At 57.7% G+C, this 56,793-nt stretch carries 52 protein-coding genes and 7 pseudogenes (1 of these 59 only partly in view); 36 read left to right on the top strand and 23 right to left on the bottom strand.

What is annotated here, in order from left to right:
- The 4 genes and pseudogenes from ACZ1HM_RS00930 to ACZ1HM_RS00915 all read left to right on the top strand — a co-directional run.
- On the top strand, positions 1-17 hold the 3' end of the coding sequence (locus tag ACZ1HM_RS00930) for an ABC transporter ATP-binding protein (protein ID WP_472740624.1). It extends 1,828 nt beyond the left edge of the window; 17 of the gene's 1,845 nt are visible here — the last part of the coding sequence; its start codon lies off the left edge, out of view; its stop codon occupies positions 15-17.
- A gap of 3 nt (positions 18-20) precedes the next feature.
- The gene (locus ACZ1HM_RS00925) at positions 21-1,853 is read left to right on the top strand and encodes an ABC transporter ATP-binding protein (RefSeq protein WP_472740622.1); all 1,833 of its coding nucleotides are present in this window, start codon (positions 21-23) and stop codon (positions 1,851-1,853) included.
- 2 nt (positions 1,854-1,855) lie between these two features.
- A pseudogene (locus ACZ1HM_RS00920) lies at positions 1,856-3,075 on the top strand (class I SAM-dependent RNA methyltransferase).
- A 99-nt stretch (positions 3,076-3,174) separates the two neighbouring features.
- Entirely contained in the window at positions 3,175-3,672 is a 498-nt protein-coding gene (locus tag ACZ1HM_RS00915; protein ID WP_472740620.1) for a L,D-transpeptidase family protein, read from the top strand.
- Positions 3,673-3,779: 107 nt separating this feature from the next.
- Here the strand turns inward: ACZ1HM_RS00915 and dalA are convergent, their stop codons facing one another.
- Positions 3,780-4,289, bottom strand: coding sequence for a divisome-associated lipoprotein DalA (gene dalA / locus ACZ1HM_RS00910; RefSeq protein WP_472740618.1), 510 nt, complete (start codon positions 4,287-4,289; stop codon positions 3,780-3,782).
- A 167-nt stretch (positions 4,290-4,456) separates the two neighbouring features.
- Between dalA and ACZ1HM_RS00905 the strand changes: the two genes are divergently transcribed.
- A complete protein-coding gene (locus tag ACZ1HM_RS00905) occupies positions 4,457-5,065 on the top strand; it encodes a L,D-transpeptidase (RefSeq protein ID WP_472740616.1) in 609 nt (202 codons plus the stop codon).
- Positions 5,066-5,206: 141 nt separating this feature from the next.
- On the top strand, positions 5,207-5,386 hold the full coding sequence (locus ACZ1HM_RS00900; RefSeq protein ID WP_472740614.1) for a hypothetical protein: 180 nt from the start codon (positions 5,207-5,209) through the stop codon (positions 5,384-5,386).
- Between the two features lie 80 nt (positions 5,387-5,466).
- Here ACZ1HM_RS00900 and ACZ1HM_RS00895 read toward each other — a convergent pair whose 3' ends face one another.
- Positions 5,467-5,856 (bottom strand): carboxymuconolactone decarboxylase family protein, encoded by a 390-nt coding sequence (locus ACZ1HM_RS00895; protein ID WP_472740612.1) that lies wholly within the window; start codon positions 5,854-5,856, stop codon positions 5,467-5,469.
- A gap of 168 nt (positions 5,857-6,024) precedes the next feature.
- Here ACZ1HM_RS00895 and ACZ1HM_RS00890 point away from each other — a divergent pair, with 168 nt between their 5' ends.
- On the top strand, positions 6,025-7,107 hold the full coding sequence (locus ACZ1HM_RS00890; protein WP_472740610.1) for an alcohol dehydrogenase family protein: 1,083 nt from the start codon (positions 6,025-6,027) through the stop codon (positions 7,105-7,107).
- 62 nt (positions 7,108-7,169) lie between these two features.
- Here ACZ1HM_RS00890 and hemH read toward each other — a convergent pair whose 3' ends face one another.
- Complete coding sequence (hemH, locus tag ACZ1HM_RS00885; protein WP_472744536.1) at positions 7,170-8,222, bottom strand: ferrochelatase; 1,053 nt, start codon at positions 8,220-8,222, stop codon at positions 7,170-7,172.
- 79 nt (positions 8,223-8,301) lie between these two features.
- Positions 8,302-9,102 (bottom strand): methyltransferase domain-containing protein, encoded by an 801-nt coding sequence (locus ACZ1HM_RS00880; RefSeq protein WP_472740608.1) that lies wholly within the window; start codon positions 9,100-9,102, stop codon positions 8,302-8,304.
- Between the two features lie 29 nt (positions 9,103-9,131).
- Here ACZ1HM_RS00880 and ACZ1HM_RS00875 point away from each other — a divergent pair, with 29 nt between their 5' ends.
- From ACZ1HM_RS00875 to ACZ1HM_RS00860, 4 genes are read left to right on the top strand one after another with little or no spacing between them, the layout of a single operon-like run.
- Positions 9,132-9,866: a ComF family protein gene (locus ACZ1HM_RS00875; protein ID WP_472740606.1), complete on the top strand. Its 735-nt coding sequence runs from the start codon at positions 9,132-9,134 to the stop codon at positions 9,864-9,866.
- A 36-nt stretch (positions 9,867-9,902) separates the two neighbouring features.
- Entirely contained in the window at positions 9,903-10,196 is a 294-nt protein-coding gene (grxC, locus tag ACZ1HM_RS00870; protein WP_472740604.1) for a glutaredoxin 3, read from the top strand.
- Positions 10,159-10,989, top strand: a complete 831-nt coding sequence (locus ACZ1HM_RS00865; protein WP_472740602.1) for a carbon-nitrogen hydrolase family protein — start codon at positions 10,159-10,161, stop codon at positions 10,987-10,989. The genes grxC and ACZ1HM_RS00865 overlap by 38 nt, the downstream gene beginning before the upstream one ends.
- Before the next feature lie 23 nt (positions 10,990-11,012).
- Positions 11,013-11,447 carry a MarR family winged helix-turn-helix transcriptional regulator gene (locus tag ACZ1HM_RS00860; protein WP_472740600.1) on the top strand — a complete coding sequence of 145 codons (435 nt, stop codon included), beginning with the start codon at positions 11,013-11,015 and terminating at the stop codon, positions 11,445-11,447.
- 171 nt (positions 11,448-11,618) lie between these two features.
- On the opposite strand, the gene ubiG is transcribed toward ACZ1HM_RS00860, so the two are convergent.
- On the bottom strand, positions 11,619-12,365 hold the full coding sequence (ubiG, locus tag ACZ1HM_RS00855; RefSeq protein WP_472740598.1) for a bifunctional 2-polyprenyl-6-hydroxyphenol methylase/3-demethylubiquinol 3-O-methyltransferase UbiG: 747 nt from the start codon (positions 12,363-12,365) through the stop codon (positions 11,619-11,621).
- Between the two features lie 48 nt (positions 12,366-12,413).
- Here ubiG and pip point away from each other — a divergent pair, with 48 nt between their 5' ends.
- From pip to infB, 6 genes and pseudogenes are all read left to right on the top strand, one after another.
- Complete coding sequence (gene pip / locus ACZ1HM_RS00850) at positions 12,414-13,388, top strand: prolyl aminopeptidase (RefSeq protein ID WP_472740596.1); 975 nt, start codon at positions 12,414-12,416, stop codon at positions 13,386-13,388.
- A gap of 58 nt (positions 13,389-13,446) precedes the next feature.
- A complete protein-coding gene (locus ACZ1HM_RS00845; protein WP_472740594.1) occupies positions 13,447-14,244 on the top strand; it encodes an ABC transporter substrate-binding protein in 798 nt (265 codons plus the stop codon).
- Between the two features lie 125 nt (positions 14,245-14,369).
- The gene (rimP, locus tag ACZ1HM_RS00840) at positions 14,370-14,954 is read left to right on the top strand and encodes a ribosome maturation factor RimP (protein WP_472740592.1); all 585 of its coding nucleotides are present in this window, start codon (positions 14,370-14,372) and stop codon (positions 14,952-14,954) included.
- On the top strand, positions 14,954-16,576 hold the full coding sequence (nusA, locus tag ACZ1HM_RS00835) for a transcription termination factor NusA (RefSeq protein ID WP_472740590.1): 1,623 nt from the start codon (positions 14,954-14,956) through the stop codon (positions 16,574-16,576). Before rimP ends, nusA begins: the two co-directional genes overlap by 1 nt.
- Positions 16,577-16,598: 22 nt before the next feature.
- A complete protein-coding gene (locus ACZ1HM_RS00830; protein WP_472740588.1) occupies positions 16,599-17,222 on the top strand; it encodes an RNA-binding protein in 624 nt (207 codons plus the stop codon).
- 9 nt (positions 17,223-17,231) lie between these two features.
- Positions 17,232-19,699: pseudogene (gene infB, locus ACZ1HM_RS00825) on the top strand (translation initiation factor IF-2).
- Positions 19,700-19,932: 233 nt separating this feature from the next.
- On the opposite strand, the gene mutT reads toward infB, so the two are convergent.
- From mutT to ACZ1HM_RS00810, 3 genes are read right to left on the bottom strand one after another with little or no spacing between them, the layout of a single operon-like run.
- A complete protein-coding gene (gene mutT / locus ACZ1HM_RS00820; RefSeq protein WP_472740586.1) occupies positions 19,933-20,331 on the bottom strand; it encodes an 8-oxo-dGTP diphosphatase MutT in 399 nt (132 codons plus the stop codon).
- Positions 20,328-21,554 (bottom strand): bifunctional glutamate N-acetyltransferase/amino-acid acetyltransferase ArgJ, encoded by a 1,227-nt coding sequence (gene argJ / locus ACZ1HM_RS00815; RefSeq protein ID WP_472740584.1) that lies wholly within the window; start codon positions 21,552-21,554, stop codon positions 20,328-20,330. The genes mutT and argJ overlap by 4 nt, the downstream gene beginning before the upstream one ends.
- 6 nt (positions 21,555-21,560) lie before the next feature.
- Complete coding sequence (locus ACZ1HM_RS00810) at positions 21,561-22,409, bottom strand: peptidylprolyl isomerase (RefSeq protein WP_472740582.1); 849 nt, start codon at positions 22,407-22,409, stop codon at positions 21,561-21,563.
- Positions 22,410-22,583: 174 nt separating this feature from the next.
- Here ACZ1HM_RS00810 and secA point away from each other — a divergent pair, with 174 nt between their 5' ends.
- The 3 genes from secA (at position 22,584) to ACZ1HM_RS00795 (ending at position 28,000) form a co-directional block, all read left to right on the top strand.
- The gene (gene secA, locus ACZ1HM_RS00805; protein ID WP_472740580.1) at positions 22,584-25,298 is read left to right on the top strand and encodes a preprotein translocase subunit SecA; all 2,715 of its coding nucleotides are present in this window, start codon (positions 22,584-22,586) and stop codon (positions 25,296-25,298) included.
- 104 nt (positions 25,299-25,402) lie between these two features.
- Positions 25,403-26,422 (top strand): hypothetical protein, encoded by a 1,020-nt coding sequence (locus ACZ1HM_RS00800; RefSeq protein WP_472740579.1) that lies wholly within the window; start codon positions 25,403-25,405, stop codon positions 26,420-26,422.
- Between the two features lie 18 nt (positions 26,423-26,440).
- Positions 26,441-28,000 (top strand): phosphate ABC transporter substrate-binding/OmpA family protein, encoded by a 1,560-nt coding sequence (locus tag ACZ1HM_RS00795; RefSeq protein ID WP_472740577.1) that lies wholly within the window; start codon positions 26,441-26,443, stop codon positions 27,998-28,000.
- 71 nt (positions 28,001-28,071) lie between these two features.
- Here ACZ1HM_RS00795 and radC read toward each other — a convergent pair whose 3' ends face one another.
- The 3 genes from radC to dnaK all read right to left on the bottom strand — a co-directional run bounded on the left by radC (position 28,072) and on the right by dnaK (position 32,103).
- Complete coding sequence (gene radC, locus ACZ1HM_RS00790) at positions 28,072-28,821, bottom strand: RadC family protein (RefSeq protein ID WP_472740575.1); 750 nt, start codon at positions 28,819-28,821, stop codon at positions 28,072-28,074.
- A gap of 134 nt (positions 28,822-28,955) precedes the next feature.
- Positions 28,956-30,107, bottom strand: a complete 1,152-nt coding sequence (gene dnaJ / locus ACZ1HM_RS00785) for a molecular chaperone DnaJ (protein ID WP_472740573.1) — start codon at positions 30,105-30,107, stop codon at positions 28,956-28,958.
- Positions 30,108-30,186: 79 nt separating this feature from the next.
- Entirely contained in the window at positions 30,187-32,103 is a 1,917-nt protein-coding gene (dnaK, locus tag ACZ1HM_RS00780) for a molecular chaperone DnaK (protein WP_472740571.1), read from the bottom strand.
- A gap of 211 nt (positions 32,104-32,314) precedes the next feature.
- Between dnaK and ACZ1HM_RS00775 the strand changes: the two genes are divergently transcribed.
- The gene (locus ACZ1HM_RS00775; RefSeq protein WP_472740569.1) at positions 32,315-32,917 is read left to right on the top strand and encodes an alpha-ketoglutarate-dependent dioxygenase AlkB family protein; all 603 of its coding nucleotides are present in this window, start codon (positions 32,315-32,317) and stop codon (positions 32,915-32,917) included.
- 79 nt (positions 32,918-32,996) lie between these two features.
- Here the strand turns inward: ACZ1HM_RS00775 and ACZ1HM_RS00770 are convergent, their stop codons facing one another.
- Positions 32,997-33,821 (bottom strand): ABC transporter permease, encoded by an 825-nt coding sequence (locus ACZ1HM_RS00770; protein ID WP_472740567.1) that lies wholly within the window; start codon positions 33,819-33,821, stop codon positions 32,997-32,999.
- A 106-nt stretch (positions 33,822-33,927) separates the two neighbouring features.
- On the opposite strand from ACZ1HM_RS00770, the gene cysQ reads away from it, so the two are divergent.
- From cysQ to ACZ1HM_RS00720, 10 genes and pseudogenes are all read left to right on the top strand, one after another.
- On the top strand, positions 33,928-34,725 hold the full coding sequence (gene cysQ, locus ACZ1HM_RS00765; protein ID WP_472740565.1) for a 3'(2'),5'-bisphosphate nucleotidase CysQ: 798 nt from the start codon (positions 33,928-33,930) through the stop codon (positions 34,723-34,725).
- Complete coding sequence (locus ACZ1HM_RS00760) at positions 34,725-35,525, top strand: 3-deoxy-manno-octulosonate cytidylyltransferase (RefSeq protein ID WP_472740564.1); 801 nt, start codon at positions 34,725-34,727, stop codon at positions 35,523-35,525. Before cysQ ends, ACZ1HM_RS00760 begins: the two co-directional genes overlap by 1 nt.
- Complete coding sequence (locus ACZ1HM_RS00755; RefSeq protein ID WP_472740562.1) at positions 35,522-36,784, top strand: glycosyltransferase family 2 protein; 1,263 nt, start codon at positions 35,522-35,524, stop codon at positions 36,782-36,784. Before ACZ1HM_RS00760 ends, ACZ1HM_RS00755 begins: the two co-directional genes overlap by 4 nt.
- 43 nt (positions 36,785-36,827) lie before the next feature.
- A complete protein-coding gene (gene galU, locus ACZ1HM_RS00750; RefSeq protein WP_472740561.1) occupies positions 36,828-37,709 on the top strand; it encodes a UTP--glucose-1-phosphate uridylyltransferase GalU in 882 nt (293 codons plus the stop codon).
- 21 nt (positions 37,710-37,730) lie between these two features.
- Positions 37,731-38,714: a UDP-glucose 4-epimerase GalE gene (gene galE / locus ACZ1HM_RS00745; protein ID WP_472740559.1), complete on the top strand. Its 984-nt coding sequence runs from the start codon at positions 37,731-37,733 to the stop codon at positions 38,712-38,714.
- A 1-nt stretch (position 38,715) separates the two neighbouring features.
- Positions 38,716-39,912: a glycosyltransferase gene (locus ACZ1HM_RS00740; RefSeq protein WP_472740557.1), complete on the top strand. Its 1,197-nt coding sequence runs from the start codon at positions 38,716-38,718 to the stop codon at positions 39,910-39,912.
- Positions 39,913-39,957: 45 nt separating this feature from the next.
- Entirely contained in the window at positions 39,958-40,968 is a 1,011-nt protein-coding gene (locus tag ACZ1HM_RS00735; protein WP_472740555.1) for a glycosyltransferase family 2 protein, read from the top strand.
- Positions 40,965-41,654 (top strand): beta-1,6-N-acetylglucosaminyltransferase, encoded by a 690-nt coding sequence (locus ACZ1HM_RS00730; RefSeq protein WP_472740553.1) that lies wholly within the window; start codon positions 40,965-40,967, stop codon positions 41,652-41,654. The genes ACZ1HM_RS00735 and ACZ1HM_RS00730 overlap by 4 nt, the downstream gene beginning before the upstream one ends.
- Positions 41,594-42,660: pseudogene (locus tag ACZ1HM_RS00725) on the top strand (DUF5927 domain-containing protein). The gene ACZ1HM_RS00730 and the pseudogene ACZ1HM_RS00725 overlap by 61 nt, the downstream one beginning before the upstream one ends.
- A 3-nt stretch (positions 42,661-42,663) precedes the next feature.
- A complete protein-coding gene (locus tag ACZ1HM_RS00720; RefSeq protein WP_472740551.1) occupies positions 42,664-44,091 on the top strand; it encodes a nodulation protein NodH in 1,428 nt (475 codons plus the stop codon).
- Here ACZ1HM_RS00720 and ACZ1HM_RS00715 read toward each other — a convergent pair whose 3' ends face one another.
- The 10 genes and pseudogenes from ACZ1HM_RS00715 to ACZ1HM_RS00670 form a co-directional block, all read right to left on the bottom strand.
- The gene (locus tag ACZ1HM_RS00715; protein ID WP_472740549.1) at positions 44,092-44,556 is read right to left on the bottom strand and encodes a PTS sugar transporter subunit IIA; all 465 of its coding nucleotides are present in this window, start codon (positions 44,554-44,556) and stop codon (positions 44,092-44,094) included.
- Between the two features lie 26 nt (positions 44,557-44,582).
- On the bottom strand, positions 44,583-45,146 hold the full coding sequence (gene hpf / locus ACZ1HM_RS00710) for a ribosome hibernation-promoting factor, HPF/YfiA family (RefSeq protein ID WP_472740548.1): 564 nt from the start codon (positions 45,144-45,146) through the stop codon (positions 44,583-44,585).
- A gap of 248 nt (positions 45,147-45,394) precedes the next feature.
- Complete coding sequence (locus ACZ1HM_RS00705; protein WP_472744535.1) at positions 45,395-45,643, bottom strand: ABC transporter ATP-binding protein C-terminal domain-containing protein; 249 nt, start codon at positions 45,641-45,643, stop codon at positions 45,395-45,397.
- A gap of 42 nt (positions 45,644-45,685) precedes the next feature.
- Positions 45,686-46,050 (bottom strand): annotated as a pseudogene (locus ACZ1HM_RS00700) (ATP-binding cassette domain-containing protein); the annotation flags it as partial.
- Between the two features lie 98 nt (positions 46,051-46,148).
- Positions 46,149-46,619: a lipopolysaccharide transport periplasmic protein LptA gene (gene lptA / locus ACZ1HM_RS00695; RefSeq protein WP_472744534.1), complete on the bottom strand. Its 471-nt coding sequence runs from the start codon at positions 46,617-46,619 to the stop codon at positions 46,149-46,151.
- A gap of 28 nt (positions 46,620-46,647) precedes the next feature.
- A complete protein-coding gene (gene lptC / locus ACZ1HM_RS00690) occupies positions 46,648-47,256 on the bottom strand; it encodes an LPS export ABC transporter periplasmic protein LptC (protein ID WP_472740546.1) in 609 nt (202 codons plus the stop codon).
- Between the two features lie 4 nt (positions 47,257-47,260).
- The gene (locus tag ACZ1HM_RS00685; protein WP_472740545.1) at positions 47,261-48,223 is read right to left on the bottom strand and encodes a KpsF/GutQ family sugar-phosphate isomerase; all 963 of its coding nucleotides are present in this window, start codon (positions 48,221-48,223) and stop codon (positions 47,261-47,263) included.
- The gene (locus tag ACZ1HM_RS00680; protein ID WP_472740544.1) at positions 48,220-48,834 is read right to left on the bottom strand and encodes a ribonuclease D; all 615 of its coding nucleotides are present in this window, start codon (positions 48,832-48,834) and stop codon (positions 48,220-48,222) included. The genes ACZ1HM_RS00685 and ACZ1HM_RS00680 overlap by 4 nt, the downstream gene beginning before the upstream one ends.
- A gap of 8 nt (positions 48,835-48,842) precedes the next feature.
- Positions 48,843-49,658 (bottom strand): PAS domain-containing protein, encoded by an 816-nt coding sequence (locus tag ACZ1HM_RS00675; RefSeq protein WP_472740542.1) that lies wholly within the window; start codon positions 49,656-49,658, stop codon positions 48,843-48,845.
- A gap of 82 nt (positions 49,659-49,740) precedes the next feature.
- Positions 49,741-50,652 (bottom strand): LysR family transcriptional regulator, encoded by a 912-nt coding sequence (locus ACZ1HM_RS00670; protein ID WP_472740540.1) that lies wholly within the window; start codon positions 50,650-50,652, stop codon positions 49,741-49,743.
- Between the two features lie 360 nt (positions 50,653-51,012).
- On the opposite strand from ACZ1HM_RS00670, the gene ACZ1HM_RS00665 reads away from it, so the two are divergent.
- The 5 genes and pseudogenes from ACZ1HM_RS00665 (at position 51,013) to ACZ1HM_RS00645 (ending at position 56,580) form a co-directional block, all read left to right on the top strand.
- Positions 51,013-52,056 (top strand): TRAP transporter substrate-binding protein, encoded by a 1,044-nt coding sequence (locus ACZ1HM_RS00665; protein WP_472744533.1) that lies wholly within the window; start codon positions 51,013-51,015, stop codon positions 52,054-52,056.
- Positions 52,057-52,131: 75 nt separating this feature from the next.
- A complete protein-coding gene (locus ACZ1HM_RS00660; protein WP_472740538.1) occupies positions 52,132-52,911 on the top strand; it encodes a TRAP transporter small permease subunit in 780 nt (259 codons plus the stop codon).
- Positions 52,912-52,914: 3 nt separating this feature from the next.
- Positions 52,915-54,358, top strand: a pseudogene (locus tag ACZ1HM_RS00655) (TRAP transporter large permease).
- 12 nt (positions 54,359-54,370) lie between these two features.
- Positions 54,371-55,824: pseudogene (locus ACZ1HM_RS00650) on the top strand (aldehyde dehydrogenase family protein).
- A gap of 9 nt (positions 55,825-55,833) precedes the next feature.
- Positions 55,834-56,580, top strand: a complete 747-nt coding sequence (locus ACZ1HM_RS00645) for an SDR family oxidoreductase (RefSeq protein ID WP_472740536.1) — start codon at positions 55,834-55,836, stop codon at positions 56,578-56,580.
- Between the two features lie 23 nt (positions 56,581-56,603).
- Here the strand turns inward: ACZ1HM_RS00645 and ACZ1HM_RS00640 are convergent.
- A pseudogene (locus ACZ1HM_RS00640) lies at positions 56,604-56,793 on the bottom strand (hypothetical protein); the annotation flags it as partial.

Below are 56,793 nucleotides of genomic sequence, written 5' to 3'. Positions count from 1 at the left end.
TTGAGGCTGAGGAATGATGCGTGCGCATTGAGAATTGGATCAAACCCTTTGCGCAGGCCGATGGCCCGCCGCCGCGATTTTTGGCCGCTTTTATGCGCTGGTGTCTGTCGGGGGCTTGGCCTGCGTTGTGTTTGGCTGCGTTTTTCTCCGCGCTTGCGGGGGCGATGGAGGCCGGAACGGCCTATATCCTGGGGCGGGTGATTGATGCGGCAGTCAATGCCGGGCCAGAGGCGTTTTTCGCGGCCGGGAATATGGCGTTGGTTGTGGGGGCGGTGGCCTTTTTCCTGGTGGCGCGGCCCATTTTGTTTGGCCTGTCGTCGGCGTCCAATTCCATCATCGTGGCACCCAACGTGAACCCCATGGTGCTGTCGCGCCTGCACCGTTGGACCTTGGGCCAGAACGTGAGTTTCTTTGACGATGATTTCGCAGGTCGCATTGCCCAAAAGCAGATGCAGACCGCGCGGGCGGTCACGGATGTGGTGGTAGAGGTGATCAATGTGGTCACCTTTGCGCTGGCATCGCTGTTGGGCTCTGTTGCTTTGCTGATCGCGATTGACTGGCGTGTCGCGATTGGGTTTGGCGTTTGGCTGTGCTTTTACTTCGCACTGATCCGGTGGTTCTTGCCGCGCATCCGCAAACGTTCAGCCGGGCGAGCGGCGGCGCGTGCGATGGTATCGGGCCAGGTCGTGGATACGATCACCAACATCAAGACGGTCAAGCTTTTTGCGCATGCCGATCATGAAGACCGCGCGGCGTTGGGGGCCATGGAAAGTTTCCGCGCGCGGGCGCTGGAGTTTGGATATCTCTCAGCTGGGTTTCGATTTTCGCTCATGACGCTTGCGGGGCTGTTGCCGGTGATCTTGCTGGGCGGGACGATCTTGTTGTGGCAACGCGGGATAGCCAGCGAAGGCGACATCGTCGCCGCAGGTGCCGTGGCGATCCGGATTGCGCAGATGACAGGCTGGGTCAGTTTCACGCTGATGGCGATCTATTCCAACATCGGTGAGGTTGAGGATGGGATGAAAACCCTCACCCCGCGTGTCCGGGTCGAAGATCTGCCCGATGCACAGCCGCTGGTCGTGGCGCGCGGAGAGATCGCGCTGGATGCTCTTGGCTTTGCCTATGGTCGCCAGACGGGCGGTATTTCGGATGTGAGTTTGACCATCAAACCGGGGGAAAAGCTGGGGATTGTCGGTGCCTCTGGTGCGGGCAAATCCACGCTCGTCGCTTTGCTGCTGCGCCTTTATGAGGCCGAAGAAGGCAAGATCAGCATTGATGGGAAGGACCTGCGCCATGTGACGCAGGAAAGCCTGCGCCGCAATATTGGGATGGTCACGCAGGAAACGGCGATGTTCAACCGCTCTGCGCGCGACAACATTCTTTACGGTCGGCCCGACGCCACAGAGGATGAGGTGATTGCCGCGGCAGAAGGTGCAGAGGCGCATGTTTTCATCCAGGATCTGCAGGATCATCGGGGCCGCAAAGGCTATGACGCGCATTTGGGTGAGCGCGGGGTCAAGTTATCTGGCGGGCAGCGGCAGCGGATCGCTTTGGCACGTGCCATTCTGAAAGACGCGCCAATCCTGGTTCTGGATGAAGCAACGTCGGCGCTTGATAGTGAGGTTGAAGCGGCGATTCAGACCGCCTTGACCCGCGTGATGGAAGGCAAGACCGTGCTTGCGATTGCACACCGGCTGTCCACCCTGACCGAGATGGACCGGATTGTGGTGATGGACGCAGGACAGATTGTTGAAACCGGCACCCATCAACAGCTATTGGCCCAAGACGGATTGTATGCGCGGTATTGGCAGCGGCAGTCTGGTGGATTTTTGAACGTGAAGGCCGCTGAATAGCAATGACAGAATACAGGATTGAGCGGCTGGGCCACCTTGGCGATGGAATTGCGCCTGGCCCTGTCTTTGCGCCGATGACCCTGCCGGGTGAGGTGGTCACAGGCAGGCTGGAGGGGCAGAACCTGCATGATGTGCGCATTGTCACGCCTTCTGACGATCGTGTTGCGCCACCTTGCCGTCATTTCAAATCTTGTGGCGGCTGCGGGTTGCAGCATGCATCAGATGATCTTGTGGCAGCTTGGAAAGTTGATGTTGTCAAACAGGCGCTCACCTCACACGGGTTAGAGACAGTGTTTCGGCCCATCGAAACCTCTCCTGCGTTGTCTCGCAGACGGGCCACCTTTGCCGCACGACGCACAAAGAAAGGTGCGATGGCTGGGTTTTACGGGCGCGGATCAGACACCGTCATTGAAGTGCCTGATTGCCAGTTGCTGTTGCCGCAGGTGCGCGCCGGGCTGGAGGTGGCAAAGGCATTGGCGATGGTGGGGGCCAGCCGCAAAGCAGCGCTTGCGGTGACGGTGACCGCATCTGATGCTGGCCTGGATGTGGCGGTGTCAGGCGGCAAGCCCCTGGATGGCCCCCTGCGGCTTGCCTTGGCGCAGCTTTGTGAACAGCTGGCTTTGGCCCGGCTGGCTTGGGAGGGTGACGTCATCGCGATGCGCGCCGCCCCGATGCAGCGCTTTGGCAATGCCGATGTCACGCCGCCCCCGGTTCCTTCTTGCAAGCGACGCGCGACGGGGAGCGGGCGCTGATGCGCGCCGTTCATGAGGCTGTGGGGGACGCGGGGCAGATCGTTGATCTCTTTTCCGGCTGCGGCACCTTTTCGCTTCCGCTCTCTGCCCTTGGCACCGTGCACGCGGTTGAGGGCGAAGCGGAGATGGTTGAGGCGTTGGAGATGGGATGGCGCAAGGCAACCGGGTTGAAACCTTTGACCACAGAGGCGCGGGATCTGTTCCGCCGCCCGCTTTTGCCCGATGAGTTGGCCGCCTTTGACGCTGCGGTGATTGACCCGCCCCGTGCCGGGGCCGAACGTCAGGTGAGTGAGATTTGCAAAGCGGCAGTCCCACGCATCGCCTTTGTGTCCTGTAACCCTGTCACCTTTGCGCGGGATGCGCGGATGCTGTGTGATGCCGGGTATCAACTCAATTGGGTGCAAGTGGTGGATCAATTCCGCTGGTCCGCACATGTCGAACTTGCCGCATCTTTCACCACCTCCGGCTGACAAAGCCCTGCGGGGTGCTCACAGTCTTTTGAACACGCGCAATTGTGGTATATGCTAGCGCCAAAGCAGGGCGATAAGCCCGCAAAAGAGGCACAGGCGATGAAACGCAGACATTTGATACTTGGTGGGACGGCGCTGGTGGCGCTTGGTGCCTGCAGCCCCAGTAAATTCAAACGGTATTACGGCCCTGAAGTGACCTATGTTGTGGTGAACAAAGAGGCGCGTCGGATGTATCTGCTGCACCACGACAAGGTGCTTGAGGAATACAACATTCGTCTGGGCTTTGCCCCCGTTGGTCACAAAGCCATCGAAGGGGATGGTAGAACGCCCGAGGGCATTTATTGGATTGACCGGCGCAATCCGAATTCACGGTTCCATCTGTCGCTGGGCATTTCATACCCCAACGCACGGGATCGTGCCCGCGCCGCGGCGATGGGCAAAGAACCCGGTGGCGATATCTTTATCCACGGGCAGCGCAATCCGCTTAGGAAAGACACTGGGGATTGGACCTGGGGCTGTATTGCGGTGAAGAACAAAGAGATGGAAGACATCTACGCCATGGTGCGTGACGGCACGCCCATTCAGATCAATCCGTAAGGGAACAACCCGGATTGGATTGGTGAGAGACCGATTCGGAACACGGTAGGGTGTGGGTTTGGCCGGTTTGAATTACGCCCGACTTGGCGGGATAGGCTGAAAGCGCCTTAGTTCCCCATCACCAAGGTCCACCAGATCTTGCCATTGCTTTCCTGATACCAGGCAAAGCCCATGTTCCGCGCTTCAGGCGACATCAGAACACGGCGTGTGTCTGGCTGTTCCATCCAGGCCGCCAGCGTTTCCAGCTCAGATTCGTATGTTTCTGAGATCGTCTCGCCGATCAGTCGGCCACCATAGCCCACGCGTGCAATGCGGTCGATGGGAGAAGACCCGTCAGAGCCAAAGTGCCAGGGGCGGTTTTGCACGGACATGTCCCGCGAATGCGTTGCGGCGGCGGCGTTAAGCTTGGGATCAAGCTGCACAGCGGCACCGCCACTGGCTTGGCGCAGGGCATTCACCGAATCGAGCATGCGGAACTGGATCTTGCCGGTATCACCACGACTGATGCGGTAGACCTGTGCGCGGGCTTGGCCATCACTGCCCAAAGGGGGCGGTGTTGGGGCGCAAGCGGCCAGGGCCAAGATCAAAACCGAGAGGATGGATGTGATACGGAGCATGCTGTTGTTTTCCTCGTAACAGGTTTACCTGCCTTATCGCGCTGCACGTTGCAGTTCAAACGCACATCGGCGTTACCGTGCCGGATGACGGTTGTTTGATTTGATACTGCGACTTTCGAGCCATATAAATTCGCTAGTTTAGCAAAACTGCAATTATGGAGCAGACAATGTCTAATAAGCGTTTTTCCGCCACCAGCCGCCGCAGCTTTCTGGCTGGCAGCACGGCCATGCTGGCCACACCGGCGTTGGCGCAGACCAGCGGCGTCAACTCTGCGGCGACAACCCAGGTTGAGCGTGACATCACCGAATCTGTGCGCCGCAACATCTCAAGCTTCCGCACGCTGGATTGGCAGCCTTATTTCGATAACACCCGCAACGGGGCGATTCTGGTCGATATTGACAGCCGCGCGGTACACTATTGGTCCGAAGACCAAAGCATTTATAAGCTTTACCCATCCAGCGTTCCGCTGACCGAAGATCTGACACGCCGGGGCCGCACGCGGGTCACGCTAAAAGATCCTGAGCCTGACTGGCGTCCGACGCCTTCTATGAAAAAGCGTAACCCGGAATGGCCTGACTATATTGGTCCTGGCCCCGACAATCCGCTTGGCACACGGTCGCTGCACCTAAGCTGGACGTATTACCGTATTCACGGCACCCACGATACGCGCAAGATTGGGCGTAAATCCTCAAACGGCTGCATTGGCCTTTATAATGAGCATATTGAGGAGCTTTTCGAGATGGCCAATGTGGGCACACAAGTGTTGCTTATTTGACGACATTCGGGCGCTTGTGGGACACAGCGGGGAAATCCGGGTTTGCATTCCCGTGTTTATGCTGTTTAGAAAGTCCTACGAGGTAAGTCTTGGGCGCGTGTGCGCGTAATTGCGTTGCACGCCACTTCTGGAGGTTATGTTATGAAGAAGCTCGTTCTCGCTGCTGCGCTGTCTGCTGCCGCATCCACTGCTTTTGCTGGCTCCCTGGCGGATCCAGTGATCGAAGCACCTGTGATCGTTGAAGAAGCAACCGGTTCTTCCGGTGGCGTCATCATCCCACTGGTTCTGCTGGTGCTGGTTGCTGCAGCTCTGTCCGACTAATTCGGAACTCAGCATCTAAAACAAAGAAGGCGGCGCTTTTCGTGCCGCCTTCTTTGCGTTCGGGGATAGGGAAGCAGCCACTACAGCTGCCCTTGCTCTTCCAACACTTTGCGGGCGACGCGAAAGCACTCAAGCCCTTGCGGCACGCCGCAGTAGATGGCCACCACATGGATGATGGCGCGAATCTCTTCTTTGGAAACGCCGTTATTGATCGCGCCGCGGCAGTGAATCTCCCATTCGGCCATTTTGCCCAACGCGCCGATCATTGACAGGTTCATCATCGACCGGGTCTTGGCGTCAATCACATCATCGCCCCAGCCAAATCCCCAGCACCATGCTGTCATCGCTTCTTGGAAGGGTCGGGTGAAATCGTCAGCGGCGGCGAGGTTTTTCTCAACATATGCGGCACCCAGGGTGCCTTTGCGTTGTTCCAACCCTTTGAGGAACAGATCCTCGTCAAAGGTGCTCATGCGGTATCCTTTCGTGTGAGATGTCGGGGTCCGGTACGCTGGTAGCGCAAGTTCAGCTTTGCCCCAATAGGCGTGTTGCGCGCTGGTGCGATACCGACCTGCGCATGCCGGTCATGGACCTGACACAGCCTCTGGCTTGCGGCATACCTTCCAAAACGGAGGTGCCTTATGACGATTCCCCCCGCAATGCGCGCTATGGTGACCATGGGTCACGGTGGCATGGACATGATACAGTTTCACGAAAGCTACCCCACCCCTGAACCAGCTGCGGGCGAGGTTCTGGTAAAGGTTGGGGCCTGCGGTTTGAACAATACCGACGTGAACACGCGGTCGGGCTGGTATTCCAAGACGGTGACGGAACCCACCACTGGCGATGCCTTTGAAGAGGTGGGTCAAGATGACCCCACTTGGGGCGGATCGCCTATCGTATTTCCACGCGTTCAGGGTGCGGATGTGTGCGGAGAGATTGTCGCTGTGGGTGCCGGGGTTGATACGGCCCGGATTGGTGAGCGGATTATCACGGACAATTGGCTGCGCGATCCGAGCGATCCTTTGAACAAAGGTAAATGTGGCTATTTCGGCTCTGAGCGTGATGGCGGTTTTGCTGAATATACGACAATTCCGTCCGTGAACGCGCTTGCGGTTACGTCTGATCTGTCGGACGCGGAGCTTGCGACGTTTTCATGTTCCTACTCCACCGCGGAAGGGATGCTGACACGGGCTGAGGTAACGTCAGCGGATACGGTCCTGGTGCCCGGTGCCTCAGGTGGAGTGGGTGGTGCGGTTGTTCAGCTGGCGAAGCGTCGTGGCGCGCGGGTGATTGCGATGGCCTCTGATGCCAAGCACGGGGATGTGGCCACGCTTGGCCCGGACATGATCATCGGGCGTGGGCCGGATGATCTGCGCGCCGCATTGGGCGATGAAAAGATCACCGTTGTCGCTGACGTGGTTGGTGGCCCGTATTGGCCCGAGCTGATTGAAATTTTGGAGCGCGGCGGACGTTATACATGCTCTGGGGCCATTGCCGGACCAATGGTGGATTTCGACCTGCGCACGTTCTATCTGCGCGATCTGACTTTTACCGGATCAACCGTGATTGACCCCGTCGTGATGGAAAACCTTGTGCGTTACATCGAAGCGGGTGAGATTAAACCTGCGCTTGCAGCCAGCTATGCTTTGGAAGACCTGCACGCCGCGCAGACCGCGTTCATTGCAAAAGAGCATACCGGCAACATCGTCGTGACGCCTTAACGCGGTCGAACACCCGACACGCGTCCATTCTCAGTGCCGGGGCAATACCCTGGCACAAGGAATCATTTCCGCTCAACCCAGCCTTTGAGGTTTTCTTCAATCGCATTGGAAAGCGCGTCGATGTGCAAAGGATCATCGTTGAGGCAGGGAATATATGTAAAATGCTCTCCGCCTGCTTCTTCGAAGCTTTCTTTGATCTCTTCGTTGATCTCTTCGAGCGTCTCAATGCAATCGGCTGAGAAGGCCGGGGCGCAGACGGCGATGTTCTTGTTGCCATGCTCGGCCTGGCGCGCGACTTCTTCGACGGTGTAGGGCTGCAGCCATTCCTCTGGCCCAAACTTGGACTGGAAGGTGGTCATGATTTCCGTGTCCTGCCAGCCCAAACGCTCTTTCAACAGGCGCGTCGTTTTCTGGCATTGGCAGTGATAAGGATCGCCCTCCATCAGGTAGCGCTGCGGTACGCCGTGGTAGGAACAGATCAGAATATCGGGCCGCTTTTCGGCTGCGGCATAGGCCCGCTCAATAGATTGGGCCAGCGCCTCGATGTAATCAGGACGGTCGAAATAAGGCTCAACCACACGCGCGATGGGCTGCCATTTCTCATGGCCGAGGGCCGCAAAAAACGCATCACATGCGGTGGCTGACGTCGCCCCGGCATAATGCGGATAAAGCGGGAAAAACAGGATCTTAGAGCATCCCGCCTTGGTCATCTCCGCCACCTTGGAGCGGGTAGAAGGGTTGCCATAGCGCATGCAGAAATCGACCATCACATCATCGCCAAACCGCTTTTTCATCTCGGCAGTGATCTTGGCGGTCTGTGCCTTGGTGATCGTCATCAGCGGGCTTTCGCCCTCTTCTTCATTCCAGATGGACTTATATGCAGCACCTGAGGTGAAGGGCCGTTTGGTCAGGATGATCAGCTGCAACAGGGGCTGCCAAAGCCAGGGCGAATAATCAATCACCCGGCGGTCTGACAGAAATTCCCCGAGATACCGACGCATCGACCAATAGTCATAATTGTCCGGTGTGCCCAGGTTGGCCACAAGCACACCGACCCGCTGACGGGGGACGGCGGGGTGATCTTCGTTTGCATGTGCGGGGCGCGCAGCTTGCATCTTGTGATCCTTAGATAAATCCATGCCCGTGGTCCTTAACGAAATCTCTCGCTGTCAGATAGAGGCGATCTGGAAATGGTCAATTGGGTAGTTTTGTCTCAGCTGTGCCAAGCGCATCTGCAAGACGTTGTTGTGCAGATCCAGGGCGCAAAGGTTTGGGTTGATGATCTGCGGGGGCCCATCCGGTGAGAAAGATCAGCTCAAAGGTTGCGGTGATCCGGCCCTCATCGGTGGCAAAGTTGTCGCGGTAGAGCGTCGCGGCACGGTCAAAGACCGCGCGCCGGGTGGGTTGGCGCAGCCGCGAGTGCAGCGCGTTTGTCTCTCCCATTGCGCGCAGATCGCGCATCAAGGCCCAGATATCCGCATAGCTCACCGCCAGCGGCACCGCATCTGCAACAGGCAGGGCAAAGCCCGCACGTTGCAACAAACCGCCCAGGTCCCGCAATTCACCCATCGGTGCGATGCGGGGTGACAGACCGCCCGTGATCTCAACCTCTGCCTGCCCCAGACAGGCGCGCAATTCATGCAAGGTTTGTCCGCCAAAAGATGCACTCAGAAACAACCCATCCGGTTTCAGCGCGCGACGGCATTGGATCAATTGCCCCACCGGATCGTTGGCCCAGTGAAGGCACATCGCGTGGACAACCAGATCATGCTGCGCTTGACCGATATCCAGGGTTTCGCGGTCTGCAATCATGAGTGCGTTTGGCACGACATCTGACCAGCTCTTTGCAAAACCGGTCACAATCGCAGGCGCGGTAAACGGCATATTAACTGTCTTTAGCCGATCCTCGATCTCATCAGCTGCGGCGCGGTGCAAAAACAACGCATCCTCCGTCGCACGCTGGCGGCGGCTGTGCAGCGCGTGCACATCTGTCATGAGGGGTCTTTCAGTCATTGGGGTCACATATGGCGTTGTTGGACAGGTTGCAAACCGGGCTTGATGCGGTTTATCCGCCGCGCTGCCTGACCTGCGGTGATGTTGTCGATGGTGACTATGGCCTGTGCGGCAGTTGCTGGCGCGAAGCCGCTTTTATTGGCGGCACGGTGTGCGACAGTTGCGGCGTGCCCCTGCCGGGGGAGGTGGGAAATGAGGCCGTCACTTGTGACAGCTGCATGCACGCCCCGCCGCCCTGGTCACGTGGGCGTGCCGCTCTGCTTTACCGCGACACGGGGCGCAAACTGGTGCTGGCGCTTAAACACGGGGACCGGCAAGAGATTGCGCGCCCCGCCGGGCTTTGGCTGGCACAGGCGGCGGCCCCTTTGATCACGCCCAACACATTGATTGCGCCGGTGCCTCTGCATTGGCAGCGGATGATCAAACGCCGCTTTAATCAGTCTGCGCTGCTGGCCAAAGCCCTGGCGCGGCAGGTGGACCGGCCCATGGCCCCCGATCTGCTGCAACGCTTTCGCCGCACCCGCACGCTTGATGGTTTGGGTCGGGTCGAACGCCAAGAGGCTGTTGAAAACAGCATCCGCGTCCACCCACACCGCCGCCACCGGTTGATTGGCCGACCGGTCCTGATTGTCGATGATGTCATGACCTCCGGGGCCACGCTCGCGGCCTGCACGCAGGCCTGCCGTGATGCCGGTGCAGGGCCGATATGCGTTGTGACACTGGCGCGGGTGGCCAAAGACGCTTAAATGACCTTTCAACACCGCTGTTGAAAGGACCGGGTCATGAAACCTGTCGAAATCTACACCTCCCCGCTTTGTGGCTTCTGCCATGCTGCAAAACGCTTGCTGAACAGCAAAGGCGTTGACTTCAGCGAGGTTGACGTGCTGGCCGAACCCGCCCGCAAGGCCGAGATGATTGCCCGCGCAAATGGTGGCCGCACCGTGCCTCAGATCTTTATTGGCGATACCCATGTGGGCGGCTGCGATGATCTTTACGCGCTTGAGCAAGCCGGCAAGCTTGACCCCTGCTGGCCGCATAATGCGGGGGGCTATTCTACAGCTGAACGTCACGGATGATCCGGCCGTTAACCTACCCACCACCCGCGCAATGCTGCGCGACGCGGTGGCAGAGGGGGCTGAGTTCATTCTGACGCCCGAAGTGACCAACTGTATATCCACCAGCCGCGCCCACCAGCAGGATGTGCTGCAGTATCAAGAAGACGACATCACCCTCGCCGCCCTGCGGGCCGAGGCGCAAGCCGCAGGCATCTGGCTGCTGATCGGCTCGCTCGGGCTGAAAACCAACGATGCTGATGGCCGTTTTGCCAACAGGTCTTTCGTGATTGACCCCCAGGGTCAGATCGTTACGTCCTATGACAAAATCCACATGTTCGATGTGCAGATCAGCGCCACGGAAACCTGGAAAGAATCCGAAGGATACCGGCCAGGTGAAACCGCTGTGGTGGCCGATACCTCTTTTGCCAAAATCGGCATGTCGGTCTGTTATGACGTGCGCTTTTCCCACCTCTACCGGGCGCTGGCCAAGGCGGGTGCGCAGATCCTGACCGTGCCTGCGGCCTTTTCGCCGGTGACGGGTGCGGCGCATTGGCATGCGCTGCTGCGCGCCCGGGCCATCGAATCGGGTTGTTTCGTGATTGCCCCTGCGCAAACCGGCACCCACGCCAGCAACTCCCACAAGACGCGCGATACCTATGGTCATTCTTTGGTCGTTGATCCCTGGGGAGAGGTTCTTTTGGATGCAGGCACCGCGCCTGGCGTTTACAAGTTTGATTTGGATATGAAAAAAGGGGACGACGCACGACGCAAGGTGCCCAGCCTTGCCAATGCGCGCGACTTTTCTGGCCCCTAAGCGGCCTCTGACCCGGACAGTGCATGGCACAAGATAAAAATACCCTGGCGATCATGTTGTTCAGCGAACTGCTGGCGGCCGATCACGCCATGCGCGGGCGGCTTAGCCGGGTCTTGCCCAAGGGCATGGAAATCTCGCATTTTTCTGTGCTGAACCATCTTGCACGCCAACGTGAACAAACCTCTCCAGCGCGGCTGGCTGAACGGTTTGGGGTCACACGCGGTGCGATGACCAACACCCTGAACAAGCTGGAGTGGGCGGGATACGTCAATATCAGTCCCGATTGGGATGATGCCCGCCGTAAAATCGTGGCGATCAGCCCCGCAGGCCGCTTGGCGCGAGATACGGCCATGTCTGCCATCACACCGATGATCAATGAAGTGGTCGAAGCGCTGGGCGAAGATCACGCGCGCGCCGCCCTGCCCATCTTGCGCGAAATCCGGGAAAAGCTCGTTTAGCGCGCTTCCGTCAGATGCCTGGGCCCCCGTGGGCCATAACATCCGTTTCACGGGCTGATAGGTTGCATTTGAGTTGTAGTTTGAAAGATGAAGCGAAACGGCGCGCTTCATCTTTCCACTATAACTTATTCAAAGATCTCATCCAAAAACCGACCTTCGCGGGCCAGTACACTACGCGGGTCGCAAACTTGCGGTGACGTAATTCACGCTCAAATCGCGGTCTGAAAGGCCCCAGGTCCAGGCGATCGGGTTGAACACAAACCCCTTGCGGTCCACAGGCTCCATCCCGGCTTCGCTCATCAGGTTAAAAAGCTCGTCCGGTGTGATGAACTTGGACCATTCATGTGTCCCTTTGGGCAGCCAGCGCATGATGTGCTCTGCGCCAATGATCGCCATGACATAGGACTTGGGGTTGCGGTTGATGGTAGAGCAAATATGCAATCCGCCTGGTTTGAGCAGATCATGACAGGCGCGCAGGTAGTCGATGGGGGAGGCCACATGTTCGACCACTTCCATGTTCAGCACCACGTCGAACTGTTCCCCAGCAGCAGACATGTCTTCGGCGGTGGTGTGGCGGTAATCAATATCCAGCCCGGATTGTTCTGCATGGATGCGCGCCACGGGAATATTGCCCGCCGCCGCGTCAGCACCCACAACCTCGGCCCCCAACCGTGCCATAGGTTCTGACAGCAGACCGCCACCGCATCCGATATCAAGGATACGCAGCCCTTTGAAAGGTTGGGCTCCCTTCAGATCGCGGTCAAATTCTGCTGCGATTTGCTGGGTGATGTAATCCAACCGGCAGGGGTTGAGCATGTGCAGCGGTTTGAACTTACCGTTCAGATCCCACCACTCAGCCGCCATTGCCTCAAATTTCGCAATTTCACCTGCATCAACTGTTGTTTGCGCAGTTTGCATCATGCGCTCCCTATGTTCTTCATCTCTCCAGAGCTATATAGGGCGGTGATGGATAAGTTTCCCGACCAAAAACGCGCTGTGCAGTACCTTTACCCGCCGATTGACCCGTTTGATCAGCGGATGCTGGCCGTGGGTCAGGGCCATCAGGTCTATATGGAGCAATGTGGCAACCCGGATGGCATTCCGGTTGTTGTGCTACATGGTGGGCCCGGCGGGGGGTGCAGCCCCTCTATGCGGCGTTATTTTGATCCGCAGATCTTTCGGGTGATCCTGTTTGACCAACGCGGCTGTGGCCGTTCACGCCCGCATGCCAGTGTGACGGACAACACGACGTGGCATCTGGTCGCAGACATCGAAATGATTCGCCGCGAGCTGGGAATTGAGCAGTGGGTGGTCTTTGGCGGCTCTTGGGGGGCGACGCTTTCGTTGATCTATGCCCAGACCCATCCAGAGGCGGTGCGCAATCTTGTGCTGCGCGGTGTGTTTTTGGCCACGCAAGCGGAGCTTGATTGGTTCTATGGCGGCGGGGCGGGCAAATTCTGGCCTGAGGTTTGGGAACGGTTTGTTGCCTTGATCCCGGAAGATGAGCGGGATGATTTGATTGCGGCCTATCACCGGCGGTTGTTTTCTGGTGACCTGCCGATGGAGCAACGCTATGGCCGGGCCTGGGCGGCCTGGGAGAACGCGTTGGCGTCGATCCATTCGTCAGGCGGCGGGCATGAGGGGCCTTCAGATTATGCGCGCGCCTTTTCGCGGCTAGAGAATCACTATTTCATCAATGGGGCGTTTTTGGAGTTTGATGGCCAAATCCTTGCCCACATGCCCCGAATTGCGGAGATCCCCGGGGTGATCGTACAGGGCCGCTATGACATGATTTGTCCGCCCAGCAGCGCCTATGCCTTGGCGCAAAACTGGCCTGCGGCCACGTTGAAGATGGTGCGCAATGCCGGCCATGCCTTGTCAGAGCCGGGGATTTCGGCTGAACTGGTGCGCGCGATGGATCAAATCGGAGCCTCTGCATGACCAAACGGTCCTCCCTTCTGGACAGACGTGCGCTTTTTCAAGCGCGGCTGCCGCAGCTTTGCTGGCGGCAACGGGTGTGTCTGCGGCGGGTGTGCCCCAGCGGGGCGGGCGGTTGCGCATGGCGCTGTCGGGCGCGTTGCGGACGGACAGTTGGCAGAGAGGCGATGGTCTTTTCATGCAGGTGGCCCGGCAGGGGTTGGTCTTTGACACGCTGACAGAGGTGGCTGCGGACGGGACCCTGCGACGCGAGCTGGCGTTGGATTGGACCGCTTCCAGCGACGCGCGCGTTTGGGAGTTTGATCTGCGCCAGGATGTGACCTTTCATGATGGCATGCCCTTCACCGCCACTGATGTAGTGGCGAGTGCTGCTGGCTTTGACCAGGGCGTTGTGACGGCGACTTCTGCGCATCACGTGACCTTTGATTTGCACGCGCCGGATCCCGCATTTGCGCTGCGTTTGGCGCAGCCTGAGTTTTATATCGCACCGGCCCACGCCCCGGGCAGCGGTATTGGCACCGGTCTTTATCAGGTCAAACACTTCACCCCCGGCCAGCGTTTGCTGACCCAGCGGGTGGCGCAGCACTACAAGGGTGAGACAGCCGGTTGGTTTGATGAGGTTGAGCTGACCTCCATCCCAGCTGAGCAGGTGCGCGGGCAGGCCTTGGCTGAATATATGGTGGATGCCGTGGATCTGCGCGATCCCGGTGCGCTGACCGATCTGCCGGACATCACCTTTCTGCCTAACCGGCGCAGGCCGACTGAGGCAGTATCGGCCGATGTGGCGCAGCCCAAAGTGGTAAGCGGCCTGCGTCCGCTGGATAACTTGCGGGCGGCAGAGCGGTGGTGGTTTGCGTAACCCCTTGCAGTTTGGCCCCCCACCCCGTATATCCCCTTCAACAGCGGCGCGTTCGGGTCCACACCAAACGCTCCACCGAAATCGCAAACGGGCCGCGCGCCCGTTTTTTTGTGCCTGAAAGCAAGATGACCAACACAGCGAACACGCTTATTGCCAAAGCCGCCATTGACCGCCGCATGGCCGAGATCATCACACCGGTGATTGAGGACATGGGGTTTGAGCTGGTGCGCGTGCGATTGATGTCGGGCAAGCAGACCATATTGCAGATCATGGCGGACCGCCCTGATGGCGGGATTGAGGTGGATGATCTGGCGCAGATCAACACCGCGATTGGCGCTGTGCTGGATGTCGAAGACCCGATTTTGGATGAATACACGCTTGAGGTCTCAAGCCCCGGCATCGACCGGCCGCTGACCCGGCTCAAGGATTTTGACGCCTTTGAGGGGTATGAGGCCAAGATTGAGACAGAAGAGCTGATCGATGGCCGTCGCCGCTTTAAGGGTGAGCTGGCGGGGATCGAGGGCGATGAGGTCCTGATTAACGTGGCTGAAGGCACCATCGGTCTGAAGTTTGATTGGCTGTCTGACGCCAAGCTTGTGCTCACTGATGAGCTGATCAGCGAAATGCTGCGCCAACGCAAAGCGTCAGGTGCGATCGACGAAACCAAATTTGATTCCATCGAAGAAGAACCCGCGGAGGGAGAAGACTAATGGCCATTACATCCGCCAACCAGCTTGAGCTGTTGCAAACTGCCGAGGCTGTGGCCCGCGAAAAGATGATCGACCCTGCGCTGGTCGTTGAGGCGATGGAAGAATCGCTGGCCCGCGCGGCCAAGTCCCGCTACGGTGCTGAAATGGACATCCGCGTGTCGATTGACCGCAAGACCGGTAAGGCGACCTTTACCCGCGTCCGCACTGTGGTTGAGGACGAAGAGCTTGAGAACTATCAGGCGGAGTTCACGGTTGAGCAAGCCAAGCAGTACATGGAAAACCCCGCCGTCGGGGATACCTTTGTCGAAGAGGTGCCCCCGGTTGAGATGGGCCGGATCGCCGCCCAGTCTGCCAAGCAGGTGATCTTGCAAAAGGTTCGCGAAGCGGAGCGGGATAAGCAGTACGAAGAATTCAAAGACCGCGTTGGTACGATCATCAACTGCCAGGTCAAACGTGAAGAATATGGCAACGTCATCGTTGATATGAACCCTGGCGAAGGCATCCTGCGCCGCAACGAAAAGATTGGCCGCGAAAGCTATCGCCCGAATGACCGCATCCGCGTCTACATCAAGGACGTGCGCCGCGAACAGCGTGGGCCACAGATTTTCCTTAGCCGTACCGCGCCTGAGTTCATGGCAGAGCTGTTCAAAATGGAAGTGCCAGAGATTTACGATGGCATCATTGAGATCAAGGCCGTCGCCCGTGACCCCGGTTCGCGCGCCAAGATTGCTGTGATTTCCTATGATGGGTCGATTGACCCGGTGGGGGCCTGTGTGGGTATGCGCGGCTCTCGGGTTCAGGCGGTTGTGAACGAACTGCAGGGTGAAAAGATCGACATCATCCCTTGGAACGAAGATCAGCCAACCTTCTTGGTCAACGCTTTGCAGCCTGCTGAGGTGTCCAAGGTGGTTCTGGACGAAGAGGCCGGCAAGATCGAAGTTGTCGTGCCCGAAGAACAGCTGAGCCTGGCGATTGGCCGTCGGGGTCAGAACGTGCGTCTGGCGTCTCAGCTGACCGCGCTTGATATCGACATCATGACAGAAGAGCAGGAAAGCGCGCGCCGTCAGGCTGAATTTGAACAGCGCACCAAGCTCTTTATGGACACGCTGGATCTGGACGAATTCTTTGCCCAGCTCTTGGTGGCCGAAGGCTTCACCAACCTCGAAGAAGTGGCCTATGTCGAAGTGGACGAACTGCTGGTCATTGACGGTGTGGACGAAGACACCGCGAATGAGCTGCAGGCCCGCGCCCGTGATGTGCTGGAAGCACAGAACAAAGCGGCCCTGGAAGCGGCCCGCGCCTTGGGCGTTGAGGACAGCCTGGTTGAATTTGAGGGTCTGACCCCCCAGATGATTGAAGCGCTGGCGAAAGACGATGTGAAAACGCTGGAAGATTTCGCCACCTGCGCGGACTGGGAACTGGCCGGCGGCTGGACCACCGTGAATGGTGAACGTGTGAAGGATGACGGCACGCTGGAATCCTTCGGCATCACTTTGGAAGAAGCGCAGGATCTGATCATGACCGCCCGCGTCATGCTGGGCTGGGTCGATCCGGCAGATCTGGAAGCGGACGCCGAAGAAGGTGCGGAAGAGGGCGAAGACGCCCAGGAGGCCGAGGCCTGATTTCAGGCCTCGGTTGGCCAAGATGGGTCGCGGTGGCGCCTCAAAAGACCGCTCTGACGGTCCTGACCGCAAGTGCATTGCCACAGGCGAGGTGCAGCCAAAACATGGCTTGATCCGCTTTGTGGTGGGGCCCGAAGGCCAGATCGTGCCGGATGTTTTGGGCAAACTGCCGGGCCGCGGCATCTTTGTGGCTGCAGACCGTGCAGCGCTGGACCTGGCGGTCAAGAAAAAGCTCTTTGCCCGCGGGGCCAAGGCGCAAGTCACCGTGCCAGACGGGCTGGTGGATGAGGTTGAGCGCCAGCTGGCCCACCGGGTGGTTGAGCTGATCTCGCTCCAGCGCAAAGGCGGCCGTGCGGTGGCCGGATATGAAAAGGTGAAATCCTGGCTTCAAACCGAAGAAGCTGAGGTGTTGATCCAGGCCAGCGACGGCTCTGGGCGGGGCAAATCGAAACTAAGCACCCCGCATTACGGCCATTACATTGGGGTTTTGACCTCAGATGAATTGGGTTTGGCATTCGGTCGCCAAACTGTGATACATGGGGCGCTCGCCTCTGGTGGACTCACTCTGCGTGTTGTAGAGGAGGCCCAACGACTTAAAGGCGTGCGCAAAATTGAGGGTGGCGATACGGCCAGCCCGAAAGGATAGACGAGCTACATGAGCGATAGTGACGGCAGAAAGACATTGGGTTTGGGCGGTTCGCGCCCCAGCAACGTAAAGCAGAGCTTTAGCCACGGGCGGACAAAAAACGTCGTAGTGGAAACAAAGCGCAAGCGCGTTGTGGTGCCCAAGCCGGGCGCGGCGAAACCTGCGGGTGCGGGTGGAAAACCTGTGGGCGATCCGTCCAAGCGACCCGCTGGCATCTCTGACGCTGAGATGGAGCGCCGGCTGAAGGCTGTTCAGGCCGCCAAGGCGCGCGAGCAGGAAGAAGCCGCTGCCCGCGAAGCCGAAGAAAAGGCCCGCGCAGAAGACCGTGAGCGCCGCCGCGCCGAACAGGAAGCCAAAGAAAAGGCAGACCGCGAACGCGAAGAATCCCTCAAGGCGAAAGCCGAGGAAGAAGAACGCGCCCGCCGTGAAGCCGCCGCTGCCGCCCGGGCCGCTGCCGCCGCACCAGTTGAGCCTGTTGCTGCCCGTGCGCCTGCAACCAAGCAAGCGCCTGCGCAAACGCCGCGCAAGTCTGATCGTGACCGCGAAGACACCAACAAAAAGAACCGTGGCGGTGACAACCGCCGCTCCGGCAAGCTGACCGTGAACCAGGCGCTGTCTGGTGGCGAGGGCGGACGCCAACGTTCCATGGCCGCCATGAAGCGCAAACAAGAGCGTGCGCGCCAAAAGGCGATGGGCGGCTCTGTTGAGCGTGAAAAGGTGGTGCGCGACGTACAATTGCCTGAGGCGATTGTGGTGTCTGAACTGGCCAACCGGATGGCCGAACGTGTGGGAGATGTTGTCAAAGCGCTGATGAACAACGGCATGATGGTCACGCAGAACCAGACGATTGATGCCGACACAGCAGAACTCATCATCGAAGAGTTCGGCCACAAGGTGACCCGCGTCTCTGATGCTGACGTCGAAGACGTGATCAAAGAGGTTGAAGACAAAGCCGAAGATCTCAAATCCCGGCCCCCTGTCATCACCATCATGGGCCACGTTGACCACGGTAAGACATCTCTCTTGGATGCGATCCGCAACGCCAAAGTTGTGTCTGGCGAAGCAGGCGGGATCACCCAGCACATCGGTGCCTATCAGGTGAAAACCGATGATGGCACGGTGCTGTCCTTCCTTGATACGCCGGGCCACGCGGCCTTTACCTCCATGCGTTCGCGCGGTGCTCAGGTCACGGATATCGTGGTTCTGGTGGTGGCTGCGGACGATGCGGTGATGCCGCAGACAATCGAAGCGATCAACCACGCCAAAGCGGCAGAAGTGCCGATGATCGTGGCGATCAACAAGATCGACAAGCCTGAGGCCAACCCAGACAAGGTGCGCACCGATTTGCTGCAACACGAAGTGATCGTGGAAAAGCTGTCCGGTGATGTTCAGGACGTTGAAGTGTCTGCCATGAACGGTAAGGGCCTGGATCAGCTGCTGGAAGCGATTGCGCTGCAGGCCGAGATCTTGGAGCTGAAAGCGAACCCAGATCGCGCCGCTGTTGGTGCCGTGATTGAGGCCCAGCTGGACGTGGGCCGCGGCCCTGTGGCGACAGTTCTGGTACAGAACGGCACGCTGCGTCAGGGCGACATCTTTGTTGTGGGTGAGCAGTACGGCAAGGTCCGCGCGCTGATCAACGACAAAGGCGAGCGGGTGAAAGAAGCCGCACCTTCGGTGCCGGTTGAGGTGCTTGGCCTGAACGGCACGCCCGAAGCGGGCGATGTGTTGAACGTGACAGAAACCGAAGCCCAGGCGCGTGAGATTGCCGATTACCGTGAGAAAGCCGCGAAAGACAAACGCGCGGCGGCCGGTGCGGCGACGACCCTGGAACAGCTGATGGCGAATGCCAAGGCCGATGAAAACGTCTCTGAACTGCCCATTTTGGTCAAAGCCGATGTGCAGGGTTCTGCTGAAGCGATCGTGCAAGCGATGGAGAAGATCGGCAACGATGAGGTACGCGTGCGCGTGCTGCACTCTGGTGTGGGCGCGATCACGGAAACAGACGTGGGTCTGGCCGAAGCCTCAGGCGCGCCGATCATGGGCTTTAACGTCCGTGCTAACGCCTCTGCCCGGAACACGGCGAACCAAAAGGTGTTGAGATCCGATACTACTCCGTCATCTACGACCTTGTGGATGACGTAAAAGCAGCGGCCTCTGGTCTGTTGAGCGCTGAGATCAAAGAGAACTTCATTGGCTACGCCAATATCAAAGAGGTCTTTAAGGTCACGGGCGTTGGCAAGGTTGCCGGCTGTCTGGTCACCGAAGGTGTCGCGCGCCGCTCTGCTGGTGTGCGTCTGCTGCGCGACAACGTGGTGATCCACGAGGGTACCCTGAAAACGCTCAAGCGTTTCAAGGATGAGGTGCCAGAGGTACAATCCGGTCAGGAATGCGGCATGGCGTTTGAAAACTACGATGACATCCGCCCAGATGATGTGATCGAGATTTTCGAGCGGGAAGAAGTGACCCGGACACTGTAACGCCAAACCGCGTTGAGTTTTTAAAAAGGGGTTGCGTCAAAGCAGCCCCTTTTTGCTGTGATATACCCCCACAGGCCGCCGCTCTTTTTTGAAAGGGTGGCTTTTGAGTTATAAGGGAAAGATGAAGCGACACCGTCTCGCTTCATCTTTCTTCTAAAACTCAATCAACAGATGTTATTTGGATGCTACCGCCTGCGTTGGGCAGTCCCACCAGGGCAGCCGTACGCATTGGTTCAGAGCCAATCGCGCAAAATCGGGATCAGGGGAATATCCGCTTCTGGCATCGGGTAGTCCCGCAGATCACGGGCACGGACCCATTTCAGTGCCTGATTTTCCTTGGACATTGGCGTGCCTTCCCATTTCCGGCAGGCAAAAAGCGGCATCAGCAGATGGAAATCATCATAGCTGTGGCTCGCAAATGTCAGAGGTGCCAGACAAGACTGCCAGGTGTTGATCCCAAGCTCTTCTTCCAGCTCGCGGATCAGAGCGGCTTCTGGTGTTTCGCCAGGCTCAACTTTACCGCCGGGAAATTCCCATAGGCCTGCCATGGATTTGCCTTCGGGCCGCTGGGCCAGCAGAACGCGGCCGTCCACGTCGATCAGGGCAACTGCAGAGACAAGAACCGTTTTCATGAGCGGTAATCCGCGTTGATTTCAATATAGCCGTGGGTCAGATCGCAGGTCCAAACTGTGGATTTGCCGCCTCCGATGCCCAGATCAACACCGATGGTAATCTCCTGCCCCTTCATATGGGCAGCCGCCTCAACCTCACGATACTCGGGATGTTGCCAGCCGTTTTCGGCGACCAGCACATCGCCAAAACGGATGGAGAGGCGGTCGCGATCTGCTGTGGCCCCTGATTTGCCGATGGCCATCACAACGCGACCCCAATTTGGGTCTTCTCCTGCGATGGCCGTTTTGATCAGCGGGGAATTGGCGATGGACAGCGCGTGCTGCTTGGCTTCTGCATCCGTCAGCGCGCCGGTCACGCGCACCTCGACAAACTTTGTGGCCCCTTCACCATCGCGCACGACCTGGTGCGCAAGATCCAGCATCACGTCCCCCAACGCGCTGGAAAAGGCGAGGCTGTCTGAGGCATCGATGCCCGACGCGCCGGTTGCCGCAACAATCAGACTGTCAGAGGTGGAGGTATCGCTGTCCACGGTGATGCAGTTGAAGGTGAGATCGGCATGGGCGGCGACCATCGCTTGCAGCGCTGTTTGGTCCACCTGCGCATCGGTAAAGAGATAGACAAGCATCGTCGCCATATCCGGGGCGATCATGCCAGACCCCTTTGCGATGCCGACGATCTTGACCGGTTTTCCATCGACTTCGATGGTTTTTGCAGAACCTTTGGCAAAGGTGTCCGTTGTCATGATGGCCCGTGCGGCCTGCTCCACGGTGCTTGCGTCTTGGGCGGTGTGCAACTGGCCAATCACCGCAGTGATGCGCTCATGCGGTAAGGGTTCACCGATGACACCGGTGGAGGAGGTGAACACACGGTGCTCGGGCACATCGCAGGCTGTCGCAACGGCACCGGTGATCGCCTGGACCGCCTCCATGCCGCCCCGTCCGGTAAAAGCATTGGCGTTGCCTGAGTTTACCAAAATCGCGGCACCAGCATCTGACGGGCCGCCCATTTTGCCCTGGCAGTCCAAAACGGGGGCCGCGCGGGTTTGTGAGCGGGTGAAAACGCCGGCGATGGTTGTGCCCGGGGCCAACTCAGCCAACATCACGTCATCGCGGCCTTGGTATTTTACCCCGGCAGCTGCGGTGGCGAAGGTGACGCCGCCAACCTCAGGCAAATTGGGAAAGCTGGCAGGGGCGAGCGGGGAAACCTTGGTGATCTGCGCCAAAGCGGCTTACTCCAACCACTCGATGTTTTTGATGATGGCCGGGTCAATGCCTTCGGCCCCGCTTTGATCCACATCTGCTGCCGCTGTCACCTCTTCGATATAGGTTTGAACGCGGGTTTGACGGATCTGCAGCTCTAGCTCTTCACGGACGGATGCCATGGAAGGTGCTTCGATCTGGCGGGTTTCATTCAGCAAGATGACGTGCCAGCCAAACTGGGTTTCAACAGGGTCAGAGATGGCACCGGGTTCAAGCGCGATCACCGCTTCTTCGAAGCTGGGGACCATCATGCCCTTGCCGAACCAGCCCAATGATCCGCCGCCAGGGCCGGATGGCCCGGTGGAGCGTTCACGCGCCATTTCGGCAAAATCAGCGCCCTCATCCAGCTCTGCCTTGATGGCTTGTGCGGCCTCTTGGGTTTCAACCAGAATGTGCGAGGCGTTATATTCCTCACCCTGGTCTTGGCCTGCATATTGCGCGTCATAGGCTGCGACGATGTCAGCCTCATCTACGGGGGCTGCCATGGATTGTTCGATCGCTTCGGCGGCTGTCAGGGACCGTGTTTCGTTTTGCAGCGACAGGGTGACGCGTGCAGGAAGTTCACCGGTCAACGTGTCAGAGAGCGCTGTTTGTTGAACCAGCTGGTCCAGAATGCCCTCAAACAGGACCTCATCTGGCAGTTGCTGATACTGGTCTGGCAGACCGGCGCGCGCCACGATCATGTGACCCAATGTGATGTCTTTGCCGTTGACCGTGGCCACCACGGTTTCAAGCGTCATTTCATCCTGAGCAAAGCCCGGCACGGCCAAAGCGATGCTAAGTGCGGCGGATGCCAGAAATGTGAGGGGTTTTTGCATGCTTGTCCTACCTCTTGGCCCAGCAAAGGGCTGCTACATTGACAGTATTTGGTGCGGCCCTTACATCGCCTTTAACGGCGCACGCAAAAGCCTTGTTCGTCCATCTATCTATGGGCAGAACCCGCGCTGGGCAAGCAGATGGCGCGCACAATCACTTCTTCGTTTGGAGAGCATATGCTGGGTTTCGGAACAATCGCCAAAAAGGTCTTTGGCACGCCAAATGATCGCAAGATCAAAGCCGTGCGCCCGCTGGTGGACAAGATCAACGCGCTGGAGCCTGAGATCGAGAAGCTGAGCGATGATGGGCTTAAGGAAAAGACCGAAGAGCTGCGCAAGCGCGCCACCGGTGGCGAAGGCTTGGATGCCCTGCTGCCAGAGGCCTTTGCCAACTGCCGGGAGGCCGCGCGCCGTGCGCTAGGCATCCGTGCCTTTGACACGCAAATGATTGCGGCGATCTTTCTGCATCAAGGGAATATCTCAGAACAAAAGACGGGTGAGGGTAAAACCCTGACCGCGGCGCTGGCCGCCTATCTTAATGCGCTGACCGGCAAAGGTGTGCATGTGGTCACGGTGAACGAATACCTTGTTCAGCGGGATGCGGAATGGATGGGCAAGGTGTTTGCCGCCCTCGGCATGACTACTGGCGCGGCGATCTCTGGCCAGGGCACGCAGGAAAAGCATGACGCCTACAATTGCGACATCACCTATGCCACGAACAATGAACTAGGTTTCGACTATCTGCGCGACAACATGAAGTCGAACCTGGATGAGATCCTGCAAAAACACCACAACTTCGCCATTGTGGATGAGGTCGACAGCATCCTGATTGATGAAGCGCGCACGCCGCTGATCATCTCGGGCCCGGCCCAAGACCGCTCTGACATGTATTTGACCATCGACAAGCTGATCCCAGAGCTGGTGGATGAACATTTTGAGCTGGATGAAAAGACCCGCAACGTGACCTTTACCGACGATGGCAATGAGTTCCTTGAAGAGCTGTTGCACCAAAACGGTCTGATGGAAGAAGGCCAATCCCTTTATGATCCGGAAAGCACGACCATCGTGCACCACGTCAATCAGGGTCTGCGCGCGCATAAGCTCTTTATGAAAGACAAAGACTACATCGTTCGCGACGGTGAGATCATGCTGATCGACGAATTCACCGGACGGATGATGCAGGGGCGCCGTTTGTCCGACGGTTTGCATCAGGCGATTGAGGCCAAGGAAGGCTGTCAGATCCAGCCCGAGAACGTGACACTGGCCTCTGTGACCTTCCAGAACTACTTCCGCCTTTATAACAAGCTGGCCGGGATGACGGGGACCGCCCTGACCGAGGCAGAGGAATTTGGCCAGATCTACGGGCTGGGTGTTGTAGAAATCCCGACCAACTTGCCAGTTGCGCGGGTTGATGAGGATGATGAGGTTTACCGCACCGTTGGTGAGAAATATCAGGCGATGATCGGCAAGGCGAAAGAGGCCAACGCCAAGGGCCAGCCTTGCCTGATTGGTACAACCTCAATTGAGAAATCCGAACTGCTGAGCCAGATGCTGACGGCTGAAGGCATTGCGCACAACGTTCTGAACGCGCGCCAGCACGAACAAGAGGCGCAGATCATTGCGGATGCGGGCAAGCTGGGTGCGGTGACCATCGCCACCAACATGGCCGGTCGCGGCACGGACATTCAGCTGGGCGGCAACGTTGAGATGAAAGTGCTGGAGGCGATCACCGCAGATCCTGAGGCTGATCCAAACGATGTCCGCGCGCGGATTGAAGCGGAACACGCGGGTGAAAAGCAAAAGGTGCTGGAGGCCGGTGGCCTTTATGTCCTGGCGTCCGAACGGCATGAAAGCCGCCGGATCGACAACCAGCTGCGCGGCCGCTCTGGCCGTCAGGGTGACCCGGGCCGCACGTCTTTCTTCCTGTCATTGGAAGACGATCTGATGCGCATCTTCGGCTCTGAACGGCTGGAAAAGGTTCTGACCACCCTGGGCCTGAAGGAAGGCGAGGCGATCGTGCACCCCTGGGTGAACAAATCGCTGGAACGCGCGCAGGCCAAGGTTGAGGGCCGCAACTTTGACATCCGCAAACAGCTGTTGAAGTTCGATGACGTGATGAACGAACAGCGTAAGGTTATCTTTGGCCAGCGCCGCGACATCATGGAAAGTGATGATCTGTCAGAGGTGACCAACGACATGCGCTATCAGGTGATTGATGACCTGATTGAGACGTATATGCCGCCCAAAACCTACGCTGATCAGTGGGATACCGAAGGGTTCCAGGCGGCGGTTGCCGAACAGCTGAACATGGACCTGCCGGTCAAAGACTGGTGTGAGGAAGACGGCGTTGATGATGACGTGATCCGCGAACGGCTGAGTGAGGCCACGGACCAGATGATGGCCGAAAAGGCTGAGCGTTTTGGCGAAGAGAACATGCGCACCATCGAAAAGCAGATGTTGCTGCAGGTCATCGACAGCAAATGGCGCGACCACCTGACCACGCTTGAGCATCTGCGCTCAGTTGTGGGGTTCCGTGGCTATGCGCAGCGGGATCCGTTGAACGAATATAAAAACGAATCCTTCCAGCTTTTCGAAGGGATGTTGGACAGCCTGCGTCAGGAAGTGACGCAAAAGCTTGGCCAGATCCAACCGATGACCGAAGAAGAGCGCGCGGCCATGATGCAAGAGCTTGCAGCCCAACAGGCGGCCGTTGCTGCCGCACAGGCGCAAGCCGCGGCACCCGCTGACACAGCAGAGGATGCGCCAACGGGCGAACGCTTGCCCGGATTTGTTGAGGATGATCCATCAACTTGGGGCAACCCGGGCCGAAATGATCTGTGTCCCTGTGGATCCGGTAAGAAATTCAAGCACTGCCACGGTCGGTTGGCATAGCCTCTGCCCAGCTTTTGCCTAGAAATGCCCAAATCGTGGTCATAACCAGGCCCTGAACATTCGCAATTCTCGCTTTGATTGATTCCGTTTGAAGGGACAAAGCGATGTTGCGCAGGAAAGAAGTACTAACGGCAGTTGGCACCTTGGCTGGCGCTATTGGTATCGGCTTTATCATGCAGAGCTCAGACTCTGCTGAGGTTCACTATGGTCAGGCCGGCCCAGTTGAGGAACGGCCCGTCCTAAAAGGGGCCAGCGCCGAGAATTCCGTGATTGAGATGCAAGAAATCACACTGACCTCAGGTGATTACGAAAACTCGATCATGACGCCCGCCACCGAAGCCGAAGTCATGACCGCCTCTGCGCCGCAGTCCATTTTGGAAACACCGCAGGTGCCCGGCGTTCAAGCGCCTGATGTGGCTGAGGTTATGGCCGATGCCGAACCCACCTGTGAGATGATCGCAGAGGCGCGCGCCGTTGCGGGTGCCATGGTCAACCTCAGCATGGAAGCGGCCTGTTACCCCAACGAACGCGTAACAGTGCATCACAACGGGATGCTGTTTACCGAAACAACCTCTGCCAGCGGCATGCTGGACCTGCGCGTGCCTGCTTTGTCTGAATCGGCTGTCTACATCATAGCCTTTGCAAACGGCGAAGGCGCTGTGGCCCAGACCGAAGTGGTGGAACTGGCCGATTATGACCGCGCTGTTTTGCAGTGGAAGGGCAACTCTGGCTTTGAAATTCACGCCCGCGAATTCGGCGCAGACTACGGCAGCGATGGCCATATCTGGCAAGGTCAGCCCGGCGATGTCGCCGCAGCGGTGACCGGGGAAAGCGGCATGATCACCCGGTTGGGCGACACCAACGCGGCAGAGCCGCTCTTGGCTGAGATCTACAGCTTCCCCCGCGGCAGCAACAACCGCTCTGGCAACATCAGCCTGTCTGTCGAAACCGAAGTGACAGCGGCCAACTGCGGCTTGGAAGTCGAAGCGCAATCGCTGGAGCTGCAGGCAGATGGGCAGGTCAAAACGCAGAACCTGACCCTGCCCGTGCCAGATTGCGAAGCCGAAGGCAGCTTTCTGGTGTTGAATAATCTGCTGCAAGACCTGAAAGTCGCTGCGAACTAATCCGGCGTTTGAGGTCTTATGCCCAACTTGAAACGTGCGGCGGTTTCCGCTGCACTTTTTCTGTTTTTGCCCCTGATGGCACTGGCTCAAGATGTCACGCTGACGTCGCGGGACGGTAAGGTTGAGATCAACGGTACGCTGTTGGGCTTTGATGGTGAATTCTACCGCGTGCAATCCGAATACGGTGAGCTGACGGTGGACGGGTCTGGCGTGTCTTGTCTGGGGCCGGGCTGCCCGAACTTGCAGGACTTTGTCGCCGAAGTGGATCTGTCGGGCTCTGCCACGATGGGGTCTGTTTTGATGCCCGCGCTGGTAAACGCCTATGCGCAGCGCAGTGGCTATACTGTCACCCGCGAAGATGTTGATCCTACACGGTTCGTTCTGGCGCTAACGCGTAATGATACTGGCAAGCTAGCCGCGCGGTTTTCCTTTCGCGCCAGTAACACAGACGAAGGTTTCGCCGATCTGTTGGCCGATGAGGCGGATATCGTCATGGCCCTGCGTGAGATCAGGCCAGATGAACGCAACAATGCCCGCGACGCGGGCTTGGGCGATCTGACAGGCCCCAACCGAAGCCGCGTGCTGGCGCTGGATGCGGTTGTTCCCATTGTGGCGCTGGGCAACCCGATCAAGGATATCTCACCCAAAGTGCTGGCCGAGGTTTTTGCCGGACGCATCACCAATTGGCAGGCTTTGGGCGGGCCGGATGCGCCTATTGATCTGCACCTGCCAACCCCCTCCAGCGGGTTGACGCAGGCCATTGAGGATCAGGTCATGTCGCCTGCGTCATTGGACTTTACAGAGATGGCAACGCGCCATGCATTACCCGAAGGGATTTCCGATGCTGTGTCGCGTGACACGCTGGCCCTTGGCATCACCAGCTACGCAGAACGGCGCAACACCCGTGTGTTAACCTTGGGCGGCACCTGTGGCTTTGCGCTTGATGCGTCACGCCGCACCATCAAGACCGAAGACTATCCGTTGACGGCGCCCATGTTTCTCTATTTCCCGGCGCGACGCTTGCCGCGTGTGGCGCGGGAATTTTTGGCCTTTACCCGTGGCCCTGGCGCGCAGAACGTGATCCGGCGTGCGGGTTTCGTTGATCAAGCGCCCGAGGAAATCTCGGTAGAGCAACAGGGCAACCGCTTTGCCAACGCGATCAGCGTTGCTGGCTCTGAGATCCCGCTGGAAGAGTTGCAGCGTATGGTGGCCACCCTGTCGCCGATGGCGCGGCTGACGACGTCCTTTCGGTTTGAAACAGGCTCTATCCGGCTCGATGCGCAATCACGCTCAAATGTGCAGCAGCTCGCCCGCGCGTTAGAACAAGGGCAATACGACGCGCGTCAGTTGCTGTTTGTGGGCTTTAGTGACGGGCAGGGGGCGGCACGATCCAACCGCGACATCGCGCTGCGCCGGGCAGAAGCAGTATCACGCGCGGTGAGTGCAGCCGCCGTCACCGCAAATCTGGAGCGCGTGCAACTGGGCGTGGATGCTTTTGGTGAGGCGATGCCGATGGCCTGTGATGATACATCTTGGGGGCGGCAGGCGAACCGACGTGTTGAGGTTTGGGTCCGCTAAAGAGACTGCCCGCCAACATCCGCAAAACCTCGCGGCCTTTCACGCGCAACGGGCCACAACCCAGGCGGCGGTCAAAGATACCCTTCTGAGCGAAAGCTAAGCTCTTGCGATTTGCCGATGATCAGATGGTCATGCAGCGTGAGCCCAAGTGCTGCGCAGGCCTGTTGGACCTGACCCGTCATATCAATGTCAGAAGTTGAGGGTGTGGGGTCACCCGAAGGGTGGTTGTGCACCAGAATGAGCGCAGAGGCGTTAAGCTCCAGCGCCCTTTTCGCGATTTCCCGTGGGTAAACCGGCACGTGATCAACCGTGCCACTTGCCTGCGCTTCATCCGCTATGACGACGTTCTTACGGTCCAGATACAAAACGCGAAACTGTTCCGTTTCCCGGTGCGACATGGTGGTGTGGCAATAATCAATCAGCGCGTCCCAACTGGACAGGACGCTGTGCTGTAATACCCGCGCGCGGGCCAGGCGTTGGGCGGCGGCCTCCATCAGTTTGAGTTCGATGATAACGGCATCCCCAACGCCGCGCACGTCGCGTAGCCGGGCTTCAGCCGCTGTGATGACGCGGTTAAAGTCACCAAACTGGTCGATCAGCGCCCGCGCCAGCGGTTTGACATCCTGTCGCGGAATGGCGCGGAACAGCACCAGTTCAAGCAGTTCGTAATCGGGCAAAGCATCAGCCCCAGCCCCCATAAACCGGGCGCGCAACCGTTGGCGGTGATCCCGAATATAAGACGGCTGCTTGCCCGCGATGGGCACCGTCATTGGGGCTTCGTCCAGCATAAGAGGAAGCGCAGGCTGATCAGCGTTGATCATGCGAGAAAGTCACATGACATGGTTACCGAAGCGTTAATCTGCCTGGGTCACAGGCGGCTGTGAAAGGGTCTTTGGCAGCGGCTGCGCACCGAGGCCCCGCATCAGGTGCAGGGCATCGGTATCTCCTAGCGTTTTCAGCCTTTCATCGAATCCCAGAAGCTTTTCACCGTGGAAAAGAAACTGCTGCTTTCGGGATTATTCTCTGATGAAAGCTCTTCGAATTCGCGCAAAAGCTCTTTTTGCTTGGACGTCAGGTTCACTGGGGTCTCAACTGCCAATTCGATGATCATGTCACCCACACCCCCGCCGCGCAGTGGGGGCATGCCCTTGCCACGCAGCCGCATTTGACGGCCAGACTGACTGCCCGATGGGATTTGGACACGTCCGCGGCCGCCATCGATGGTGGGCACCTCAATGTTGCCACCCAGGGCGGCGGTGCTCATTGAAACGGGCACCCGACAAAAGAGGTTGGGCCCTTCGCGGTCAAACAACTCATGTTCGGCCACTTCGATAAAGATATAGAGATCACCAGAAGGCCCGCCGCGCATGCCGGCTTCGCCTTCGCCTGCCAGCCGAATCCGGGTGCCGGTTTCAACACCAGCAGGGATGTTGACGCTTAGCGTGCGGTCTTTTTCCGTGCGTCCAGAACCGCCGCAGCCTTTGCAGGGGTTCTTGATGATTTGGCCCAAGCCACCGCATGTGGGGCACGTCCGTTCAACGGTAAAGAAACCCTGTTGTGCGCGCACTTTGCCCATGCCCGAACAGGTGGGGCAGGTTGTGGGTTCCGCACCCCCTTCTGAGCCGGAGCCCGTGCAGCTTTCGCATTGGACAGAGGTTGGGACGGAGATGGATTTCTGCATCCCCGAATAGGCTTCTTCCAGCGTCACACGCAGATTGTAGCGCAGATCGGCACCCCGGGCGGCACGGCGTCCACCGCCGCCGCCACGCTGGCCCATAAAATCACCAAAGAGGTCGTCAAAGACGTCAGAGAAAGCGGATGAGAAATCGCCCTGACCACCGCCAAAGCCGCCGCCGCGCCCGCCACCGCCGCCCATACCGCCTTCGAACGCGGCATGACCATATCGGTCATAGGCGGCTTTCTTGTCGCCGTCCTTGAGCACGTCATAGGCTTCGCCGACTTCTTTGAACTGTTTTTCGGCTTCTGGGTTGTCTTTATTTCGGTCGGGGTGCAGCTGTTTGACCTTGCCGCGATAGGCTTTCTTGATCTCATCTGCGGATGCGCCTTTGGCGAGCCCGAGCACCTCGTAATAGTCACGTTTTGCCATGGATCAATCCTTGCTGTGGAACGTGAAGGGCCGGCCCGTCAGTTTCGGACCGGCCCTGTCATGGGTTCCTTGGCGCGATTTACGATGCGCGCTTGTCGTCATCGAGGTCTTCGAATTCGGCATCGACGATGTCATCGTCGTCACCGCGTGGCTCATCCGCAGCGGTGGCCACATCCTCATCCCCGTCCTCTTGGGCAGCTTTATAAATCGCCTCACCCAGTTTCATTGCGGCTTCGGTCACGTTCTGGATGCCCGCTTTGATTTTGCCGGAATCTTCGGTCTCCAGCTCGTCTTTCAGCGCGGCGATGGCCAACTCAATGGCTTCAACCGTGGTTGGGTCCACCTTATCGGAATGCTCTTCCAGCGATTTCTCGGTGGAGTGGATCAGGCTTTCCGCCTGGTTCTTGGCATCCACCAGCTCGCGGCGTTCCTTATCCGCCTCCGCGTTCTCTTCGGCGTCCTTGACCATCTTGTCGATGTCCTCATCCGACAGACCGCCAGAGGCTTGGATTGTGATCTTCTGCTCTTTTCCGGTGCCTTTGTCCAAAGCGCCCACAGACACGATGCCGTTGGCGTCAATGTCAAAGGTCACTTCGATTTGCGGCATGCCGCGTGGGGCAGGTGGGATGTCTTCGAGGTTGAAGGCACCCAGGATCTTGTTGTCGGCGGCCATCTCACGCTCACCCTGGAAGACCCGGATCGTCACCGCGTTCTGGTTGTCCTCAGCGGTGGAGAAGACCTGAGATTTCTTCGTCGGGATCGTAGTGTTGCGGTCAATCAGGCGTGTGAAAACACCGCCCAGGGTTTCGATCCCCAGGGACAGCGGTGTCACGTCCAGCAGAACAACGTCCTTCACGTCGCCTTGCAGAACACCGGCCTGAATGGCGGCACCCATGGCCACAACTTCATCCGGGTTCACACCCTTGTGCGGCTCTTTGCCGAAGAATTTGGTGACCTCTTCGATGACCTTTGGCATCCGGGTCATACCACCGACCAGAACCACCTCATCGATGTCATTTGCCGTCAAACCGGCGTCTTTCAACGCGGCCTGGCACGGCTTCATGGAGGCTTTGATCAGATCGCCCACCAGGCTTTCCAGCTTGGCGCGGGTCAGCTTCATCACCATGTGCAGCGGCGCGCCGTCTTTGCCCATGGAGATAAACGGCTGGTTGATCTCTGTCTGAGAAGAAGACGAAAGCTCAATCTTGGCTTTCTCTGCCGCTTCTTTCAGACGCTGCAGCGCCATCTTGTCTTTGGTCAGGTCGACGGAGTGCTCTTTTTTAAACTCACCCGCCAGGTAGTTGACGATGCGCATGTCAAAGTCTTCACCACCCAGGAAAGTATCCCCGTTGGTGGATTTCACTTCAAAGAGACCATCGTCAATCTCAAGGATGGTCACGTCAAAGGTACCGCCGCCAAGGTCATAAACCGCGATGGTCTGGGTGTTTTCCTTGTCCAGACCGTAGGCCAGCGCAGCGGCTGTCGGTTCGTTGATGATGCGCAGCACTTCAAGGCCTGCAATCTTACCGGCGTCTTTGGTCGCCTGACGCTGGGCGTCATTGAAGTAGGCGGGCACAGTAATAACGGCCTGTGTGACGTCTTCGCCAAGATAGCTCTCAGCGGTTTCTTTCATCTTACCCAGGATGAAGGCAGAGATCTGGGAGGGGGAGTATTTCTCACCCCGGGACTCAACCCAGGCGTCGCCGTTGCCACCATCAATGACGGCAAAGGGCAGGTTCTTCTTGTCCTTGGCCAAATCCGCGTCGTCATTGCGGCGGCCAATCAGGCGCTTCACACCAAAGATGGTGTTATCAGGGTTGGTGACCGCCTGGCGCTTTGCCGGCTGGCCCACAAGGCGCTCATCATCTGTGAACGCGACAATGGATGGGGTGGTACGTGCGCCTTCCGCGTTCTCAATCACGCGGGGCTGGCTGCCGTCCATGATGGCGATGCAGCTGTTTGTTGTACCAAGGTCAATACCGATGACTTTTGACATATTTTCGATCCCTCTTAACTCTCAAGGCGATGACACGGAACGCAGGCCCGTTACGGCACCTTTGCCCCGAAGCGATAACGCTGCAGGCACCCTGCCCTCAGCACTTCGGAGCGTATATAAGGAGGGGGTTTGGGCGCTGCAACCACCCCGACGGACTTGGAACAGGGAATCTTTGTGGATTTTTCGCAAAAGAAGGAAGAGTGAGGATTTTGTGCCGGTTTTAAAGGTCAAAGGCTTTGAAGTGCATAAAGGCGCATTGGACCAACCCACCCAAGACGTGTTGGTGTCCCGCCTGCGCGCAATCGTCAAAACAGCCCCGCTTTTCCGGCCCGATACACCCTATGGCAAACCGATGTCCGTGCGCATGACAGCAGCAGGGCAATATGGATGGTTTTCCGACAGAAAAGGCTACCGCTACATCCCCAACCACCCCAACGGTCGCCCTTGGCCCGCCATCCCACCCGAGGTTTTGGCCATCTGGGATAGGTTGTCCGGTACGGCCCGCCAGCCTGAATGTTGCCTGATCAACTTTTACGAAGCAGACGCCAAAATGGGGATGCATCAAGACAAGGATGAGGCTGATTTTCAATGGCCGGTGCTTTCCATCTCACTTGGTGATGATGGCCTTTTCCGCGCCGGCAACCCCACCCGGGGCGGCAAGACAGAATCGATATGGCTCCAATCGGGGGATGTGGTGGTAATGGGTGGGTCCGCGCGGCTCAATTATCATGGCGTTGACCGGATCCGGCCCGGATCGTCAAAACTGCTGCCCAAAGGCGGACGGATCAACCTTACCCTGCGGGTGGTGGCGTAACACCGCCCCGCGCTTCATCTTTCCACTATAACTTCAATCCGACAGGGGTCTCAGACACAGCCGACGCCAATGGAGCGCCCTACCGCCGCGCCTCCCAGCTGAGCGAGGCGTGACGCCGAGTATAAAACTCACCCATCAACCCGATCATGATACAGACCAAGGCCACCCAGAACCCGTATTCCCATGAAGAATACCGCGGGTTGTAGTTGATAAACGCATAGCCGCGCGCCTGATCAATGCAGTGAAACAGCGGGTTCCAGTCAAACATCGTCAGCATGTAGCCCGGCAGCGTATTGGCGACGAACATCTTGCCAGAAGCGATCATATTGGCGCGCTGGAACACCATGGAGATCAGCGACACCACTGACGGAAACCAGGGCTTCATCGCCAAAAGAACCAATCCAATCGCACAGCCAGTAAACCAGGCCAGGATCATCATGCCCAACGCGGGAATAGGTTGGTGGATTTCCACCGGTTTCCAGGCCACGTGATAGGCAAAGAGCACCAAGAGCAGCGACAAGATCTGAATATAAAGCGCGCCAAAGGCCGCTGACAGAATGGAGACGATGGTGTTCATCGGGGCGTGCTGCATCATCGGGCTGGCGGGCCCTTCTGATCCCATTACCGCACCAATGGCCTTGATATGGGTCAGATACAGAAAAATCCCGGTCATCAGATAAATCAGAAAGTCGCCGCGCAGGGCGGCTCCCTTCATGCCCAGGATGGAGAACATCAAATAAAATGCCCCCAGAAACATCACCGTTTGCGCAATATTCATCGCAATGGCGACAAATGCGTTGTTGTGCTGTTTGCGCACGTTACGGACGATGGAATGATAGACCAGCTCAAGAATAGCCAAAGCCGACGAAAAGCCGCCCTGCGGTCTGCGCGAGGATTCAAACATCTAACTCTGCCTCATTGTGCCCTACTAGGGATGCACGGAATTCTTGATGATCCGTTACCAAGCCAGCATAAGGGCGGCAGGCCCAATCACCAAAGGATGATGTGCAGTGGATTATGAAAAGTTGGTGAGTGTGATGCGGACGCTATCATTGCAAGCCGGTGCCAAGATCATGGAGATCTACGGCCAAGATGATTTTGAGGTTGAGGCAAAATCAGACGACAGCCCGGTCACTGCCGCAGACAAGGCCGCTGATGCTATTATTTCAGCGGGGTTGCGGCAGGCCTTTCCTGACGTTTTGCTGGTGACCGAAGAACAGGCCGCGACCCATACTGTTTCGGGCGATACCTTTTTGATTGTTGATCCGCTGGACGGCACGAAGGAATTCATCCACCGACGCGGCGATTTCACCGTGAATATTGCGATGGTTGAACAGGGCGTGCCGACACGGGGCGTGGTCTATGCGCCTGCTAAGGGGCGGATGTTCTTTACCCAAGCGGATGGCCAATCTGTCGAAGAATCCGGGCCGCTTGCGATGGATCAGGTCGGTACGCGGGCGCCCATCCATGTCTCTGATGCAGATAACGCGGCTCTGATGATCGTTGCGTCAAAATCGCACCGGGATCAGGCAACAGACGATTACATCCAGAAATACGCGGTCCGCGATATGACAAGTGCGGGGTCGTCCCTGAAATTCTGCCTCGTCGCGACGGGTGAGGCAGATCTTTACCCCCGTTTGGGTCGCACGATGGAATGGGATACCGCAGCAGGCCACGCTGTGCTAAAAGGGGCCGGCGGTGAGGTCGTGCGTTTTGATGATCACCACCCCTTGATGTACGGCAAGGCCGATTTCGCCAATCCCTTCTTCATCGCACGCGCCCCTGCCGTGGAGCTAAAGCCAGCCTGATGTCTGTTCTGATCGTCATCCCCGCCCGCTATGCCTCTTCGCGTTATCCCGGCAAACCGTTGGCCACCTTGAAAGGTGCCACAGGCGCGTCGCTTTCGCTGATCGAACGGTCCTGGCGGGCGGCATCTGCTGTTGGCGGCGTGGACCGCGTGGTGGTTGCAACAGACGATGACCGCATTCGTGCAGCGGCTCAAGCCTTTGGCGCTGAGGTCGTGATGACATCGACCGCCTGCGCAAATGGAACCGAACGCTGCGCTGAGGCACATGCAGCGCTTGGTGGTGGATATGAGATTGTTGTGAACCTGCAGGGGGATGCCCCGCTCACCCCTCATTGGTTTGTCGAAGATTTGGTAGTCGGCCTGCGTGCCGCACCGCAGGCCGAAATTGCCACGCCTGTTTTGCGCTGTGACGGTGCCACGCTTAACGCATTGCTTGCGGACAGAAAGGCCGATCGCGTGGGCGGCACGACAGCGGTGTTCGATGTTCACCACCATGCGCTCTATTTCTCAAAAGAAGTTGTGCCATACACCTCAAACGCCTTTGCAGAGACTGATATGACCCCGGTGTTCCATCATGTCGGTGTCTATGCCTACCGCCCTGATGCGCTTGCCGGTTATCCCACTTGGCCAACCGGGCCACTTGAGACCCTCGAAGGGTTAGAACAGCTTCGGTTCATGGAAAACGGCAGGTCGGTGCTTTGCGTTGAGGTGGAAGCAAAAGGGCGGGAGTTCTGGGAGCTGAACAACCCTGAGGATGTGCCAAAAATAGAGTCGATGATGGCGAAAATGGGTATTGAATGACGGCACTCCCCGTCAGTGTTGTGGTGGTTAGCCGGGGGCGGCCTGCATTGCTTTCGCGGGCGTTGATGGGCCTGTTCCAACTTCAGTATGAGACGTTTGAGCTGATCGTGGTTGCCGACCCGCAAGGCATCGCCGCCGCCAAAGCCTTGCCCTTTGCCAAGCACCTGAAATGCGTGACCTTTGATGAGGCTAATATCTCAGCCGCGCGCAACATTGGCATCAGCCATGCTGCGGGCGATGTTGTTGCCTTTCTTGATGACGACGCAGTTCCCGAACCCCAGTGGCTGCGTTTTCTGACAGCGCCTTTTGCACGACCTGACGTTGCCGCAAGCGGCGGTTTTGTTCGGGGGCGCAACGGGATTTCCTTTCAGTGGAAGGCCCGCGGCGTGGACCGGTTTGGCGCGACCGTGCCGATTGAAGTTGACCCGCACCAAGCGACCGTTCTGACGCCCCCTAAAGGCCGCGCGGTCAAAACAGAGGGTACGAATATGGCCATCAGGCGTGAGGTCTTGCACGCTTTGGGCGGGTTTGACCCGGCTTTCCACTACTATCTTGACGAAACCGATTTGAACCTGCGGATCGCCCAAGCGGGGCATTTGACGGCCATCGCCCCGCGCGCCGAAGTGCATCACGGTTTTGCGGAAAACCCGCTGCGCCGGGCTGACCGCGTGCCGCGCGACTTGTTTGATATCGGTGCCAGTTGGGCCGTTTTTCAGCGTAAACACGTCCCCCAAGAAGCGCGGGATGCCCATTGGAAGGCGTTGCGCGCGCATGAGCGGCGGCGTCTTGTTGGCCATATGGCGGACGGTGGTCTTGAACCACATGATGTGCGCCGGATGATGCGCCGCCTGGATGCGGGATATGCCGAAGGTGCGCTGCGTCCGCTGGGCCGTGCTGAGTTGCCCAGCCATCCGGCGGAGGCGTTTAAGTCGTTTCCAAGCCAAGCGCGACGCGCCAGCGTCATCCGCTCTCGACCTATGCGGTTTGCACAAGACGTGGCGCGCGCAGAGGAGAGGGTGAAAAACGGTGAAATTGTCACCGTTCTATCGCTTTCACTCACGAGTATGTATCATCACATCAAATTTGACCCTTGCGGCGTTTGGGTGCAGCGCGGAGGATTGTTTGGACGGTCCGTACGATCTGAACCGTTGTTTCGTTTGACAACGCGGGCGCGGCGGACCGAAAAGGAAATGAAGCGGGTTGCCGAACAGCGCGGGCTTTTGGCACCCAAAATAGAACAGGCCCATAAAGGGCCGTAGAAAAAACTGTTGGCCAGACCAACCAGAAAAATTGAGGTGCAGAATGCGTCGAAAGGTAACGAAAGCGATCTTCCCGGTTGCTGGCATGGGAACGCGGTTTTTGCCGGCAACCAAATCCGTGCCGAAAGAGATCATGACATTGGTCGACCGACCACTGGTCCAATACGCCATTGATGAGGCCCGTGCGGCGGGGATCAAGGAGTTCATCTTTGTGACATCACGGGGCAAAGGGGCGTTGGAAGACTACTTTGATCTGGCGCCGCAGTTGGAAAATGAACTGCGCAAAAGCGGCAAGAAAGAACTTCTCGACATCCTCAAAAGCACCAACATGGAAAGCGGTGCAATTGCCTACATTCGTCAGCATAAGGCGCTTGGCCTGGGTCATGCGGTTTGGTGCGCGCGGCGGTTGATCGGGAATGAGCCGTTTGCGGTTATGCTGCCCGATGACGTGATCGCGGCGGAAAAGCCGTGTCTGCAGCAGATGGTCGAAGCTTACGAAGAGACCGGCGGTAATATGGTGGCGGCGATGGAGGTGCCTGCGGAGAAGGCATCATCCTATGGTATCCTCGATATTGCATCAGAAGATGGGCCTTTGGTGAGCGTCAAAAAGATGGTGGAAAAACCACCAGCTGGTGAGGCGCCATCGAACCTTGCTGTGATTGGCCGCTACATCCTGTCGCCGAGTGTTTTGGGCAATCTCAACCAACTCAAAAAAGGGGCGGGCGGAGAGATCCAGCTGACGGACGCCATTGCCAATGACATCACGCAAGAGAACAACGTCTACGGCTACCGGTTTGAGGGGAAACGGTTTGATTGTGGCTCTAAATCAGGGTTTTTGCAGGCGACCGTGTCCTTTGGGCTGGCACGGGATGAGCTGAAAGACGATTTGCGGGACTTTTTGCGCACCCTTTCCTTGGATGACTGAACAACGCTGCTGGGGCCGCACATGACAAACGTATTGGTGACGGGGGGCGCGGGTTATATCGGCTCGCATGCCTGCAAGGCGTTGCAGGCGGCGGGCTTTACGCCCGTGACGTTCGACAACCTTGAAACGGGCTGGGAAGACGCGGTGAAATTCGGCCCGTTTGAACAGGGAGACTTGTTGGATCGCGATAGGTTAGACACTGTTTTTGCAAAGGTGCAGCCCGTCGCCGTGATGCATTTTGCAGCTCTCAGCCTGGTGGGCGACAGTATGAAAGACCCCGGTCACTATTGGCGCAACAATGTGCTGGGGTCGCTGAACCTGATTGAGGCGACGGTCGCTGCGGGTTGCAAGCATTTCGTCTTTTCGTCCACCTGTGCGACCTACGGGGATCAGGACAATGTGGTGTTGGACGAAAACAGTACCCAAATGCCCATCAACGCCTACGGCGCGTCAAAGCGCGCGATTGAGGATATTCTGCAAGGGTTTGAAGCGGCGCACGGCTTGCAGCATGTGATTTTTCGCTACTTCAACGTCGCGGGGGCCGATCCTGAGGGTGAGGTTGGCGAATTTCACCGACCCGAGACACATTTGGTGCCGCTTATGCTGGACGCTATTGATGGCAAGCGGGACGCGCTGACGGTCTTTGGCACGGATTACGACACCCCGGATGGCACCTGTATCAGAGACTATGTGCATGTCTGTGATCTGGTCGATGCCCATGTGTTGGGTCTGCGTTGGTTGCAGGATGGCAAGGGCAGCCGCGTGTTCAACCTTGGTACGGGCAGTGGCTTTTCTGTCCGGGAGGTCGTGGATCAAAGCCAGGCGGTCACAAATCGTCCGGTGCCTTTGGTCGAAGGGCCGCGGCGCGCTGGCGATTGCACCAAGCTTGTCTCTGGATCGACCCGTGCGGTGAAGGAGCTGGGGTGGGCACCGCACCGTTCCACGATGAAGCAAATGATCACCGACGCATGGAGATGGCATCAGACAGGCCATTACGAGCGGTAGCATGGGTGCTGCGCGGCTACTGGATCTGACGCGCAGCTTGCGACGGGCAGGGGGGACGTCAACCGGGATCGACCGGGTTGAACATGCCTATCTGCGACAGTTTCTGTCAGATGACGTGCCCTGCTACGGCCTGTTGCGCACGGCGTTTGGGTATATCCTGTTGGACCGAAGTGGGCTGGAGGTGTTTTTCCAACAGCTGACGGGCCATCGTTCTTGGGGCAAGGTTGATTTGTTGTCACGATTGTCTGGAGGTCGCGATCAGGCTCTAACACAGGCTGAAACCGCTGCGCGGCGGCTGGCGATCGGTCGTTGTTTGCCGCAACGGCTCAGGCAGATGTTGCAAAAGCACCTGCCGCTTGCGTTCGAATATTACAACGTCGGCCACAGCAATCTGACAGAGCGGGTGTTGCGGTGTGTCGGCTATGCGAAAGGGCGGATTAGCGTCTTGGTTCATGACCTGATCCCGCTTGAGCATCCTGATTGGCAGCGCGAAGGCACCGTGCGCCCGTTTGAGGAAAAGATGCGGCGGGTGAGCATGTTGGCGGACCGGATCATCTGCAACTCTGCCGACACTTGCGCGCGGGTGACTTCTCAGATGACCGAATGGGGGCGCTGCCCCCCGACCGTGGTTGCCCATTTGGGCGTTGATGTGCCAGAGCCGCTGATGGATGCCTTGCCAGATGGCCTGCCGCCTGCCTGGCCTTATTTTGTCACTGTGGGCACCATCGAACCCCGCAAAAACCACGCCTTTCTGCTCAATCTTTGGGACGAGCTGGGGCCGTCCGCCCCGCCGCTTATCATTTGCGGACAACGCGGCTGGCGGAATGAAGCGGTCTTTGACCGGCTGGACGCCTTGCCAATAGATGGTCCTGTCATTGAAGTGGCAGGGCTAAGCAATGGGGCAATTGCCGCCTTGGTTGAGAAAAGTGCCGGCACACTTTATCCGAGCTATGCAGAGGGATTTGGTCTTCCCGCAGTTGAGGCGCGCTCCTTAGGAGCGCGTGTTTTGTGCAACGACCTGGCTGTTTTTAAGGAAGTTCTTGATCCCAAAGTGACATTTGCCCCTATTTCTGATCCCCAATTATGGTTAAGAACAGTAAAGAGTTGGGGAAGCAAACCGGCGACTGCAGGCACATCAAAAAAACATGTGGGTCCAGAATGGGCTGATCACTTCAAGACCGTGTTAAGGTTAAGTTGATACCGCAGAAAAAGAACGGCGTTTTCCGAGTAGTATAGGTGGTGTTTGGGCATTTTCCGGTCATATGGGCTGCGGCTTCGGCGCAAGCGCTGGCGCTTGCGTGCCATGCGCAAAAGCCGTGAGCTGAAGCGGGTTGTCGATCGCACGGCGCAGATCAGAGATGATGATCTGCTGCTGTTCTCGACCATGCGGAACGAACTGATCCGTCTGCCCTATTTTCTTGAGTACTACCGCGAAATGGGGATTGGCCATTTCATTATCGTCGATAATGACAGCGGTGATGGATCGTTGGATTATCTGGCAAACCAACCCGATGTTTCCGTCTGGACAACTAAGGCAAGTTATAAGCGCGCGCGCTTTGGCGTTGATTGGCTGAACTGGTTGCAGATGAAGCATGCCCACGGCCACTGGGCGCTGACCGTCGATCCTGATGAATTTCTGGTTTATCCCTTTTGCGATACCCGCCCGTTGCGTGCGCTGACCGACTGGCTTGATGCGTCTTCCATCAAATCCTTCTCAGCGATGTTGTTGGATATGTACCCAAAGGGCCGTCTGGATGAGCAACCTTATCAGTCCGGCCAAGACCCGATGGAGATTGCATGCTGGTTTGACAGCGGCAACTACACCATCTCGCGCAATTACGCCTTTACCAATCTGTGGATACAGGGCGGACCCAGGGCGCGCGTGTTCTTTAAGGATGAGCCAGAGCGGGCCCCAGCGCTGAACAAGGTGCCGCTCGTGAAATGGGACAAACGCTACGCCTACGTCAGTTCAACACATATGTTGCTGCCGCGTGGTTTGAACCAGGTCTATGACGAATGGGGTGGGGAAAAAGCCTCGGGCGTTTTGTTGCATGCCAAGTTTCTGGACACCTTTGGTGACAAGGCACAGGAAGAGATGGTGCGCGGTGAACATTACGCGGGGTCCATCGAATACAAGGCCTATGTGGAGCAATTGAAGTCAGACCCCCAGCTTTGGTGCAAATGGTCTGAGCGGTACATCAACTGGCGCCAGCTGGAAATCCTGGGCCTGATGTCCAAAGGGAACTGGGCATGACGGTCGGCGTTGTCATGTTGGTCCATACCGCGCTTGGCCGGGCCGAACAGGTGGCGCGGCATTGGGCGGCGGCGGGCTGCCCTGTTGTCATCCATGTCGACAAAAGCGTGTCGCGCAAGGTTTATGATGGCTTTGTCAACGCGCTGTCTGATCTGCGCAAGGTTCGGTTTTGTGATCGCTTCCGCTGTGAATGGGGCACCTGGGGCATTGTGAAGGCCACGCAGACCGCCTCTGAGATGATGTTGGCTGAGTTCCGCGAGGTGCATCATGTTTATCTCGCGTCCGGTTCCTGTCTGCCGCTCCGACCGGTTGAAGAGCTGATCGAATACCTGGCTGAGCGGCCGCTGACCGATTTTATCGAAAGCGCGACAACCTCAGAGGTGCCTTGGACCATCGGCGGGTTGGATGCTGAACGTTTTACGCTGCGCTTTCCGTTCTCATGGAAGCGGCAGCGCGTGCTCTTTGATGCTTTCGTGCGGTTTCAGCGCCGCTTTCGTCTGGCGCGGTCGATGCCCAATGGGATCGTGCCGCATATGGGCTCGCAATGGTGGTGCCTGTCGCGCAGAACGTTGTCCGCGATTTTGCAGGACCCGGAAAGGCCCACCTATGATAAGTTCTTTTCCCGGTGTGGATCCCGGATGAAAGCTATTTCCAGACCCTCGTTCGCCAGTATTCAAGCAATATAGAAAGCCGGTCGCTGACCCTGTCCAAGTTCGATTTTCAGGGTAAGCCGCATATTTTCTACGACGATCACCTGCAACTGCTGCGTCGATCTGATTGCTTTGTGGCGCGCAAGATTTGGCCCTATGCCGACAAACTGTATGAAGCGTTCCTGACCGATCTGGCCGGGGCGATGAAACGGACTGAACCAAACCCCGGCAAGATTGACCGCATCTTTTCCAAAGCGGTTGAGCGGCGGACGCGTGGACGGTCGGGGCTTTATATGCAAAGCCGGTTTCCCAATGAGGATTGGGAAAATGGCGTGACAGCCGCGCCGTATTCGATGTTCCAGGGCTTTTCAGAACTGTTTGAGAACTTCGAAAGCTGGCTCACCTCAGCAACCGGTGCGCGGGTGCATGGGCATTTGTTCTCCAAAGAGCGCGTGGAATATGCCGATGGGCAATCCGCCATGAATGGCGCGCTGTCTGACGGGCCGATCCTGCGGGATTATAACGCCAATGCGTTTCTGGCGAACCTGATCTGGAACACGCGCGGCGAACGCCAGTGTTTTCAATTTGGTCCAGATGACAGCCAAGAGATTAACTGGCGCATCGCAAAAGATCCCAATGCCCAAGTCTCAGTGATCACCGGGGCCTGGGCCATTCCTTTGTTCCGATCCAACCTGGATTTTGCAGAGATCCGTGCGCGGGCTGCCCTCTTGCAAAAGATTGAAAGCGATCACATGGATGTTTTACGCTCCCCCTACACCAAGGCGCGGGTGCGGATCTGGACCATGGCTGAGTTTATCGAAGCGCCGATGGAACCTTTGCAGGGCATCCTGGATGAGATTGGGCGCACCAAGCTGCGCCGCTTGTCTGAGGCGCCGCGTATGGTGGATTTGACGGGATTTGGGCAGTTTTTGCAGAACCTAAAAACCAGGGCATGCACCCCTATCTGATGGGCGATTTCCCGGTGGAACGGCCTGTGGTGCAACGACAGGCTGTGCAGCGCAAACCCTATTTGGTCCGGTAAGTGATGGCAGGCAGGTTTAACAGCTTTGTGGTTTTCGCGGAAATGCGGACCGGGTCCAATTTCCTAGAATCCAATTTAAATGCCTTGGATGGCGTCACCTGCCATGGTGAGGCGTTTAACCCCCATTTCATCGGCTATCCGAACAACAACCCTATTTTGGGCGTCGATCTGGCTGCCCGAGATCGTGATCCCCGGGGTCTTCTTGATGCGATCCGGGCGGACACCACACAGTTGAGCGGATTTCGCTATTTTCATGATCATGATCCGCGCGTCTTTGATGCCATCATCGAAGATCATAGCTGCGCCAAGATTGTGCTGACGCGGAACCCTGTTGAAAGTTACGTCAGCTGGAAGATCGCGCAGCAAACCGGTCAGTGGAAACTGACGAATGTGGGCTCGCGCAAAGCGGGGCAGGCGCATTTTAACCCCCAGGAATTTGCCGAACATCTTGAAGCGTTGCGGGGTTTTCAAATCACTTTGCTGAACAGGCTGCAGGTCACGGGGCAAACGGCGTTTTACGTGGCCTATGAGGATTTGCAGAACCTGGATGTGATGAACGGCCTTGCTGCTTTCCTTGGCGTTCCGGCCCGGCTTGAGGGGTTGGATACCAAGCTGAAAAAGCAAAATCCCAAACCCGTCTCTGCCAAGGTGCGGAATTTTGATGAGATGGTGCAGACGCTGTCGCTTGTTGATCACTTTGATCTGACCCGAACGCCGAACTTTGAACCGCGCCGGGGGCCGAACGTGCCATCCTATGTGGTGCCGCCAAAATCGCCGTTGCTGTTCATGCCGCTTAAGGGGGCACCGATGGATGAGGTCCTAACCTGGATGGCGGCGCTTGATGGCGTCGGGGCAGAGGATCTGGGCACCAAGCTTAATCAAAAGGACCTGCGCCAATGGAAGCGCAAGCATCCCGGCCACCGTAGTTTCACCGTGCTGCGCCATCCTGTGGCGCGGGCCCATGATGCCTATTGCAGACATATCCTGCCGGTTGGGCCTGGCAGTTACCTGCAGCTGCGCAAAACGCTGACCAAGCGGTATGATGTTCCGTTACCAGAGAATGGCCCGGATCAACACTATGACCAGGCGGCGCATCATACCGGCTTTGTAGCGTTTCTTCGGTTTCTAAAGGCCAATCTTTCTGCGCAAACCTCAATCCGGGTGGATCCAACCTGGTGTACGCAGACCCAGTCGCTGTCCGGCTTTGCTGAACTTTGTCCGCCAGACCGGCTGATCCGTGAAGAGAACCTGGAAGATGAGCTTGCCGCGCTTGCAAGCGATGTTGGCCGCGCTGAAATCCCGCCGGTTGCCCCAGCGGCGCCGGACACACCGTTTAGTCTGGATCAGATTTATGATGACGAGATCGAAGCGTTGGTCGCAGACGCCTACCAACGGGATTACGTGATGCTTGGGTTTTCGCGCTGGGCGTGATCAAGCGGCCTGAACTGAATTTTCTTCTGTCAGGATTGTGTAAAGCGTGCCCGCATCCGGGTTCGCACGCAGCTTGTTGCAAATGGCGCTGTCCCGCATTGTCCGGGAAACCAGCGCCAATGCCTTGAGATGCTCAACCCCTGCGTCTTCTGGTGCAAAGAGGGCAAAGGCGATGTCGACCGGCTGTCGGTCAACCGATGCAAAATCAATCGGCTTGTCCAGCAGCACAAAGGCACCAATGACATCTGTCAAACCGCTCAGACGGGCGTGAGGCAGAGCGATGCCGTGGCCCACACCCGTTGGGCCGAGCGATTCGCGCTCCATCAGCGCTTCGACCACCGTGTTGGCATCAAGGTCATAGGCGCTGTTTACTAGGTCGCCGAGATCCTGCATCAAGCGTTTCTTGCTTGATGCAGCTGTCAGCACCTTCACTGCCTCAGGTTTAAGGAGTTTTGAAAAATCCATACCGCCCGCTCTGCCACTTTGGCTCTTTAGGGATCAATCCAGCCTATGTTGCCGTCTTCACGGCGATAGACCACATTTATCCCTTCTTTTCCTTCGTTCCTGAAAACCAACACGGGGGCCCCGGCCAGCTCCATCTGCATCACGGCTTCCCCTACAGACAAAGTTGCAATCTTGGTCTGCATTTCAGCAATGATCATGGGTTGGAGGGTTTCGGGTTCCTGTGTATCGGCTCCGTCGTCTGAGGCGAGGATATATGAGGATGCGCCATAGAGTTCAACTGGTTCTGACCGGTCTTTATGGTGATCTTTCAACCGACGCTTGTAGCGCCGCAGTTGCTTTTCCATCTTTTCGTTACAAGCGTCAAAAGCGCCATATATTTCACTACTATGCGCCTTGGCCGATGCCGTCAGCCCGGTAGATAAGTGTACGGTCGCTTCGCAGACAAACTCATGCCCTGATTTGGAAAACACGACCTGCGCATCGGTGGGACGTTCGGCATACTTTTTGACAGATTCGCCGAGCTCCTCTTTGACGTGGGTTTGCAGTGCTTCTCCAATGTCGATTTGTTTGCCGCTGATTTGGTACCGCATATAGTCTCCTCATTATGATCACCGAACAGACGCAAACGCCCCGAAAGCGGAGCGCATGGATCGTGTTAGATGCGGATTGTCTGGCAGTCGTTCAGGTTACGGTGCGCCGCGCCTTGGTAAAAAGGCGATGTGCAAGTCGGACAGGAACGCGGTGTTGCCATACCACCATGAGGCGCAGATTTCGCCTGTAAGTCAATGGTTACAACTTTACGCTACAGGCGATTTACGGGGGAAACTGCCGACAATTCTCAAGAAATACGAAAGTTATCACCAAGATAGACGCGGCGTACATTTTCGTTCTGCACAACGTCATCCGGCGTGCCAGACATCAGCACGCGGCCCTCATGTAGGATATAGGCGCGGTCCACGATTTCCAGGGTTTCGCGCACGTTGTGATCCGTGATGAGAACGCCAATCCCCCGGTTTTTCAGGTCTGCCACAAGCTGGCGAATGTCGCCAACTGAAATGGGGTCAACGCCTGCAAAGGGTTCATCCAAAAGCAGATATTTCGGCTCAGCGGCAAGGCATCGCGCAATTTCTACCCGGCGGCGTTCCCCCCTGACAGGGCAAGTGCCGGGGCGCGGCGCAGGTGTTCGATTGAAAACTCGCTCAGCAGTTCCTCCAGCCGTTCGCGCCGCTGACGACGATGCGGCAGAGAGATGTCGAGGATCGCGCTGATGTTGTCTTGCACGCTCAGCCCGCGAAAAATGCTCATCTCTTGGGGCAAATATCCGATGCCCAGCTGCGCCCGGCGGTACATCGGCAGCATGGTCACATCCCGCCCGTCTACCATCACGGTGCCACCCTCGGGCGTCACAAGGCCCGCAACGGAATAGAACGTCGTCGTCTTGCCAGAGCCGTTTGGACCCAAAAGCGCGACCACCTCACCTCGGTTCAGGTGCATGGAAAAATCGCGGATCACCACCTTCTTTCGGTAGGATTTGCGCAGATGCTCAATCTGCAGGCCGGAGGGCCCTGTGGCGACTTTCAGCTTAGGCGCGGTCATTCGTTGCCGCCACCTGACTGCAAGATCGTTTTGACCCGGCCCTGCATCTGCGCGGTGCCATCGTTAAGCTGGACAGTCATGCGATCCGCGCTGAGCGCGTTCAGCCCTTGATCCAGCAAGACATTGCCGGTCATCACGATCACCCCATCGGTGATGGAGTAATCAGCGCGGTCTGATTCGGCTGCATCCGGGCCTGAGACAAGCGTCACACCGCCCGTCGCCTCCATCCGTTCAATACCTTTTTGTTCAGCCTGATAAACGACCAACACCCGAGGGGCGGACAAACGCATCTCACCCTGACCAATCAGGACATTGCCAGTGAACACAGCAACCCCTGTATCTTGGTCTACTGAGAGATTGTCGGCTGTAACTTCGACAGGCAAATCCGTGTTTTGCGCCAGGTTGCCAAAAGCGACGCTTGTCCCCTGCGCAAGCACCGGCACAGCGGAGGCCAGAAAGAGGGTCATCAGCCATAGGCGCAGATGTTTCACAGCATCACTCATCGTCTTGTTTCGGATCGTATATCAGTTTCACACCCTTTGTGAAAACCAATTGGGCAGGTTCCCCCGCTTTGCCGGCGTTGAGAGCCATAGCTCCCGCATCAAGGGTGCCAAATGGCCCTTCTGATTGCACGGGCCCGGGTGAAGTCACGTCGAGGTTGGTCATTTGAGTGATCAGCATATCGCTGATGATCTCATATCCCGTAGAGGTGGTGATTTTAACGTCGCCGGTAAGCTCTGTGATGTTTTTGGCGATGTCGAAACGGCCATTGTTGGCATGCAGCAGGATCGTAGCACCCGAGGCCAAATCCATTGTCACATCAACCTCTTCAGCCTCGTTTGCCCCTGTTTGCCCCTGCGGCGTGATCAGCCGCTGGGCGGTAAAGGCAAGCTGATCCCCATCCGCGGTCACACCGTTGTAGATAGGGCCCGTCACCTGTTGATCCCGCAAGCGGTCCTGGATTTCTTTATCGGCGAAGGGAATGACGGTTTCGTGGTCAATCACCCGACTGAGCAAGAACAGCGTGGACAGCAGCGCAAGCGCTGTCAGCGGCAGAAGCACCTTTAGCCAGACAACAAGCCGGGAATAGGCGTCCACCTGCATTGGCCTACCCCAGGCCCGTGCGCAGACAGTCGTGGATGTGCAGCAACCCTGCGGGTGCTTGGGGTTGGGCCGGGTCCACCACGATCAGGCAAGTGATTTTGTGCGAGTTCATCACGCCCACGGCCTTTTCAGCCAGCGCATCCGGTTCAATGGTTACCGGATCGCGGGTCATGACTTGGCTTGCCTTCAACGACAGCAGGCCATCCATGTGGCGGCTGAGGTCACCGTTGGTGATGATGCCGATCAGCTTGCCCTGCGCGTCGGATACCCCCGTTACACCAAACCCTTTGCCGCTGATCTCAATCAGCGCATCCGACATCAGCGCGTCTTGTTGCACCATGGGGATCGCATCGCCGGTGTGCATTAGGTCGCTGACAAGGCTCAGTTGCGCGCCCAGCTTGCCGCCAGGGTGGAAGTTGCGAAAGTTCTCGGCGGTAAAATCCCGATGTTCCATCAAGGCCACGGCAAGCGCGTCGCCCATCGCCAATGTCATCGTTGTGGAGGTTGTGGGCACAACACCGGTCCCGCAGGCCTCTGGCACGCGGGGCAGTTGTAAAATCACGTCGGATTGGCGCCCCAATGTGCTTTCGGGTTTGCTGGTCAGGCCAATCATCGGGATCATGTAGCGGCGTGAATAGGCGATCAGATTGCCCAGCTCAGGCGCTTCGCCTGAGTTTGAGATGGCAAGGATCACGTCATCCAGCGTGATCATCCCCAAATCGCCGTGGCTGGCCTCAGCCGGGTGCACGAATTGCGCAGGCGTGCCCGTGCTGGCCAGGGTTGCGGCGATCTTGTTGGCGATATGTCCGGATTTTCCGATGCCGGTGACGATCACGCGGCCTTTGCAGCTGCGCATGAGATCGACAGCTTCGCGAAACCGCGCGTCGAGCGTATCCGCAAGGGTGTTTAGCGCCTCTGCTTCGGCCCGGATCACGCGGGCGGCTGTATCGATGAACGGCGTGCTCATGAATGTGCGAATATATCCGTGTCGGGCCAGCCTTCGAGGTCAAGCCGCGCGCGCATTGGCAGGAAATCCCAGCAGGCCTGCGCGATGTCCATGCGGCCCTCGCGCTCCAGCATTTCGTTCAATTTGTCCCGCAGCTGATGCAGGTAGAGAACATCTGATGCGGCGTAATCGATTTGGGCATCTGACAGCTCTGCTGCGCCCCAATCGCTGGATTGCTGCTGTTTCGAAATGTCGATGCTCAACAGTTCATTCAGCAGTTTGGCCAGGCCATGACGGTCCGTATAGGTGCGGATCAGGCGGCTGGCGATTTTGGTGCAATACACTGGCGCGGTGGTGACGCCAAAGGTGTTGAGCAAGGCGGCAATGTCAAAGCGGCCAAAGTGAAACAGCTTGAGCACATCCGGGTCTGCCAACATCCGACAGAGGTTGGGCGCTTGGGTCTGTCCTTTGGCGATTTGCACAAGATGTGCATGTCCGTCGCCGCTGGACAGTTGTACCACGCAGAGCCGATCCCGGTGGGGGTTCAGCCCCATGGTTTCACAATCAATCGCGACCATTGGGCCCAGATCAAGATCATCTGGCAGGTCATTTTTGTAGGTAAAATTCGTCATGCCCACCGCTATAGCCCGCAAAAGAGCGGTGTGAAAGCCGTTGGCGCATGATGCGGCGGAAAGCGGGGCAAGTTGCCCGCGCGCCGCGGACTTTTAGTGTTGGCGCAGGTTGTCCGAAAGCGACCCTGTAAGCGAACGAACCGTGTCAGCCGGGGGCAGATCAAGATGTGAGGGTTTGCCCGGAATAGGGGGGCAGGCATGATGTCTGAACCAGGTGCCATATGGCGTTCTTGGGCCATGCGCACCACCTGTTTGATGTCGGCAACCGTGCTTTGGATGGTGCGGCAAACGGCATGCAGACGCATGATGCGTTCTTCGTCGATCGCAGTGACGCCGGACTGCTGCGTGGCATTGGTGAACGCACTGTTCAGGTTTTCCAGCTGCAAATCGGCGATGGATGAAAAGTACCGTACATCTTCAAAGGCCAGCCTATCGCGCAATTCGCTTGTTTCGTCAGACACTTTGACAGCTGTTGCGATCACGCGGTCATACCCTTCGGGGCTGCGCGCGTATTGGAGCGTCTTGTTCCACCGTGTCGCGCTGTTTTCATTGCCGAAAAGAAAGGCAAAGCGAATGGTTTGGCGCGTTTCCACACAGCGTTCATAGTGCTTTGCGGTATCTTTAGCGGCATCGGTGGCTGCGATTTCCAGAATGGAGCGGCCCAAAAGATCATCGCGGGTTTGCCCGGCAAGATCTTCTAACGCGGCGTTCACACAGGTGATGACAAAATCACTGCCCGGCCCTTGGGTTTCAATGGCAAACATTGGTACTGAAAACTGTTCAAGCAGCGCGCCGAGCTGCGCAATAGTCAGACTATCTAACATGATACATCCTTCTTAGCTGCGGGAAGCCTAGGCACAATTGGTAAAGAAAGTTTTGTTGTGACCGCGAAAATTTGAGACGTATCTAACGGCGTTGGTTTTCTGGTTTTTCGGTGAATTCCGCACGGATCAGCCTCAGCAGCTGTTCTGTGAAATTGTGCTGGATATACCCGCGCGAGGTGATCAGGCCGATGTTCCTGCTGGCCTTGTGATCCTTGATCGGCACAACGCGAAAACCCTTAATCTCACCCATAACCAAAGCGATGGATGGCAATATAGCGATGCCCAGCCCGGTGGCTGCCAATGTCAGACTGGAATGGGCGCTTTGCAGCTCGCACCGGACGTTTAAGGTAATGCCCTGTTCGGCGCAGATGCCGTCCAACAATGTACGCAGCGCTGTTTTGTGATCCAGCATCAGCACCGGTTGATCGCCCAGATCTGCCAGCGCTATGTCACTTTGGCCATGATCAAATTCGGGCGGGACGCAGGCGAACACCGGATCATCAAACAGCTTCTCGAACTCCACATCAGATTGTCCGGGCAATTCGGGGCCCGGGTAGAATTCCACTTTTTGTTGATCCAGCAGGTCCATGGCCGCCACCGGGGCTGCCTCAAGCAGTTGCAGGCTGCTTTCCGGGAACCGCTTGCGAAAGCTGGCCAGCACGCCCCCCAACCGCCAGGACGCAAGGGTCGGCGCACAGGCCATTGTCACTTTGCCTTTGCGCTTGCTGACCTTGTCGGACAACTTGGTCAGCCCCTGTGAGATCTGTTTCATCCCGGCAGCTGTTTCTGAAAACAAAGTCCGCCCATCGGCGGTCAACGTCACTTTGCGCGGCGTCCTGTTAAACAGCTGCATCCCGATTTGGTTTTCCAGATCACGGATCTGCATGCTGATGGCAGATGGGGTTCTGTTGGAGAGCGTCGCAGCTTTGCGAAAGCTTTCTTGTTCGGCCACGAGGACGAAGGTTTGCAGCAGTTTAAGGTTAACCTCTGACATGAAACCGATCTGATTTAGATAAGGTTATCTGACTTGATGGCTCATCATATCAAGAAAATCTGAATGCCTGTCCAGAAAAATGAACTCCGCATCCGTGAAAACTTCGTTTAACAACAGAGTGCTGATGCTGAAACGCCCCTGTCCTTGGCAAGATATCCGGGTTGTTGGGTATTGATCCGAAGCACTTTTGCAATAGGGTTTGCGCAGCGAGGCAAGATTGAGGAGTGTTGCCTGACACGGAGGGGGAGCTTTCGTGACATATGCCGCAAATAGGCGGCGCAAAGAGAACCGTGTTGCGTCTGGTCCGGCGTGGCAACGGACAAAAACATGGCCACGTATTACTAGGGAGGAAACCCAATGATGAAGAAGTATCTTGGCGCAGCCGCGGTTGCAGCCACCATGGCGGCAGGTGCCGCACAATCGCAGGAAGTCATCGAGATGACATCCTCATTCCCAAAGAACCTGCCGATCCTCGGCACGGCTTCGGTTGATTTCGCAAACCGGATCAACTCCATCTCAAATGAAGTCAACTTTGAGCACTTCGATCCGGGCAAGCTTGTTCCGACACTGGAAGCGTTGGACGCTGTGTCGAACGGGTCCGTTGATTCCGCTTTTGCCACATCCGGTTACTGGCAGGGTAAAATCCCATCCGCTTCCTTGTTTGCGGCGGTGCCTTTTGGCCCAGAAGCGGGCGAATTCCTGGGCTGGATCCTGTATGATGACGGTGCTGCCCTTTGGCAGGAAATGTACGATCAAGCTGGTTATGACGTGAAAGTCATGCCCTGCGGCGTGATCGCGCCTGAAACATCTGGTTGGTTCAAAAACGAAATCACCTCTGTCGCGGATCTTGAAGGTTTGAACATGCGCTTCTTCGGCCTGGGTGCCGAAGTGATGCAGCGTCTGGGTGTGTCCACATCCCTGCTGGCGGCTGGCGACATCTTCCCAGCGCTTGAGCGTGGCGCGATTGATGCGACTGAATTCTCAATGCCGATCATTGATGCGCGACTTGGCTTCCACAAGATTGCCAAGTTCAACTACTTCCCCGGTTGGCACCAGCCTTCCACGATCTTTGAACTGATCGTGAACCGTGATGTATGGGAAGACATGTCTGAGATCGCACAGAACCAGATCCAGACAGCGTGCTTGGCCAATGTCACAACCTCCCTTGCGGAAGGTGAGGCGGTGAACTTTGCCGCGATGGTCGAAAACCAGGAAAAGAACGGCGTGACCATCAAGCAGTGGCCAGCTGAGATGCTCGACCAGTTCGAAGCTGCGTGGAACGAAGTGGCGGCAGAACTTGCCGAAGAAGACGCGCACTTCAAGAAGACCTGGGAAGACCTGCAGGAATACCGCAAGGGCTATAAGACCTGGGTGCAGAACATCTATCTGCCACGCGACCGCTAAGTCGTTCACAGGTTGAATTGGCGGCATCCGGGCAACCGGGTGCCGCCCCTTTCATGAGATATGGGTGGGGCAGCGATGAGCAGCAAAGATATCCCTGACGTCGAAGAGATCCTGGCCGTCAGTGATCCCGGCGAAGTGGGCCGCGAACATCACGGCAGAATCGACAGGCTGATGATCAATGTGGGCAATGTGGTGGCCTGGGCCTTTCCCCTGCTGATGCTTGCGATTGTCGCACAGGTGTTTTTGCGCGGTGCCGGTCACAATCAGGCATGGCTCGATGATTTGCAGTGGTGGATCTACGGTTTCGCGATGCTCACCGGGTTTGGCTACGCCATCACCACCAATAGCCACGTCCGCGTGGACATCTTGCACCAACATTTCTCGCCCGAGAAAAAGGCCCGCATCGAAGTGGCCGCGCTGGGCTGGCTCTTGGCGCCGTTCATCGCGTTGATGGCGGATGTGCTGGTCCATTATGCCTGGTCCTCTGTTGTGGCGGGCGAAGGATCCTCCAGCCCGAACGGCTTGCACAATGTCTGGATCCTTAAGCTGACCTTGCCGTTCCTGTTCATCCTCGCGGGCCTTGCCGCTTGGGCCATCTTCCGGCGCAACCTTGAGGTTTTCACCCAAGCGACCCTGGCAAGACAGCTCATTTGGGGGTTCCCAACCGTCGTGTTCATCTGTTGGCGCATTGTCCACTACATCGCCTACTGGGTCATCTACCTCACCAATTCGGAAATCCAGCCGCGCCGCATCACGCGTGAGCCGTTTTTTGACTATACCCTCATGATTGCCTTCTGGGGGGTGATCGCTGCCATCGTCCTACTGACAGTGCTGAACCGCCGGAAAGAGACCTAAGACATGCAACTGCTTTCCCTGATCTCTTTCATGAGCCTGAACGAATGGGCCGTGCTGCTGATGTTCCTGGTGTTCATCTGGATGCTCTTCCGCGGCATTCCGGTGGCCTTTGCGCTGGTTGGCGTCTCTTTGGTCTTTATCGTTCTGGCGGAATTCGTGCTGGATCCGTTCAAGACCCAGATCAACGAATACATCGAATACGATTCCACCCGGATCGCCTATCGCAAGCTCTTTGCCAATGCGGGCCGGTTCTTTGGCGGCACGATCCAGAACCCGGTTTTGGTGGCGCTGCCGATGTTTATCTTCATGGGGCTGATGCTGGATCAATCTGGTGTTGCTCAGCGCATGATGCGCTCTATGCAGGTGCTTTTCGGTGCATTGCGCGGCGGTTTGGCGCTCTCTGTGATGTTGATCGGGATCATCCTTGCCGCCTCCACCGGCGTGATCGGTGCCTCTGTGGTGCTCTTGGGGGTGATGGGCCTGCCCACGATGATGAAGCAGCATTACTCCAAGAACATCGCAACCGGCACCATCGCGGCCTCTGGCGCTGGGTATCTTGATCCCGCCGTCGATCATGTTGGTGATCATGTCGGACCAGCTGGCCATCTCGCTGGGTGATCTCTTTATGGGGGCGCTCTTTCCCGGGCTGTTGTTGGGCGCGCTCTATATCACATTCATTGTGGTCTACGGCCTGATCAATCCCAAGGCGATGCCGCTGCCGGAGGACCGTGAGCCTGTGACGATGAAGATCGTGCTGGACGTGCTGCTGTCTGTGGTGCCGCCCATGTTGCTGATCCTTTTGGTGCTTGGCTCCATCTTCTTTGGCTTTGCCACACCGACAGAGGCCTCTGGCCTCGGGGCGGCGGGTGCTATGTTGCTGGCCGTGGCCAACCGTCGGCTGAACTTTAAAGTCTTTAAGGACGTGATGCGCCAGACGCTGAACACGGCGGGCTATATTGTGGGGATCTTTATCACCGCGAACTTCTTTGCCTATGTTCTGCGGCTCTATGGCGGGGATGAGATCATCGAGAGCCTGGTGCTCGGCTCGTTTGAGAACCCTTACATGGTCATCGCCTTTATCCTTTTCATCATCTTCCTCTTGGGCTTCTTGCTGGACTGGATTGAGATCACGCTGATCATCATGCCGCTGATGTTGCCGGTGGTGATCGGCCTGGACATTCCGATTGATGGCTACGGTGTGATCGACAATCCGTCTGTGGTGTGGTTCGCCATTCTGGTGGCGGTGACCTTGCAGACGTCGTTCCTGACGCCGCCTGTAGGCTTTGCGCTTTTCTACCTAAAAGGCGTCTGCCCGCCCGAGGTGACGTTGGGCCATATCTACCGGGGTGTGATCCCGTTCGTGCTGTTGCAGCTTTTGGGCCTGTTCATCGTCTTTGAAATCCCGCAGCTTGTGACCTGGCTACCGGCGGTGGCCTACGCAAACTAGACGGGGTGAAATATGGCGGTGCAACCACTGGGGCTTGATCCAAGCTTGGTCTTTATCGGTGGCGCATGGGTGCCACCTGAGACGACAGGCGGGATTGCGCTGCGCAACCCTTCTGATGGCAGCACTCTTTGCGATATCGCGCGTGGCAGTGCTGTGGATATTGATCGTGCGGTCGCTGCGGCACAGGCGGCCTTGCACGGCCCTTGGGGGCGGATGACCAGCTTTGAACGCGGGCGCATCCTGTACAAGATCGGCACGCTGGTGCTGGAAAACGTTGACGCGCTGGCTGAGCTGGAAGCGCTGGACGTCGGCAAACCGCTCAAGCAGGCGCGCGCTGATGTGATCGCCCTCGCGCGGTATATGGAGTTTTATGCCGGGGCCGCTGACAAGGTTCATGGCAGCACCATCCCCTATCTCGACGGCTACACCGTCTACACCCTTCGTGAACCGCATGGGGTGACGGGCCACATCATCCCCTGGAACTATCCGATGCAGATCATCGGCCGGTCTGTTGGGGCGGCCCTGGCGATGGGCAACGCGGCGGTGCTGAAACCTGCCGAAGAGGCCTGTTTGACCGCGCTTGCCTTTGCTGAGCTTGCACACCGTGCGGGTCTGCCGGACGGCGCGCTGAATGTGGTGCCGGGGCTTGGGGCCGAAGCAGGTGCCGCGCTGTCGGGGCATCCTGGCATTGCGCATGTTTCCTTCACCGGCTCAGTTGGCGTGGGCAAGCTGATCCAGAAGGCGGCGGCAGAAAACGTGGCGCCGGTCACGCTGGAGCTGGGCGGGAAATCCCCCAGTTGGTGTTTGAGGACGCGGATGTGGATGCGGCCCTGCCGTTTCTTGTCAATGCGGGCATCCAGAACGCGGGCCAGACATGCTCCGCGTCATCGCGGATCCTTGTGCACCGGTCGCGGTATGACGAGGTGCTCAGCGGTATGGCGGAACGCTACGTGGATTTGCGCGCGGGTCCGGCGATGGATGATATGGATGTGGGCCCGTTGGTGTCTGCGCGCCAAAAAGAGATCGTCGAAGGTTTTGTGGCACAAGGCGCTGATCTGAACGTCGCCGCAAAAGGCGAGATCATCGCAGAGGCCCCAGCGGGCGGTGCCTATGTTGCGCCGACGCTCTTTGAGGGGGTCGCGCCGTCGCACCGGCTGGCTCAGGATGAGATTTTTGGCCCTGTTCAAGTGGTCATCCCTTTTGAGACCGAAGAAGAAGCCGTTGCCATCGCTAACGGCACCGACTTTGGGCTAGTCGCCTCCGTCTGGTCGCGCGATGGGGCCCGCCAGATGCGCTTGGCCAAGCAGTTGCGTGCAGGGCAGGTGTTTTTGAACAACTACGGTGCCGGTGGTGGCGTGGAGCTACCTTTCGGCGGCACGGGTCTGTCGGGGCATGGGCGGGAAAAAGGGTTCGAAGCCCTTTATGGTTTTTCCGCGCTCAAAACGGTTGCCGCTTTGCACGGATAGGAGATGGGTATGAGACTGAACGGAAAATCAGCCATTGTAACGGGCGGTGCCTCAGGCTTTGGCGCAGGCATCACACGCAAGTTTGTGGCCGAAGGGGCGCATGTCCTGATTGCGGATTTGAACATCGCGCTGGCCGATGAACTTGCCGCCGAACTAGGTGATGCTGTGAAGACCGTTCAAACCAACGTCGCTGTGAAAGCGGACGTAGCGGCCATGACGCAAGCGGTGCTGGATCACTTTGGGCGCATCGACATTCTGGTCAACAACGCCGGAGTCACACACCTGCCCGCCGCTATGGAAGAGGTGACAGAAGAAGACTTTGACCGCGTCTTGGCGGTGAACGCCAAATCCGTGTTTCTGACCGCGCAGGCGATCGTGCCGCTGATGAAGGCGCAGAAATCGGGTGCGATCCTCAATGTGGCCTCCACCGCAGGGGTCAGCCCGCGTCCAAGGTTGAGCTGGTATAATGCCTCAAAAGGATGGATGAACACAGCGACCAAAGGGATGGCGGTGGAGCTGGCCCCTGAGGGTGTGCGGGTAAACGCCCTGAACCCCGTCGCAGGTGAGACACCGCTCTTGGCCAGTTTCATGGGTGAAGACACGCCCGAGATGCGCGCCAAGTTTCTGTCGACCATTCCCTTGGGCCGGTTTTCAACACCTGAGGATATGGGCAATGCGGCCTGCTATCTATGCTCGGATGAGGCAAGCATGATCACCGGCGTCTGCATGGAGGTTGACGGCGGGCGGTGCATCTAGGGCCGTTCCGGCAGATTCACGGTCTATTTGACCAAGTTAGAGACTGTTTCCAGCACCCAATCGCGAAACAGAACAGCTTGCGGCAGCGTCTCATTCGCGGCCGGGAAATAACCCTCTTTCCCCTGAATAGAGCCTGATGTGAGCTGTACCAGCGCGCCAGTTGACAGGGCATGTCCGCATAGCACTTCGCTGACCAGTGCAGCGCCGTTGCCT

This window comes from Sulfitobacter sp. GN1-4 (assembly GCF_055693825.1).
The sequence above is the reverse complement of the archived record's forward strand: the minus strand, read 5'-3'. Positions and strand labels throughout refer to the sequence as shown.

Bases quoted from the DNA above. Each gene is read 5' to 3' on its own strand.
- ACZ1HM_RS00800 (WP_472740579.1), top strand. From the start codon at position 25,403: ATGTTGCGCAGGAAAGAAGTACTAACGGCAGTTGGCACCTTGGCTGGC.
- ACZ1HM_RS00740 (WP_472740557.1), top strand. From the start codon at position 38,716: ATGGGTGCTGCGCGGCTACTGGATCTGACGCGCAGCTTGCGACGGGCA.
- ACZ1HM_RS00770 (WP_472740567.1), bottom strand. From the start codon at position 33,821: ATGTTTGAATCCTCGCGCAGACCGCAGGGCGGCTTTTCGTCGGCTTTG.
- ACZ1HM_RS00860 (WP_472740600.1), top strand. From the start codon at position 11,013: ATGGCACAAGATAAAAATACCCTGGCGATCATGTTGTTCAGCGAACTG.
- ACZ1HM_RS00830 (WP_472740588.1), top strand. From the start codon at position 16,599: ATGGGTCGCGGTGGCGCCTCAAAAGACCGCTCTGACGGTCCTGACCGC.
- galU (WP_472740561.1), top strand. From the start codon at position 36,828: ATGCGTCGAAAGGTAACGAAAGCGATCTTCCCGGTTGCTGGCATGGGA.
- ACZ1HM_RS00675 (WP_472740542.1), bottom strand. From the start codon at position 49,658: ATGTTAGATAGTCTGACTATTGCGCAGCTCGGCGCGCTGCTTGAACAG.
- ACZ1HM_RS00900 (WP_472740614.1), top strand. From the start codon at position 5,207: ATGAAGAAGCTCGTTCTCGCTGCTGCGCTGTCTGCTGCCGCATCCACT.
- ACZ1HM_RS00645 (WP_472740536.1), top strand. From the start codon at position 55,834: ATGAGACTGAACGGAAAATCAGCCATTGTAACGGGCGGTGCCTCAGGC.
- ACZ1HM_RS00880 (WP_472740608.1), bottom strand. From the start codon at position 9,102: ATGACAGATGTGCACGCGCTGCACAGCCGCCGCCAGCGTGCGACGGAG.
- ACZ1HM_RS00890 (WP_472740610.1), top strand. From the start codon at position 6,025: ATGACGATTCCCCCCGCAATGCGCGCTATGGTGACCATGGGTCACGGT.
- ACZ1HM_RS00715 (WP_472740549.1), bottom strand. From the start codon at position 44,556: ATGGATTTTTCAAAACTCCTTAAACCTGAGGCAGTGAAGGTGCTGACA.
- ACZ1HM_RS00670 (WP_472740540.1), bottom strand. From the start codon at position 50,652: ATGTCAGAGGTTAACCTTAAACTGCTGCAAACCTTCGTCCTCGTGGCC.
- lptA (WP_472744534.1), bottom strand. From the start codon at position 46,619: ATGACCCTCTTTCTGGCCTCCGCTGTGCCGGTGCTTGCGCAGGGGACA.
- ACZ1HM_RS00895 (WP_472740612.1), bottom strand. From the start codon at position 5,856: ATGAGCACCTTTGACGAGGATCTGTTCCTCAAAGGGTTGGAACAACGC.
- galE (WP_472740559.1), top strand. From the start codon at position 37,731: ATGACAAACGTATTGGTGACGGGGGGCGCGGGTTATATCGGCTCGCAT.
- ACZ1HM_RS00795 (WP_472740577.1), top strand. From the start codon at position 26,441: ATGCCCAACTTGAAACGTGCGGCGGTTTCCGCTGCACTTTTTCTGTTT.
- ACZ1HM_RS00685 (WP_472740545.1), bottom strand. From the start codon at position 48,223: ATGAGCACGCCGTTCATCGATACAGCCGCCCGCGTGATCCGGGCCGAA.
- ACZ1HM_RS00720 (WP_472740551.1), top strand. From the start codon at position 42,664: ATGGCAGGCAGGTTTAACAGCTTTGTGGTTTTCGCGGAAATGCGGACC.
- rimP (WP_472740592.1), top strand. From the start codon at position 14,370: ATGACCAACACAGCGAACACGCTTATTGCCAAAGCCGCCATTGACCGC.
- ACZ1HM_RS00915 (WP_472740620.1), top strand. From the start codon at position 3,175: ATGAAACGCAGACATTTGATACTTGGTGGGACGGCGCTGGTGGCGCTT.
- radC (WP_472740575.1), bottom strand. From the start codon at position 28,821: ATGATCAACGCTGATCAGCCTGCGCTTCCTCTTATGCTGGACGAAGCC.
- hemH (WP_472744536.1), bottom strand. From the start codon at position 8,222: ATGCAAGCTGCGCGCCCCGCACATGCAAACGAAGATCACCCCGCCGTC.
- ACZ1HM_RS00760 (WP_472740564.1), top strand. From the start codon at position 34,725: ATGTCTGTTCTGATCGTCATCCCCGCCCGCTATGCCTCTTCGCGTTAT.
- ACZ1HM_RS00755 (WP_472740562.1), top strand. From the start codon at position 35,522: ATGACGGCACTCCCCGTCAGTGTTGTGGTGGTTAGCCGGGGGCGGCCT.
- ACZ1HM_RS00875 (WP_472740606.1), top strand. From the start codon at position 9,132: ATGGCGTTGTTGGACAGGTTGCAAACCGGGCTTGATGCGGTTTATCCG.
- dnaK (WP_472740571.1), bottom strand. From the start codon at position 32,103: ATGTCAAAAGTCATCGGTATTGACCTTGGTACAACAAACAGCTGCATC.
- grxC (WP_472740604.1), top strand. From the start codon at position 9,903: ATGAAACCTGTCGAAATCTACACCTCCCCGCTTTGTGGCTTCTGCCAT.
- pip (WP_472740596.1), top strand. From the start codon at position 12,414: ATGGATAAGTTTCCCGACCAAAAACGCGCTGTGCAGTACCTTTACCCG.
- hpf (WP_472740548.1), bottom strand. From the start codon at position 45,146: ATGCGGTACCAAATCAGCGGCAAACAAATCGACATTGGAGAAGCACTG.
- ACZ1HM_RS00660 (WP_472740538.1), top strand. From the start codon at position 52,132: ATGAGCAGCAAAGATATCCCTGACGTCGAAGAGATCCTGGCCGTCAGT.
- secA (WP_472740580.1), top strand. From the start codon at position 22,584: ATGCTGGGTTTCGGAACAATCGCCAAAAAGGTCTTTGGCACGCCAAAT.
- ubiG (WP_472740598.1), bottom strand. From the start codon at position 12,365: ATGCAAACTGCGCAAACAACAGTTGATGCAGGTGAAATTGCGAAATTT.
- ACZ1HM_RS00865 (WP_472740602.1), top strand. From the start codon at position 10,159: ATGCGGGGGGCTATTCTACAGCTGAACGTCACGGATGATCCGGCCGTT.
- ACZ1HM_RS00905 (WP_472740616.1), top strand. From the start codon at position 4,457: ATGTCTAATAAGCGTTTTTCCGCCACCAGCCGCCGCAGCTTTCTGGCT.
- dalA (WP_472740618.1), bottom strand. From the start codon at position 4,289: ATGCTCCGTATCACATCCATCCTCTCGGTTTTGATCTTGGCCCTGGCC.
- nusA (WP_472740590.1), top strand. From the start codon at position 14,954: ATGGCCATTACATCCGCCAACCAGCTTGAGCTGTTGCAAACTGCCGAG.
- dnaJ (WP_472740573.1), bottom strand. From the start codon at position 30,107: ATGGCAAAACGTGACTATTACGAGGTGCTCGGGCTCGCCAAAGGCGCA.
- lptC (WP_472740546.1), bottom strand. From the start codon at position 47,256: ATGCAGGTGGACGCCTATTCCCGGCTTGTTGTCTGGCTAAAGGTGCTT.
- ACZ1HM_RS00680 (WP_472740544.1), bottom strand. From the start codon at position 48,834: ATGACGAATTTTACCTACAAAAATGACCTGCCAGATGATCTTGATCTG.
- ACZ1HM_RS00810 (WP_472740582.1), bottom strand. From the start codon at position 22,409: ATGCAAAAACCCCTCACATTTCTGGCATCCGCCGCACTTAGCATCGCT.
- ACZ1HM_RS00730 (WP_472740553.1), top strand. From the start codon at position 40,965: ATGACGGTCGGCGTTGTCATGTTGGTCCATACCGCGCTTGGCCGGGCC.
- ACZ1HM_RS00665 (WP_472744533.1), top strand. From the start codon at position 51,013: ATGAAGAAGTATCTTGGCGCAGCCGCGGTTGCAGCCACCATGGCGGCA.
- mutT (WP_472740586.1), bottom strand. From the start codon at position 20,331: ATGAAAACGGTTCTTGTCTCTGCAGTTGCCCTGATCGACGTGGACGGC.